We start from the raw sequence: 55,380 nt of genomic DNA, 5'->3' as shown, positions 1-55,380 counted from the left end.
CCGCCAAACCCAACCACTGCGCTGGGCTCAAAACTTTCATAAAGACGGCGCGCCATACTCCGTCCTTCGGCTATAGCCTTAACCCCCGGCAGCCAGCTCGCAGGATTTTTGGTGATACGGCCAGCGGGCAGCATATGCGTTGCCATCTTGTCAGGGCAGCCCGGAATTTTCGCACCACGCGCGTCGGTGATCAGGGCGACATGATGCCCGCGGTGCAACAACTCCTGCCCAAGCGCAAAGGCCGGGATCAGATGTCCCCCAGTTCCGCCAGCGGCCAACACATAATGCCGAGAAATGGTCATGGCCGTTGTCCCTTCACCATATACAGCGACCGGTCAAGATAAGGGTTCCGCTTCGTCAGCGCCAGTATCAGGCCGCAGGTCATCGAGAGCGCCAATATGGACGATCCGCCATAGCTAATGAAGGGCAAAGTCATGCCCTTTGACGGGAATACGCCGAGATTAACGGCGATGTTGATCATTGCCTGACCGCAAAATTGAGCGCCAAGTCCGGTTACGGCAAGCACCACAAACTGGTCCTTTTCATCCAGCAACCGAATGATGATGCGCACCAGAATCGCGAAATACAAAAGTGCGATCACCATACAGGCGAGCAGGCCGAACTCTTCGCCAATCACCGAAAAGATATAATCGGTATGACCCTCAGGCAGCGAATATTTCTTGACTCCAAGACCCGGCCCAAGCCCAATGAAACCGCCATTGGTCAAGGTAGCCATCGCCATCTTGTCATGGGTCAGACCTTCAGTGCCAAAAATCCACGCATCGATGCGCTGCGTTGCAACAGGATAGAAATTATAGGCCAGAACAATGAACAGCACGCCGCCAATGACGAGGCCCCAGAGCCGTTTTGCAGGGACGCCCGACACCATCATCAGCGCAAACCAAGTGCCCATGAACAATATCGTCTGCCCCAGATCGGGTTGGATAAGCAGTAAAAAGCATACAAACCCGGTGACCAGGCTGGTCAGAAGCAGCACAGGTAATGAAGGGTCTTTCAACCGCCAGCTGATTATCCAGGCCATCGTTACCGCGAAAAAAGGTTTTAGAAATTCAGATGGCTGAAGCCCGGCAAAACCCGCACCAATCCAACGCTGCGAACCGTTCACCTCGCGCCCGATGAGGGGCACCAGCGCCAACAGCACGAAAAAGACGCAAAAGCCAAACACCGCGAAACGGCGTGCTTGTTCGCGCGGGTACATTGAGACGACGAGCATGATGGGCACGCCGACAGCCACCCACATCAATTGTCGGTAAAAGAAATAGAGCGACGATAGCTGCGTCGTCGAAGAAGACAGTCGTTGCGCGCCAGCAGGTGATGCGGCCGCAACCGAGAGTAAACCAATCGCGATCAGCACCATCATCAACGATAATAACACACGGTCCAGTTCCCAGAACCAGACACCAAGCGGCGAACGGTCACCTCGGCCAAGCCGGTTGGCAAAGCCTATCTTGCCGGTCTTTGCCGCCAATACCCAGGGAACTTCCTTACGGTCGCTCATAACGCTTCCACAATGGCGCGAAAAGCATCACCGCGCGCCTCGAAATCCTTGAACTGGTCAAACGATGCGCAGGCCGGCGACAGCATGATGACATCGCCAGGCTGCGCCTGCGCCGCTGCAGAATGCACCGCAGCCCCCATCATCTCGCTGCGTTCAACGGGCATATAAGGTGACAGCAGTTCGTGAAACAACGGCCCTGCCTCGCCAATCGTATACGCTTTCACAACATGGCCGAAATTGGGGACGCATTCGTCGAGATTGTCGGTCTTGGGCAGGCCGCCAACGATCCAGTGCACGCGCGGATAGGCCGCCAATGCAGGCGCCGTGGAAGCGGCATTCGTTGCCTTGCTGTCGTTGATGAACAACACGCCGTTCCGCTCCGCGACCACTTCCATCCGATGGGGAAGACCTTTGAAGCTTCGCATCGCGGGACGCCATTGCGCCTCGCTCACACCAAGCGACTCCACTATGGCAATCGCGACTGCAATATTCTGTAAATTATGCGGCCCTTGCAACGCAGGCCAGTCCGCCTGACCATGTACCATCATCGGATCAGCCAGATGCACAAATTCCGGCCCGCGCCGCGCCAGCACTTCTCGGTAGACTCGCTGCGTATCAGAATCGCCCTTGCCAAAGACCGAGTATTCCATGCCGTTTTGCATGGCAAATAAGCGGGCCTTGGACGCCATATAGCCGTCATAGCCATCATAACGATCAAGATGGTCTGGCGACAGGTTGATAAGCGTCGCAACATCGCAAGCGAGCGTGTGGGTGATATCAATCTGGTAGCTCGAAAGCTCAAGCACATAGATGCCGCCCGCTGGCAAAGGTGTCTGCGACAATATGGGCAACCCGATATTGCCGCCCATGCGCACCGGCAAGGCCGAGCTTTTCAGCAAATGATGCACCAAGGCGGTGGTGGTGGACTTGCCATTGGTGCCCGTGATGCCAACCACACGGTGCGGCGGCAGATTGGGCCGCGCCATTGCGAACAATTCCATGTCGCCAATTAGCGGAATGCCTTCGGCTTTGGCCTTTTCGGCGATAGGATGGCGGTTAATCGGCACACCAGGCGAGACAACAATAGCCTCATAGCCCGACAAATCGGTAAGCAGCGGATCGGCTATGGTTGCAATATCGGCAACTTTTGCGCGCGCGCCTTCGTCATTGTCCCACGCCAATATCTCCGCGCCGCCCGCAACCAGCGCATGCGCCGCTGAAAGACCGGAGCGCGCAAGTCCCAAGATTGCGAACTTCCGGTCTTTAAAGGCGGGGGTGCTGATCATCTGAGTTTAAGGGTCGACAGCCCGGCCAATGCGAGGACGAAGGCCACGATCCAGAAACGAATGACCACAGTCGGCTCCGACCAGCCAAGCTGTTCAAAATGATGGTGGATCGGCGCCATGCGGAAAATACGTTTGCCGGTCCGCTTGAACCAGAAAACCTGAATAATCACCGACAGCGCCTCGACCACAAAAAGCCCGCCGATGATCGCGAGGACAAATTCATGGTGCGCAACAACGGCAATTGCGCCGAGCGTTCCGCCCAAGGCAAGGCTGCCAGTGTCGCCCATGAATACGGCAGCAGGCGGCGCATTAAACCACAGAAACGCAAGGCCAGCGCCAACAATCGCTCCGCACAGCATCGCAAGATCGCCAGCGCCAAGATAGAATGGGATACCCAGATATTCAGCGTATTTGGCATTGCCGACCATGTAGACGATCAACATAAACGCGATAGAGGCAATGATGACCGGCATCGTTGCAAGTCCATCTAGGCCATCGGTCAGGTTCACGGCATTGCCAAAGGACACGATAACAAAAGCGCCAAACGGCACATACCACCAGCCAAGGTCAATCACTGGGCCATTGACGAAGGGCAAATACAACATGCCCCCTGATTGCGAGACGATGAGCGAGACCGCAACGCCAGCAATCGCAAATTCCATCAGCAGGCGGACCTTGCCAGAAACGCCTTTGTGGCTGCGTTTTTTGACCTTGTCATAATCGTCGAGAAAACCGACGGTGCCGAAACCGGCGGTTACCAACAAACAGGCCCAGACGTAGACATTGGCAAGGTCCATCCACAACAGCATTGAAATGCCGATGGACACCAAAATCATCAGCCCGCCCATCGTTGGCGTGCCGACTTTTGCCAGATGCGACTGCGGACCATCGCTGCGAATGGGTTGGCCCTTGCCTTGTCGGACGCGCAGCATGTTGATGAAGCGCGGTCCGATCAGAAGGCCAATGACCAAGGCGGTGGCGACGGCTGCGCCCGATCGGAAGCTCAAATAGCGGATCAGGTTTAACGCGCCCGGAAATCCCAAATATTCGGCCAAGACATAAAGCATTAGTTTTTCCCACCCGTCAGCGCGCTGACGATGGAGGAAAGTCCCATACTGTTGGAACCTTTGACCAAAACCGTGTCCGATGCGCAAAGATAATTCTGCAGAAGGGCAAGCGCCTCCTGTGCGGTGGCGCAATGCGCGAATTCCGCTGGTCCCTCAACCCCTGCTTTCAACTCTTCGGCGAGAAATTCCATCTCTTTACCGACGAGGATCGCAAAATCGACCTTCGCAGCGGCCAGTGGCGCAGCGAGTGCCCGATGATAATGCCCACTTTTGTCGCCCAATTCCTTCATGGACCCAAGCACGGCAATGCGCCGTCGGTCACCAGACAAGCCCAATTGACCAATGGTCGCCGCCATTGAGGCCGGGTTCGCGTTGTAGCTTTCATCGATAAGATGCCCAGTGCCGTCACCAATGGCAAAATCGTGCCGTGCGCCGCGTCCAGTTAGACCACCCATTTCGGCCATGGCCAGACCCGCAGAGGCCAGATCTCCACCTGCGGCCAGCACCGCTGCCAGTACCGCCATGCTGTTCGAAATCCAGTGCTGCCCCGACTGTGACAAGGTGAAGGACAACATCGCATCGCACACCTTGGCGGTTACGAGCGTACCATTGTTGGGCGTCACCAGATGGTCGACCACGCGCACATCGGCATCGGGGCTGAAGCCGAAAGACAGGATCGATTTGGTGTAGAGTTCGGCGGCCGCGCGTAACCGCGGGTAATGCACATTGTCAGCGGGCAGGATCGCGGTGCCGCCTTCGACCATGCCTTCGAATATCTCCGCCTTGGCATCTGCAATGCCGCTCTCGTCCTTGAAAAATTCGATATGCGCAGGGGCAATTGTCGTGATCACGGCAATGTCGGGCCGAACGATATGGCTAAGCGCGCGCATTTCACCTGCGTGGTTCATGCCCATCTCAAAGACACCGAAATCGCAATCAGCCGGCATCCGCGCGAGGCTCAACGGCACGCCGACATGGTTGTTGTAGCTTTTGACCGACCGGTGCGCGCGGCCGCGTGAGCAGCGGTCAAGCGCTGCATAAAGTGCTTCTTTCGTTCCCGTCTTGCCCGCCGAGCCAGTGATGCCGATAATCTTGGCCTTGGTCCGTGCACGCGACGCATGGCCAAGCGCCTCAAGCGCCTGCATAGTGTCGGGCACCAATATATGTGGATATGGCACCGGCTGCGACACAATGGCACCCGCCGCACCATTGGCAAAAGCCTTGTCGACGAACAAATGCCCGTCGGTTTCGGCACCCTTCAGCGCAAGAAACAGGTCGCCGCTTCCGATTTCGCGCGAGTCAAAGGCAACGCCTGTAACATCGAAATGTCCCGATCCTGTGCCGCCCGTTGCCGCAAGCAGTTCGTCAAAGGTCCACAAGGGAGTCATGCCGCGCATTCCCTTGCGACCTCGACATCGTCAAACGGAAGCACGCGGCCCATGATGATCTGCCCTTGCTCATGGCCCTTGCCCGCAATCAACACGATATCGTCGGGCTCGGCATGCTCAATCGCAAAGGCAATCGCATAGCGACGGTCACCGATCTCGTGCGCGCCTTTTGCTCCAGCCATAACGTCGGCGCGGATTAGCGCTGGATCCTCGTTTCGGGGATTGTCGTCGGTTACAATCACAATGTCCGAGTCCGCCACAGCGACTGCGCCCATTTCGGGGCGCTTGCCGCTGTCGCGGTCGCCGCCCGCGCCAAAAATGGTGATGAGCTTGCCTTTGGTATGCGGACGAAGCGCTGCGATCGCTGCGCGCAGGCCGTCGGGCGTATGTGCGTAGTCGACATAGACTGGCGCGCCGCTTCTGGTGATGACCGCACGTTCCAACCGTCCGCGGACGGGTTGCAACCGAGCCAGATGCGACAATAAGCTTTCCACCTCGCCGCCGCTCGCCATGACAACGCCCGCCGCAACAAGCGCATTCGCAGCCTGATATGCGCCAATCAGCGGCAGTTTCAATTTGTGCACATCGCCCTGAATACGCAACTCAAGCGTTTGGCCAAGCTGGGTCGCCTCACGCGATAACATTTGAATACCTTTGCCCTTTTCGCCCACCGTAACCAGGCGCAGCTCGCGCTTGCGGGCGCGGGCAATGACCTGATCTGACCAGACATCATCTGCCCAGATCACCGCGCAGCCATTTTCATCGATCACCTCGTCGAACAGACGCATTTTGGCTTCGAAATAATTTTCCATCGTGCCGTGATAATCGAGATGGTCGCGGCTCAGGTTGGTGAACGCGGCGACCGAAACGGGTACACCTTCGCTTCGATATTGCGACAGGCCATGGCTTGAAGCCTCGAAGATCGCATGGCTGATGCCTTCACGGGCAAGACCCGACATATTGGCAAGGAACGTGATAATGTCGGGCGTCGTCAGACCTGTTTTGGCCTGATCAGACGCGGTCGTGATACCCAACGTACCAATGGAGGCAGCGTTATGGCCCGCCATCCGCCAAAGCTGCCGCGTGAGTTCGGCAGTGGATGTCTTGCCATTTGTGCCGGTGACCGCAGCGACATGCTCGGGAAAGGGCCGAAAGAATTTCGCTGCCAGATTGGCAAATGCCTTTCGCGGATTAAAGTCCGCGATGTGCACCGCGCCCTCCACAACAGCCCCGGGACGGGCAACGATCGCGATCGCGCCTGCCTCAATTGCTGCCGCGATAAAATCCTCACCGTTAAATGCAGCGCCTTCGAACGCGCCGAAAATCGTTCCGGGCGCAATTTTCCGATGGTCAATGGCAAAGCCGGTCACGATAATGTCGGCAAATGCCGCGTCTGCGCCACTTACCAGTTGCCCGAGCTTCACTATTGCTCTCCCTTCGCCTTCCACAATAAAGGCATCAGTTCAGATACATCAACATCGCGTTTCATGTCAGGTATAATTCCCATCAATGGCCCGATGCGCGTAATCGTCTTTCGCACGACCGGCGCCGCCGTGTAGCCAGCGGTCCGCTGAAAACTCGACGCTTCAGTGCCTTTTGGCTCGTCAAGCATTGCAAGCACGACATAACGGGGATTGTCCATCGGGAATGCGGCAGCAAAGGTCGCAACAACCAGATGACGGCTGTATCCACCTACGCCGGGCTTTTCCGCAGAGCCGGTTTTTCCGCCCACCCGATATCCCGCCGCATCAGCCTGATTGCCGGTTCCATCGACGACGATCATGCGCATTAATTGGCGCATCCGTGCGCTGGTTGCCGCGGTAAAGACCCGTTTGCCGCGAATTTTGGCGTCTGTTTTGGCTTTAAACATCGTGGCGGGACGATAGATGCCGCCATTGACCATCGCTGCATACGCGCTTGCCAGATGTAGCGGTGTAACGGCGATACCATGCCCAAAGCCTACAGTCATGGTGGTCAGGCGACCCCAGGTTTTGGGATAAAGCGGCATAGACTTTTCCGCCAGCTCGATTTCGGGACGGCCATTAAAGTGCATCGTCCGCAACATCGCATCCATCCGGGCAGCACCAAGATTATCGGCAATCTGGGCGGTGACGATGTTCGAACTGTGGATCAGCGCCTCTGGCGTATTGAGCCAACGGCCGGAGGAATGGGAATCGCGGATCCTGAACTTGCCGACTTGAAGCGGCTTGGTCGCGTCGTACCGGACGGACAGGTCGCGTACGGTGCCGGCATCCAGTGCAGCGGCCACCGTCAGGGGCTTAAATGTGGAACCAAGCTCGTAAACGCGGTTTGTCACATTGTTGGTCTGCCGCAAAATCGGGTATCGGCCGTCAACGATATTCTGACCAACATCGGGAATGTTGGCAAAGGAGGGCCGATTGGGGTTAAACGCAGGCAACGTGGCCATGGCGATGACTTCGCCGGTTTGCACATCAAGGATGATGCCTGCCCCGCCCTTCGCTTCGGTCGCTGCCATGCCCGACGCGAGCTCGCTTTCAAGCGCAGCCTGAACACGCACGTCCAAGGCAAGGTTCAAGGGCGCTGCGCGTTTGGCGGGGTCGCGCAGATAATCATTCATCACCCGCTCCATCCCCATCGCGCCCTTGCCGTCTCGGTTTACAAAGCCGAGAACGTGCGCCGCCATGTCATGCTGGGGATAAAGGCGTGTAGCTTCGCGGGGAAATTCAATTGCGATTTCGCCCAAATTATGAACCTGCCGCACTTGCTCTGGCAACGCACGCTTGCGCAGATAGCCGGGCTTGTCGTCAGTCAACTTTGCATAAAATTCGGATGCTGGTGTATCAGGGAATATTGCCGCCAACTGGTCGGCCAGTTGCTTGCGATTTCCCAAAATGTCGGTGGGTTTTACCCATATGGCATAACCATAAATGCTTCGTGCCAGCGGAATGCCATTGCGATCGACAATGTCGCCGCGCTCGGGCACATATTCGGTATTCGTCGCACCATAAGCACGCGAGCTTTCAAACAAAGCCAATGTTGCGAGCCGCCCGATGAGCAGCATTACAAACATGCCGAACGCCAGCATCAGGACAAGCAGCCGCCAAAAACTATGCGCCGCAAAAGGAGGCGGATTAATACCGCTTTTCCGGGTTGTCGTGCGCGCGACCTGGGGGATCATTTAATTACGGCGTTCGTTGGCGGCCTTAGCCGATATGTCTCGCAAGAGGTCGTCTGACAAAAGTTTTTCATCCATACGCGCTAGCCGCTCTGTCCGAGTCTGTTCAACCCTTGGTGCAGCAGGTGTAGGGATATTTTGCTTAGCAGGATTAGCAAAGATCGGGGTCGCAACTGCCGTGGCAATTTCGGTGGACCGTTTGACAACAGAATCAATTGTTGGTTCCGGATTGGCTTGGTTCGCGCTTGGCGACGCGTCAATATCAGCCGATGCCATCATCACTGGCTTTGTATCCGGCAGATCGCCTGTGAGCGCAGCCAACGCAGCGTCGCCACTGACGAATTGCTCTGCCGTCGGTGGTTGATAGCCGTATAGAAGCTCGTTCCACTCCTCAAGCTGCTGAAGGCTGGCACGCGTGCGGATTTCAGCCTGAAGAAAGCTGATTTCGCGCTTCGTTTCCAATATCTCATTGTCTACCGACTTAAGGTCACTGTGCATCGCGGCAACATTCAAGGACAACGGGTACAGCAGGATCGCGACCATGAACACCAGCGCGAGCCAGCCCAGATTTTTTAGTCGTTTCATGGCGAGACTCATGCTGCCAGTCCTCCTGTTGCCCAAGCGGGTGCCTGCGTGCGGGTTGCGGATCTCAAGGTAGCTGACCGTGACCGCGGGTTGCGCGCGAGTTCGGCGTCCGATGGACGGACCGCCTTGTCAGCTTTGTCAAAAGTGGGTTCGGGGCCGTCGCTGCCGACCATCGGGACGTGGCGCGATCCAGCAGCTTCTGCTCCGCTGCGGCGGCGCAAAAATTGCTTCACGATGCGGTCTTCAAGGCTGTGAAAAGTGACGACAGCCAGGCGCCCGCCGGGTTTCAACATACGTTCGGCGGCTTCCAGACCGTCGGTCAACTCATCAAGTTCGCGGTTCACATGAATGCGGATTGCCTGAAACGCGCGCGTTGCGGGGTCCTTGGGCGCGCCGGGCTTGTGACCAACGGCCTTGCGGACAATCGCGGCCAGTTGCGCGGTGGTTTCGATTGGCCGGGCAGCAACAATGCTGCGCGCAATGCGGCGTGAGCGGTGCTCTTCGCCGTAGCGGTAAATGATATCCGCAATGTCGGCTTCTTCGGCTTCGTTCACGAAGTCAGCGGCCGACATCCCGTCCTGACCCATGCGCATGTCAAGCGGGCCGTCCTTTTGAAAGGAGAAGCCGCGTTCGGCGCGGTCAAGCTGCATTGACGACACGCCTATGTCGAGCACGACGCCATCGACCGAGGATATCCCGTCGGCGATTAGGACATCGTCCATGATAGAAAAACAGGCCGAGTAAAGGCGCAAAGCACCTTCACTGCGGCCTGCAAGGTCCGCACCTTCTTTGAGGGCATCGGGATCGCGGTCGAACGCGTAAACGCGCGCACCGCCAGCCAGTATCGCTTGGCTGTATCCACCTGCACCAAAGGTGCCATCCACGATCTCAGCGCCAGGGGTGATGGCCAGAGAGTGAATTACTTCATCCAGTAGGACTGGAATATGGGGGGCGAGCGCGCTCATTTGTCGCGCTTGCCTTGGGACAGCCAATAATTCAGCTCGTCCTTAACCGGGTTAAATGCTGCGGGTGCCTCCTTCAAGAAGACATCGGGGTTCCACAGCATGAAATGCGTTGTCGCGCCAAAGAAGAAGGCGCGGTCATCGATGCGGCCAAAATGCTTGAGCATGGGCGACAGAACAAAGCGGCCACTGGCTTCAAAGGCGGTTTCGAAGATGGATGAGGCAGAGACGCCCGCCAGTTCGCGGTCGAAGTCAGTGCCGCGATTGACTGCGCTTTGCCATTGCGCCTCAATGTCGGCGCGCAGCTTCAGGCGCTCCGACCCGCCAAAGCCGATCAGGCAAGGCAGGCTTGCATGGCGCGAAATGCAGACATTGTTGCTGCCGCTCGATTGCTGGACGCTGTCACGAAGTTCGGCGGGAATCGTCGTGCGGCCTTTGGCGTCGACACCCGACACCCCAGAACCTGCATAGACGACCAAATTTGACACTGCGTAAATCACCCCCCGAAAAAGGGCGCAGATTGCCAATCATGGCGAAGCACTTCGCCATGCGGACGCCGTAACGACCGATAGAATCAGGAATCCACCCCTTAGGAAATTACCTGTAGCAGGGGATTTCATGGATGAAAAGAGGGATTTTCTGGAACAAAATTTTAGCTTGGTGCGAAAATATTGAAATTACAGAGCTTTTAATTCTGCACTCAAATAAATTTTGCAGCACGCACATACATATCTGGTGTCAATTTGCCCTGAGGAGCCCAACTTTGCCACCTTTTTCGCCCAATCGCTGTCTGCTTGCCTCATTTTCCCACAATATCCCTGTCGAGCTCCGCATTGATAGACAGCTTGGACAGAAGCGACTCTGTCCATTGCAGATTGGCAAATTCATCCGCCCCAGTGATCATCCGGACGCCCCGCCCCTCCCAATAAGCGGTATCTAGCAGATCGGCATCGGCAACCAACAACGCCCGGCCCTTCCCGATCCGGCAATCCGCCAACAGATTTTGCGCGGCGATGACGCAAGGTGCATTCGCGTTGCTGTCTTTAGGCAGCCATTCACCGGGTGTCGGCGTCCGGATTTGAAAATTGCCGATATTGCGAACGGCAACAGGCTTTTCGTCGGTCATCGGCAGGACAAGCTCAATACCCCAATGCGTGAACAAAGGTGACAGCATCGATGTGAACAAGGGCCGGCGTCTGTCCCCCAGCGGATAGAGGCTACCCCATTGCAACGCCGGATCAGCGAGAATTAACACGCGGCCACCCTGCCGCACCCAAGCGTCCAGCCGCACAAGCTCTTGCGGACTGAACGCGCGCGGTTGCGCGAGGAAGAGCAGTTGCTTGGGCTTTGGCGTCCATGCGATGAGGTCATCGATAGGCTGGATTTCATATTGGCGGCTGAGGCGGACAAAAGCGGGGTGCGGCTCGGCATCTGCGGCAAGGTCTGCCTCGATGCCGCCTTCGCTCCACTGCAGCGGCAGCGTCGTCATCATCGCCAACACGGGCTTTGGTCCATGGGTATCAGGGCGGCTGGCGATAAAGCCCGCAATAACCAGCCCAACCGCCGCGATCAGGAGCACCGCAATAAGCAGCCGTCTGCCGCCGCCGAAACGGGTCAAAACATCGGTCATTCTGTAATTACTGCCGTGGCGCAGGCGCGGAGGGTCGCGTCACTTGCGCCGAACCCTTGGTGTTCCGCTGCGCGTCATCCTTTGCGACCGGCGTCACGCCCAATTCGGCCAAAGGCTCATCAGGCATCTGGTCTTTGTTATCGGCGACGGGTGATGTCTCTGGCATTCCGCCTGCCTGTGGCCCCTCGCTCACGCGGTCGAGGACCATGCTGGCAAGCGTCACGAACAGCAAAACCACTACGAGACCAATGACACCCACCTGAATACGCTGCATGGCGGATTGCCTTTGTTCGACCATCTGCATTCTCCCGAAGCCCTAAGCCCAAAACGCCTTTAGCTATCCTGTTGCCAAGGCATGATGGGAAGATTTTTGCTGCGCATCCACGCAGGGTTATACAAAGTCGATAAATACCGGAAGCCCGTATCGCACAGGATCGTCGCAATCCGCTTGCCCGGCCCCAACTTCTTCCCCAGCGCCACAGCGCCTGCCACATTGATTCCTGACGAAAGGCCAAGGCACAGCCCTTCCTCTGCCAACAGACGCCGAACCCAGATCAGGCCCTCCTCGTCCGAAATGCGGAACTGGGTGTCAATCGGCGCGCCATCAAGATTGGCGGTAATACGGCCCTGTCCAATGCCTTCAGCGACCGAATTGCCTTCTGAGCTTAATTCGCCACACGCATAATAATTGTACAACGATGCGCCATGCGGGTCAGCCAGGGCTATCGTCACGTGCTCATCCTTCGCCTTGAGGCCAAGCCCAACACCGGCGATTGTGCCGCCTGTTCCGGCAGCGCAGATAAAGCCGTCAACCCTGCTGTCCATCTGTGCCCAGATTTCCTCGGCGGTTGTCTCGATATGTGCGCGCCGGTTGGCGATATTATCGAACTGATTGGCCCAAACCGCATTTTCGGTCTCTTCAGCCAAGCGGCGAGAGGTGTGTACGAAATGTCCGGGGTTGGAATATGGCGCGGCGGGGACGAGCACGAGCTCTGCACCCAGCGCCCGCAACGTATCCTTCTTCTCCTGACTTTGCGTTTCGGGCATGACGATGATCGTATTGTACCCAAGCGCGTTGGCGACCAGCGCAAGTCCAATGCCGGTATTGCCAGCAGTGCCCTCGACGATCGTCCCGCCGGGTTTCAAAAGCCCCTGCTGCTCGGCATCGCGCACGATATAAAGAGCGGCGCGGTCCTTTACCGAAGCGCCGGGATTCACAAATTCGCATTTGCCGAAAATGTCGCAGCCAGCCACCTCGCTTGGCCCTTTCAGGCGAACGAGCGGCGTATTCCCAATCAAATCCAGTGTTGAAGCAAGCGTGTTCATAGAGGTGACAGCTAGGCGCGTTCATAGGCAATCGCAAGCCAGTCTCGGCCTGTGTGCTGCACAATCCACCCGTCGCGCCGCGCCAGAAATTGCGAATGGTCGAAAATATGCATTTGGGTATTGATATAATATATCATAGCCTTTAGGGGATCGCCATCGCCCCCAAACATTCTTTGGACGTCACAAAACCCATGAAAATTGTTCAACCCGTTACCTGGTCCGCAAGCTTAGTCGCCATTTCGCTGGCCATGTTCGCCCCTGCCCACGCGCAGGAGAATGCCTCGGCACCGAAGGCCGCCACCACGCAAGCTGACGATTTTCACAGCGCCGACGAAATAGTTGTCACGGCACCTTATGTCGAACGGCTGGATATTCTGTCCGGCACGTCGACCGTGTCGGGCGAGATCCTTGCGGAAAAAACCAGGGCGCAAATCGGCGATATCCTGACTCAATTGCCCGGCGTTTCTGCCACCAGTTTTGCACCAGGCGCCTCGCGGCCCGTATTGCGGGGCTTTCAGGGCAACCGTGTCGCGGTCCTTACCGATGGCATTGGAAACATCGACGCGTCGAACACCTCGGCAGACCATGCGGTGACCATCGATTCGCTGACGACAGAACGCATTGAAGTCCTGCGCGGGCCCGCCGTGCTGCTGTTCGGTGGATCGGCAGTGGGCGGCGCGGTCAACGTGATCGACAAACGCATCCCGCGTTCTGTCCCTGATGAACCCGTGCATATCGACGCCCTTGCGAGCTATGGCACCGCGGCACGTGAAGTCGCTGGCGGCGCTTCTGTCGATATCCCCTTGGGCGACCGGTTCGTTGTCCACACCGACGCAAGCTACCGCAAAAGCGATGATATGCGTATTGGCGGCTTTCTCCTGTCGCGGTCCGCCCGCGCAGAAGCGCTTGGCTTTGCTGATGCGCAGCAAGCGCTTGGAAATGTCACTGAAGCAGGGTTCGCCCGCGATCTTGCAAATATGCGCGGTAGGCTTCCCAACAGCGGTGTCGAAACCTGGAGCGCTGGCGCTGGCGCCGCCTTTATTGATTCAGGTGGAAATCTTGGCGTTTCGTTGAATATTTTCGATACCAAATATGGCATTGCCGAGCGGCCCGAACTGGGCGTCGCACCCGCAGAAGGCGGCGTTGCCATTGACCTTCGCCAATACCGGCTTGACCTTCGCGGCGAAGTCGAATTGGGGGATGGCATGTTCGACAAGCTGCGCGTCCGGTCCGGATTTGCCGATTACCGCCATGTCGAATTGGAGGGCGGAGAGGTCGGCACCTTGTTCCTGAGCGAGGCAATCGAAACCCGCGCCGAGCTTACCCAAAATGACCGCGGCGGCTGGCGCGGCGCATCGGGCGTGCAATATCTTACCCGCAATTTCGACGCCATTGGCGCAGAAGCGTTCGTGCCGCCGACGCAAACACGCGCACTTGGCGTGTTCACTCTTCAGGAATTTGCCTTTGGCGACCTTGATACAGAAATAGCGCTCCGCTTCGACCGCGCCGACCTTGATGCCAAAACCTTGGGATTGGCGCGCGGGTTCAACAACGTGTCGGCGGCAATCGGCGCCGGCTATAATATTGGAGCGCTGAAACTTGGCGTAAACCTGTCGCACACTGGCCGCGCGCCTGCGGTCGAAGAACTATATTCCAACGGCCCGCACCTTGCGACCCAGTCATTCGAAGTCGGCGATCCTGACCTTCGGAGCGAGAGAAGCTGGAACGGCGAATTATATGCACGCTTCGACGGCGACGCGTTCGATTTCAGCGCGACCGCATTTGCCAACCGTTTTTCCAGCTTTATCTACGAAGGTGAAACTGGCGCAGTCGAAGATGACCTTCCCGTTTTTCAATATTTTCAGCGTCGCGCGCGCGTCTGGGGCATTGAGGCAGAGGCAAGCGCTCGACTGGCGACCTTTGGCGCATTCGACCTCACCGCCGACGGCGTTGCAGATTATGTCCGCACCAATATCCGCGGTGAAGGCCCAGCACCTCGCATCCCGCCACTTCGCCTGTTGGGTGGTGTGGAATTGAAAAGCGCCATCATCGATATTCGCGGCGAGGTCGAATGGACCGATGCCCAGACGCGTGTCGCGGGCTTTGAAACCCCCACCGACAGCTTCACTCTCGTCAATGCATCGGCGACCTGGCGGCCATTTGGACGTGACCGCAACATTGCGATCATCGCGTCGGCAAACAACATTTTCGATATGGATGCACGGCGCGCTGCGTCGTTCACAAAAGATTTTGTGCCATTGTCGGGTCGTGATTTTCGGGTCACTGCACGGATTAGCTTTTGATTGTCAGCATTTGTTCAGGCAAACGGTTGCAACGCGAGCTTTTTTACAATCGGGAGAATATCATGCGAAAAATCACCATCCTCGTCCTGATGTCCGCAGCCTTGATGGTATCGGCGTGTAACACGGTCAAAGGTCTTGGCCGCGACATTGAATCGGTCGGTCAAGCTGGCGACCGCGCCACCTGAATCAAGGCCAATTTGCGGAACATTTTTGCGGTGCGCTCGTTGTTGTTCGAGGACTGAATTTTCAGACCACGATATCGGAGAACATCATGCGTAAAATTGCAACGATCATCCTGCTTTCGGCATCTTTGCTGGCCGCTGCTTGCAATACCGTCAAGGGCGTAGGCGAAGACATTGAATCCGTCGGCGAAGCCGGCGACCGCGCGATTTAATCACCGCGCTGATTCAAACTGAAGATGGGGCTGGAGGGTAACCTCCGGCCCCTTTTGGTTTTGGGGGGTGGGGTTAGCTTTTGCGGCCTATCGCCATGCGAGAGCCACATTAAAGTGTTTCCCGCTCCGTGACCCTGAACTTGGTTCGGGGTGTAACGTGCAGCACGCCAAAAGCAAGAATGGCTAAATGGATCCTGAAACAAGTTCAGGATGACGATGTGGGTGGCGGGTAAGGGCTCCGGCACAATAACTCAACCATTCGTCATCCTGAACTTGTTTCAGGATAACAAACCACCGTTGCCCGTTATCCTGAAACGAGTTCAGGATGACGAGATTTTGGGGCGCACCCTCAATATTTCCAACACGCGCAACAAATTTTCCTACAAAACTGGCGCGCAGCTTTACGACACAGAAAAAGGGACGGCCGACGCGGAAGCGCTGGTGCTGCTTCCGGCTGATGGTGTTTGTGGATTAAGGCTCGATTGTTCCATCAGGCTAGTTCCCGGAGCCGCCTTTATATTGGCTGTCACGCTTCCCTGGGGGTGAAGGTTTCCAAAATCCCCAAGGCCATCCAAAACGAACGGGGCGGTTTCCCGCCACATGCAACCTATTTTGCGCTGTTCAGAGCTTGATGCAACAGGCCCTTTTGAAGGCTGAAGCAAGCACCCTATCGCGCCGGCCGTGCTGCCGAGTTGCCCCGCCAGCGTTCCCATCATCCCGACCCACGTTCTAGACCGCAGCCTGAATGACGCGAATCAACTAACCGATATGGTTATTTGTAGGAAAGCGGTTTTTGGAAGTGCAGGTGTTTGCGTGTCGTTGAGCCACTCAACGGGTCGTCATCCTGAACTCGTTGGTGCGCTGCATGCCTTTGGGCTCCAGCAACTCAACCCTTCGTCATCCTGAACTTGTTTCAGGATAACGCACAAGCGTCGCCTGTTATCCTGAAACAAGTTCAGGATGACGACGTGGGATTAGGATGACAACTGGAGGGAAGATCACGCATAGGGTGATGATGACGAACTAGAACTCAACAACCCTACAACGCAGGCTCTTCGACCACCTCGGTCTTTTTGCGGCGGCGGCGGGTGAACCAGATGGCGATCAGCGCCAATTCATATAACAGGCACAAGGGCAAGGCGAGCAGCAGCTGCGAGACTATGTCGGGCGGCGTCAGCACAGCAGCAATCGCGAACACGCCAACAATGGCGTAGCGTCGCGCACCGCGCAATTGCTCAAGCGTCACGATCCCGGCTCGCTCAAGCAGCATCAGCAGCACGGGCAGCAGGAAGGAGACGCCAAAGCCGAAAATGAACTTCATCACGAAGCTCAGATAATTGTCCACACCGGGTAACGCCTCCTGCTGGACGCCGCCGACATTGCCACCAAAGCCAAGCAGATATTTGAGCGCAACGGGTATCGCCATATAATAAGCCATCGCCGCGCCGATGATGAACAGGACCGGCGTAGCGAGAAGGAATGGGAGGAACGCGTTTTTTTCCTTGGTATATAGGCCAGGCGCGACAAAGCGCCATAATTGCGTTGCGAACACGGGAAAGGAGAAGAAGGTCGCCGCAAAGAACGCGACCTTGATCTCGACAAAAAACGCTTCGAAAATAGCGGTGTAGATGAGCTTCGTCTGGCCCGATTCCAGTAAAGGCTGGACCAGAAACCCGAATATTGGCCGCGCGAAATACAGGCTAGCGCCGAAAGCGACCGCAAGCGCGAAAAAGCTCCAGAGTAACCGGCTGCGCAGTTCGATCAGATGATCGAGCAAGGGCATTTTGCTGTCATCAATCTCGCTCATGCTTTGCTCGCTTTTTCACCCGCAGGCAGCGTTTCAATGGGCAATTCAGGTTCGATCGGTGTTTGCGGCTGCATATTAACTTCGGGCTCGGATGGCGCTTGTCCGTCATGCCCTGCGTCGCCTACTATATCGGCGCGCGGGTCGGCGGGATGCGCGCGCATGATACGCTCGTTTTCCGCCTTCCACTTTTTTTCGAGCTCTTCGAGTTCAGACTGGCGGATCATCTCGTCAAATCCAGACCGGAAATGCGCCGCAACGCCGCGTGCCTTGCCCACCCATTTGCCGACGACGCGCAACACGCGTGGCAAATCCTTTGGCCCGATGACAAGCAGGGCCACAAGGACAACCAGCATCAGTTCGGACGAGGCAACGTCAAACACGTCAGGCCCCCGGCATCGAGGGCAAAGCTGGCATCATAATCAACGATTTAACCTTGAGTCTTATCCGTCTGCTTTTCAGGCTCGATAATAGTCGTCGCGCCGATTTGCGGTGGGGCCTTAGGTGCCTCGTCATCTTCAGACATGCCTTTTTTAAAGCTTTTAATGCCTTTCGCGACGTCGCCCATCATATCGGAAAAACGACCCTTGCCGAACAAAAGCAACACCAGAATACCGACAATCAGCCAATGCCAGATGCTAAAACCGCCCATTTCAAACTCCTAACGGGGCAAAGCCCGGATAATGCGAACCCAGTTGTCGCGTCTCATTATCCTATTTAAGCTTTGTTTTCGTTAATTTCCAGTTCGCTGTCACTTTCTTCGTCGCTAAACAGCATATCGCCCATCGCTTCATCGATTGGATCAAGCAACCCAGCGGCTTTCAGGTCAGCAAGGCCGGGCAAATCTTTCCGGCTAGCCAAGCCAAAATGCGTCAAAAAGCCAGGCGTCGTTGCATAAATCAGCGGACGGCCCGGCACCTCGCGGCGGCCAGCGGGCCGAACCCATCCTGCCTCCATCAACACATCGAGCGTCCCTTTGGAAATCTGAACACCGCGAATGGCCTCGATTTCGGCGCGGCTGACGGGTTCGTGGTAGGCAATGATCGCAAGAGTTTCGACCGCGGCGCGGCTGAGCTTGCGGTTTTCTTCGCGTTCACGGCGCAACAGATGCGCAAGATCGGGGGCGGTTTGAAAATGCCAGCTCTTTCCGCGTTGAACCAGTTCGATGCCGCGACCCGCATAATGACCGGCAAGCTGTTCCAATGCCGCCGCGACGTCGACATTGTCGCCGACATAGGCCCGAATTTGTTCGGCAGTCATGGGTTGATCGCTGGCAAACAAAGTGGCTTCAACCGCGCGGATATCAGCATCGATCCGGGTCATTATGCCTTCATCCTGAGCATCAAGGGCGCGAACATTTCCTCCTGCTGCAAATCAACAACGCCGCGTTTGGCAAGCTCAAGCGCGGCGACAAAGCTTGAGGCGAGCGCCGATTTGCGCATGGCTGGATCAGCAAATACCGGCAAAAACGCCTCAATCGCGGTCCAGTCAATCGCCTGACCAATCATCGCCGATACGCGCTCCAACGCTTCTTCAAGCGTCATCACCTGGCGGCGTTTGACAATATGCAATGCCGGCTGGCTGCGCGCATTGATCTGGCCATAAGCGGTAATCAGTTCAAAATAGTCGCACGCCCACGCCCGCGCCTTTACCACGCGCAGGCCTTCGGGATTGCCGCGCAGGAAAATATCGCGGCCAATCCGGTCGCGCGCCATCAGCCGCGCGCCGCTGTCGCGCATGGCGTTCAACCGCTCAAGCCGCAGTTGCAGGCGCAAGGCCAATTCCTCGGGCGATGGATCAATCGTCGGGTCCTTGGGCAGCAGCAATGCAGATTTGAGATAGGCAAGCCACGCCGCCATCACCAGATAATCGGCGGCCAGTTCCAGCTTGAGCGCGCGCGCCTCGTCGATGAATATCAGATATTGTTCGACCAGCGCCAATATCGACAATTGCCTCAGATCGACCTTCTGGTTGCGGGCTAGCGCCAGCAACAGGTCAAGCGGTCCTTCCCAGCCGTCAATGTCGATGGTCAGGACATCGGCGTCGCCTGCGCTCGAACTGCTCTCGTCGCGGAGGGCTTCCTCCTCGTCAAAGAGCATTGGCCCGGTCATGCCGCGCCGGTGGCCCCATCGGTCAGCTTCGCGTTTGTGTCCACCAGCGCAAGCAAACTGTCGCGTTTGTCGAGCAAATGTGCGAGCCGGTCGGCGTCAAATGCCACAGGCGGCAAAGTCATCGCGCGGTCAAGCCTAGCGCGGGCAGCAGCGGTGATGTCGGGCAAGATGTCGGCAATGGCCACCATCTCGTCAAACCGGCCCCAGCAATTGAGCGCAAGGTCGCAGCCAGCCTGAACACATTTTAGCGCGCGGCTCGCCACATCGCCCTGCAGCGCGTTCATGTCGAGATCGTCGCTCATCAACAGACCGTCAAAGCCCACGCGCTGGCGGATAATATGTTCGATCACAAATGGCGACATCGTTGCGGTGTGCTGATTGTCCCAGACGTCGTAGACGACATGCCCGGTCATCCCCATCGCGGCGTGGTTCAATGCACGAAATGGCGCAAGGTCCTGCTCAAGCTCCACGTCGCTTGCGGTTATATGGGGCAGGTCGTGATGCGTATCGACAACGGCGCGCCCCTGCCCCGGCATATGCTTTACCACGCCAATGACGCCGCCCAAAGCGAGACCGTCGAGAATGTGTCGGCCAAGCGATGCGACGCGCATCGGGTCGCTGCCCAAGGCGCGGTCGCCGATGGCCGAATGGGTTTCGGGCACGCGGACATCGAGGACGGGCAAGCAATCGACATTGATACCGACTTCGTTGAGCGACAAGGCAATGGCCTCTGCGTTGCAACGTGCGGCCTCCATCGCGGTGATGGGGGCGATGTCATACAGGGCATCAAAAGCGCCGCCTGCGGGGAAATCAGGCCAGACGGGCGGGCGCATCCGCGCGACACGGCCGCCTTCCTGATCAATAAGGATGGGCACATTGCCGCGGCCATGCACGTCACGCAAGCTGTCGGTCAACGCGCGGACCTGCGCCCGATCCTCGATATTGCGTTTGAACAGGATGTAACCGGCTGGTTCGACATCGCGAAACAGCCGTTTTTCGTCCTCTGTCAGCGTCAGGCCAGATAGGCCAAAAATTACCGGCTTCATGACGCGCAAGCTAGGGCCGCCGCCGCCCCAAGGCAAGCGCGCAGCGGCGGGAACTGGCCTTTTAGCTGTGTATAATTAGCGGATCGCGCCGAGGAAATCGAGTTTGCCCAATGGCACGCCTTTCATCCGTAGCAACGCATAAGCCATGCTGAGATGGAAATAGAAATTGGGAATGGCGAAACCGTGGACATAATTGCTGCCGGTAAAGGGAATGTCGCCGCTTGGCGTGGTGAGCACGACCTTTGCGTCTTCGCGGCCTTCAAAGCCATCGGCTGAAACATTTTGCAGAAAGGCAATCGCCTTGGCAACGCGGGCCTGAACGTCGGCGTAGCTTGCTTCTTCGTCAGCCCAAGGTTCATTTTCGACTTGGCCGACACGCACGGCAAGAAATTTCGCAGTATCGGTTGTCATCTGAACTTGGCGCGTGAGCGGTGCCATATCGTCAATCAGTCGGGTATTTAGCAATTCGGCGGGATCGAAGCCCTGCTCCGTTGCAAAAGCCTCGCCCTTTTCGAGCATGACGGAGAGATTTTTCAGACCGCGCACAAAAGCGGGGATGGACACGTCATATAATGCAGGCATGTGAAGCTCCTTTAAAAGATGCGCCGACATAAGTTGCAGATTGCAACTTTTCAATCGGAAAAACCGATTTTCCTCCTCATCGACTTGCGATGGGGAGGGGGACCGCGCTGAAGGTGGGGTGGAGGGGAGTGCCACGTCAATTGCACCTCCGTCATCCCAGCGAAGGCTGGGATCCATCGCGTCTGACAATAAGACACAACGTGCCTTCGCCTGTATCTGAAATGCGTGATGGATCCCCGCCTGCGCGGGGATGACGAACGGGAATTAGCAGATGCGAAAAAGGACTAGCGCACAATCAGGCAGTTCTCGCCCGCCGCCTTCAGCTTTGCGCATAATTGCTGCGCGTCGGCAGCATTTGCAGTTACGGCCTGCAGTCGGAACACGGTCCTGCCACCCTCCACACTGGCCTGGGCTATTTTGCGGCTGGTGCCCGCAAGAAAGCCGAAGCGCTTGTTCAGCGCGGCCCAGGCTGTGTCGGCCTTTGCGGAGTCGCCATAAGCGCCAAGCTGGACCATGACGGCATTGGCCGGAGTGGCATCGGTTATTGCGGCAGTTATGGGCGCGGCTTTGCTTGGCGTTGGCGCAGCAACTGGCGTGGCTGGCGGCGGCGGTGCCAGCACGGCGCCAGTTTTCTGGCCTTCGCTTGCCGCAAAGGCAGAATCGCCTTCGCCTTCAAAGCTTTTGCCGCCGGCATCCAGTGGCTTTTCTTTATAATTGCCCTTTGGTGCAGCGATCAGCTCACCCGTGCCGTTTGCGCCGCCTGTCGGGTTACGCTGAATCCAGTAGATACCGCCAACAATGGCCGCGAGCAACACAAGGCCAGCAATCACCATGAATGCAACCTTCAGTGGCGATCCGCTATCCTCGACGTCATAGCCATCAGCGGTTTCGAGCCAGGGCAGACGATCATTGTCGTCAAGATTGAACCCGTCGTCGTTGCTGTCACTCACGCCACTTCCCCATATTTTACATATTATATGCCGCTTCGACACCCATCAATCGCAGACCGTTGCGCAAGACTTGCCCGATATTGGTCGCCATGAAAAGCCTTGCGCCAGTCAAATCGGGATTCTGTGCCAATATGAACCGCTTATCGGGCTGGTCATTGCCCAAGTTCCAATAAGCATGAAGTCCTGCGGCCAAATCATTGAGATAAAACGCAATTCTATGCGGTTCGCCTGATTTCGCAGCGGCTTCGACGATGCGTGGGAAATTTGCGGCTTCACGGATGAGGCCGATTTCCGCATCGCCAAGCAACGCGACATGCGCGGCATCGGGGCCAAGCCCTTCGCCTTCTGCCTTGCGCAGGGTCGATGCAATACGCGCATGGGCATATTGCACATAAAATACAGGATTGTCTTTCGACGCCTCAACCACCTTGGCGAAGTCGAAATCCATCTGCGCGTCGGATTTGCGCGTCAGCATCGTGAAGCGGACGACATCTTTGCCGACTTCCTCAATAACTTCAGCCAGCGTCACAAAGCTGCCTGACCGCTTCGACATTTTAACGGGCTCACCGCCGCGCAGCAAGCGCACCATCTGCACCAGCTTGATGTCGAAGTCGATTTTGCCATCGGTCAGCGCGTTCACCGCCGCTTTGATGCGCTTGACCGTGCCCGCATGGTCCGCGCCCCAGATATCGATCATCGCATCGACACCTTGGCTTTTCTGGAAATGATATGCGAGGTCAGCGCCGAAATAGGTCCAGTTGCCGTTCGATTTCTTGATTGGCCGGTCCTGATCATCGCCAAATTGTGTCGAACGGAACAGCGGCAGAGTCACTGGCTCCCAATCCTCGATTTCCTTGCCCTTGGGTTTTTCGAGTTCACCGTCATAGACGAGGCCCCGCGCGCGCAGTTCCTTTTCCGCGACATCGGCCTTGCCAGCTTCATGCAATTCGGCTTCGGACGAAAACAGGTCGTGGTGGATGCCAAGCAAGGCGAGGTCGGCCTTAATCATTTCCATCATTTCAGCGACCGCCGCCTTGCGGAAAAGCGCAAGCCATTCGCTTTCGGGCGCAGCGACATATTGGTCGCCAAACTGTTCTGCCAGATGTGCGCCAACGGGAATGAGATAATCGCCGGGATAAAGGCCTTCGGCGATTTCGATCGTTTCGCCTAGCGCCTCGCGATAGCGCAAATGCGCTGAACGGGCGAGGACATCGACTTGTCCACCGGCATCATTGATATAATATTCGCGAATGACGCGGTAACCGGCAAATTCGAGCAGCTTCGCCAAGGCGTCGCCGACGACCGCGCCCCGGCAATGGCCCATATGCATGGGGCCAGTCGGATTGGCGGAGACATATTCGATATTCACAGACTTGCCGTCACCAAGATGAGAGCGGCCATAATCGTCACCTGAGGCGGCAATCGAGCGCAGTTCATCAAGCCACGCCGACGCGTCCAGCCGCAGGTTCAGGAAGCCCGGACCAGCGATCTCAACCGCTGTGACGCCTGCGACCTTGGCGAGCTCAGCGGACAAAGCTTCGGCCAGTGCGCGCGGATTGGTTCCAGCTGGCTTGGCGAGCACCATGGCCGCGTTTGTCGAGATGTCGCCATGCGACGAATCGCGCGGCGGCTCTACGGTCACATTTGCGCGGTCGAGGCCAGCAGGCAGGCTTCCGTGCGCAACAAGAGCGTCCAGCGCATGGTCGACATGCGCTGCATATTGTTCAAAAAGGGTCATGACTTTGCCTTGAAATTAACGCGGATCACCGCGTGACATTATAACGCAACTGATCTTCGGTCAGTTGGAATCCGATGAGCATTTCAAAGCTTGATCGGACGACAGCTGCGCGCACTTCGGGGTCGGCCATCGGGTCAAGCGCAGCGTCAGGGTCACCTGGCTTGCGCTTCTTGGTGATCTTTTGCACGATCTCGGCTGGCAGGCTCGCCGACGCCTTGTCGATATAACTTGCTGCCTGCGCCGTGGATGATGCGCGCTGCTGGCCATCGGCAAACTGGATTGTCACCTGCCCGACCCGCTTGGCGACAACCGCGCTGCCGCCCTGAATTACCGTGCTGAAATAGGGCAATGTCACCGTCCGGCTACCGCGCGCGTCACTGCGCCGCGCCTGAACATCAAAAGAGGCTTGCGAGTAAATTTTCTCGCCGCCTTCGTTGCAGTTGGGCCGGATATTGGTGATCGTTGCCACAACATCAATGGCATTTGCATCCTGGCTATTTGTCGGATTGAAGATCGTCACATCACCTGTTCCATCGGGTATGGCAACCATAGGGCAGCCCGAACGCGTGACGTTGACGCCAACACCAGCGCCGATATCCAGTTCGCCATCGCGCGAACATCCTGCCAGTGCAGCTGAAGCAATACAGATGGTCAGGGCTTTGGCGGCGAATTTCATAAAGGGTAATCCTCGGGTGTCATTGCTTGGGTCGCGGGTGCGAAAAATATGCGTTGGTCCTTATCCCCCCAGCGCGTGAGGCGCAACAGGGGAAAGGTCTTGGCGGATGCAGCGTATCTATCTAAAGGACATTGCCGATGACTGAACAAAACACCCCGAAAAAATCGCTCCGGCTGCTTCTTGCTGCACCACGCGGATTTTGCGCTGGCGTTGACCGCGCCATACAGATTGTCGAACTCGCGCTCGAGCAGCATGGCGCGCCCGTCTATGTTCGCCACGAAATTGTCCATAACCGCTATGTCGTCGACAGTTTGAAGGCCAAGGGCGCGATCTTTGTCGAGGAACTTGATGAAGTGCCCGATGGCGGTCATGTCATATTTTCCGCGCATGGCGTTCCCAAATCGGTCCCTGCGAACGCGCAGCAACGCGGCCTTGCTTATTTTGATGCGACCTGCCCGTTGGTTTCCAAGGTCCACCGGCAGGCCGAGCGCCAGGTTGAAGCAGGCCGCCATATCATTTTCGTCGGACATGCCGGACATCCTGAAGTCATCGGAACCTTTGGCCAGGTCCCGCCGGGCGCAATGACTCTGGTTGAGACCGCCGACGACGCGCGCACATTAAATCCGGTTGATCCCGCCAATCTCGCGTTTCTGACGCAGACCACTTTGTCGGTCGACGATACATCGGAAATTGTCGCAATCCTTCAACAGCGCTTTCCCAACATCGTCGGACCAAAGGGCGAGGATATTTGTTATGCGACGTCGAACCGGCAGGAATCGGTGAAGGCAATTGCGGGGCATTGTGATCTTGTTCTGGTCATCGGCGCGCCAAATAGCTCTAACTCGCTTCGGCTTGTCGAAGTTGCGGCCCGCTCTGGTACCAAGGCATATCTTGTGCAGCGCGCCGAGGAAATCAGCCTCAACTGGTTTGACGATGTAAACACGCTCGGCCTGACTGCGGGTGCCTCGGCGCCCGAGGTGTTGGTCCGCGAAATCATTGACGCGCTTGCGCAGCATTTCGATCTCGACGAACAGCAGGTGACCACCGCTGAAGAGACCGTCATTTTCAAACTGCCACGCGAACTTGCGGGTGCGGCGGGCTGATTTGGCCGTTTATACGCAGCTTGGCCCCGAACAGGTTGGCGCATTGCTGGCGCGATATGATGTAGGCGAACTTGTGGCGCTGAAGGGCATCGCCGAGGGTGTCGAGAACAGCAATTATTTCGTTCAGACAACGCAAAGCCGTTTCATCCTGACCTTATATGAAAGCCGGGTCGATCCTGATGATTTGCCGTTTTTCTATGCTTTGTTGAAACATTTGCATGATGCAGGCTGCAAGGTTCCGCAATTCATGGCTGACCGTGAAGGCCAGTGGTTGCAAAATGTGGAAGGCAAGCCTGCCTGCCTGATCGAGTTTCTCGACGGCGTGTCGGTAACTCAGTCAACGGCAGCGCAGGCGCGTTCAACCGGCGCGGCGCTTGGGCACATGCATGATGCGCTGACCAACTTCACTTTGTCCCGGCCCAACAGCCTGGGTGTTTTAGCGTGGCGGCCGCTTGCAATGCGCTGCACCGAAAAGGGTCTGGATGCGATCTCGGCTGGCCTCGCGGCGCGGATATTGCGCGAATGCGATTTTCTGGAGGCGCATTGGCCAGTAGATTTGCCAGTTGCAGCAATCCATGCCGATCTGTTTCCGGACAATGTCCTGATGCTGGGCGATGATGTTACTGGCCTTATCGATTTCTATTTCGCGTGCACCGAAATCCGGGCCTATGATCTCGCGGTCACGCACAGTGCGTGGTGCTTTTCCCATGATGGCGCCCATTTCGATGAAGAGGTTAGCGCTGGCTTGATGGCTGGCTATACCGCCCGCATGCCGATCGATGCGCAGACGCAAGCTGCCCTGCCAGTCCTTCTTCGTGGCGCATGCTTGCGGTTTTTGCTTACCCGTTGCTATGACTGGATCAATACCCCTGCTAACGCACTTGTGACGCGCAAGGACCCGCTGGCATTCTTGCGCAGGCTGGATTTTTACAGCGACGCCGGACAGGTCCAAAATATATTGAGGCATGGTTTGTGAAGCAGCTTGAGATTTTTACCGATGGCGCCTGCAAGGGCAACCCCGGCCCGGGCGGTTGGGGCGCAGTTATCCGCTATGGTAAACATGAAAAGGAAATATCGGGCGGCGACCCCGACACCACCAACAATCGGATGGAATTGTCCGCCGCCATTCACGCGCTCAAAATCCTGATCGAGCCGTGCCACGTCAAATTGCACACTGACAGCAAATATGTGCTCGATGGCATTACCAAATGGATCCACGGCTGGCAGCGCAACGGATGGAAAAACGCGTCGAAGCAACCCGTTCGCAACGCTGACCTATGGCATGACCTGATCGAGGCGGTGGCGCGGCATCAGGTCGAATGGATTTGGGTCAAGGGTCACAGCGGCCATCCCGAAAACGAACGCGCTGACCGGTTGGCGAGTGACGCTGCCGAGGTTGCCGCAAAACGCTAAGCCCGATTTAGTTGAAACGCGCCGGGGCGTAAGTCGCGGCGTTCACCTGCGGCGGCGCTACGCATCGGTCATCAAGCAACGACGCAGCAAGCTGCGCCGCGGCGGGGGCGGTTTGAATGCCGAATCCGCCCTGCCCTGCAAACCAGAAAAATGCGTCATGCCGCGCATCGCGGCCAATCACGGGCAGTCGGTCAGGCGCGAAACTGCGCAACCCTGCCCATTTATGCTCCAGCCGCTTTATGTCCCAGTCGACCACTTGTTGCAGGCGGTCGATGGCAATGGCGACGTCGATTTCCTCGGGCGCGGCATCGCAGGCCGGGGTTGCGCTTTCATCATGCGGGCTCAACCACAGGCGCCCGCCCGTGTCGGGCTTGAAATAGAAGCTGCCGTCAAGACCGATCACAAGTGGCAAATCTGCGGGAACCTCGGGTGACACCACAAGCTGCGCGATGGTGCGGCGATATGGTTGGATACCCAATGCGCTTATGCCTGCAATCCGCGCGACATCATCTGCCCACGCCCCTGCCGCGTTGACAATCATGCGCGCAGAACAGTTAAAAGTACCAGCCGTGATCTGCCATGTGCCGTCCTGCCAATAAGCGCGCTCCAGGCGACTGTTGCAATGCAGCTGAGCGCCTTGTCGCTTTGCCTGGCGCAAATAAGCTGCGTGAAGCGCCGAAACATCAATATCGCAACAGGCGGGCTCCCACAGGCCGTTTGACCATTCGCTGCGCAGTCCGGGAACATGGGCTTCCAACGCGGCGCGGTCGCTGACTTCGATATGCACGCCGCTTGCCGCAAAGTCCGCGAGCATATCAGCCGCGAGCGGCGTCTGTTCTGCAGTGCCGATATGCAGCGCACCGCGCGGGTGCATCAATGGGCCGTCGTGGAAGTCTGCGGGTGGTTGCAACAGGAAAGGCCCCGATGCCGTCGTCAGTGGCTGCACCCCCGGCCCGCCATAGCATTCATCCCAGAAAGCGGCTGAGCGGCCAGTTGAATGGTAGCCGGGATGGGCCTCTGCCTCAATCAGCACGACCGCGTGGCGTGCGGACAAATGGGCGGCAAGGCTTGCACCAGCGATGCCGGCACCGATGATGGCAAAGTCGAAATCGCTCATGTTCGCGGCGCGTGCGCATCCAGAAAACTGTCGATCCGAGCAAGGCACTGGTCACGCACAGGATCGGCCTCACGCAACAGTTCATGTGCGGCTTCTTTCCCGAAGATAAGTGTTTCGGCGTGCGGCAAGCGCTTTGCGTCGGTGAGAACGCGCGGCGTGCTGACCAATTGATCACCCGTCGTCGCGAGCAGCAAGATCGGCGTTTGCACCGCCTCAAGCAATCCCGGCGCATCCAGCATGCGGATGGACGCAATCGCGCGTTCGACCCAGTGCCAGCTTGGCGGACCCAATTTGACCTGCGGGCGCAGATGCCACCACGCAATCTCGTCGGCGTAGCGGTCGTCATCATGCGTCAGCATTTTGCCGCGCATGTTCATCGGCGACATCGGTTTTTCACTTACTTTCCACGCGGCAACTTCGCCCTTGCCCAGTTTCACCATCATCTTGGCAAAGGCGTGGTTAAGCCCGAGCGGCAAGCCGCCAGTCTGAATACCGAGCATCGGTGCGCTCATCACAACTGCGTCTGGGTCAATCGCCTTTTCCACCAAAGCGCGCATCGCAAGATGCCCGCCCATGCTGTGCGCCAGGACCACATGCGGGCCGGGGGTTTCCTGTTTCCAATTGCCCCAAAAACCGCGCAGGTCGGTAATCCATGTCGCAAAATCGTCGATATGGCCGACTTGGCGGTCGTCCAGCAAGCGGCCGGAATCGCCCTGCCCGCGCCAGTCGATAGCCGATACCCGCCAGCCGGCGGCAGCATAATACGCTAGAGTCTCCAGATATTTTTCATAATGGTCGCCGCGTCCGGGCAGGAACAACAACGATCCGCGCGGGTGCGTTGCCCCTTGCCAATCAATGCGTCTGATGGCCCAGCCGTCGGCTGCATGCCACAGGCTTTCCACTGCTTCAGCAGGGACAATGCGTCGGTCCATGGACTTATGATGTGTGGGCATGCTTACCTTTTGGCAATGTTTCACGGTTAATGCTGCGCAGATGACCAGTAACTTTCTCGCATACGCAACGCTCGGCGGCTTGGCAATTGCGCTATTATTTTCGATTTATACCGACATCAGATATCGTCTGATTTACAACAAGGTAACACTCGTCATTGCACTGGGCGCGCCGGCATTCTGGTATGCGACGGGCGGGTTCAATGTACCTGATATCGGCATCCACCTTTTGACCGCCGCGATCACCTTCGCCTTTTTCGCGCTGGCGTTCCATTTTGGCGCGATGGGCGGCGGAGATGTGAAGCTTTTTGCGGCATTAGCGCTTTGGTTTCACTGGATTGAGGTCATCCGACTCATTTTATATGCGTCTATTTTAGGGGCATTGGTAACCATCATTTTCGTCATCATTCACAAATTAAAACAACGCGATGGGCGTTCGCGCATACCCTATGGCGTTGCCATATCCCTAGCAGGACTGTGGATAGCCGGTGAACGGATTTTTAACCATTTTACGTGAAATAGCATTCTTCAATCAGGGCACCACTCAGGGGACAATTCGTCATGGATAGGAAAAAAGTCGTATTGCTGGTGGCTGCGCTTTTAATCGCAGCGATCACTGCGTTTATGGCACGCAGCATGTTCACCGGCGCTTCGGCACCACAAGCAGCGGCCGCAGCGGCGCCAGCGCCAGTACCGACCGGACCGAAGGTTTTGGTCGCAACCCGCGCCTTGCCTCCGGGCACGCTGATCACCGCCGACAGTGTGCGTTACCAGCCATGGCCCAAGGAACTTGTCCAGGCCGCCTATTTTAATGAAGGTGACGAAGGCGCGTCGATCGATAGCCTTGTGGGCACAGTCGTCCGTAACGCAATTACCGCAGGCCAGCCATTGACTCAAGGTTCGCTGGTGAAACCAGGCGATCGCGGATTCCTTGCTGCAGCGCTTGGCCCAGGCATGCGGGCCGTCACTGTGCCGGTATCGGCGTTAACTGGTGTTGCCGGATTTGTCTTCCCCGGAGATCGCGTCGACCTCGTCCTGACACAAAATGTCAACGCAACCAACGGCCCCCCGCTCAAGGTATCGGAAACCATCGTGCGCAATCTGCGCGTCCTTGCGACCGACCAGCGCGCTACCCCGACCCTTGATGACAAGGGCAACACTGTTGTGACAGAATATAAGCTCGTCACGATCGAAGCGACACCGCGCATTGCGGAAAAGATTACTGTTGCCCAATCAATCGGGACCATCAGCCTCTCTCTGCGCGCTTTAACAGATAATGCCGCTGAACTCGAACTGGCAATGGCATCGGGCGAGGTCAACATTCCCGAAGGCGCAACCGCCGAAGAAGAACAAGCGATCATGCGTCAGGTCACCCAACGCCCAAGCGCCGGACGCAGCACATACGCCACAGGCGGCGATGTCTCGCGGTTCCAACGTAGCAGCGTGCCGGCCCAGATGCCAATCGCAGTCGCGGCAGAACAGGCGCGTACGGAAAAGCAAGTCGCAAGAATCATGAAAGGTCCAGTTGTCCGCGTATCGCGTGGTGGTGCTGTGACCGAAATCGATATCAGCCGGAGATAACAACATGGCAACTTTTACCAAAATAAAGTCGGGCTTTGCCGCAGTCGCGCTGACTGCTGCCATGTGCACCTCGGCTCTGGTGGCCCTGCCATCGACCGCCGCCGCGCAGTCCTCCAAAGACGGAAAATTGCTTGTTCTGTCTATCGGACGTGGTCAACAGGTCAATCTGGGATCAAACATCACCGACGTGGTTGTTGCTGATCCAACGATCGCTGATGTCGAAGTCAAATCCGGCCGACAGATTTACATCTTGGGCAAGGGTCCGGGCGAAACGACGGTCTATGCCACCGACGCCGCAGGCCGCACAGTGTACGAGGCAACAGTGCGCGTCGGGAACAACATGGACTCTATCGCGCAGATGCTTGCGATTGCCATGCCGGACTCCGACATACTGGTCACGACGATGAACGGCGTTATTTTGTTAACAGGTACGGTTGATCAGCCTGAAGAGGCTGTCGAGGCAGAAGCTTTGGTCAAGACCTTTACAGGTCCCGGCACGCAAGTCGTCAGCCGCTTGAAAAACGCCACCCCGCTGCAGATCAACCTGCAAGTGCGGATTGCCGAAGTCAGCCGATCACTGTCGAAGGAAATCAGCGGCAACCTGCAAACGTTTAAAAGCGGTTTGGATAACAACGGCCGACCTTATGCTTATGGCGTTGCGCAAGGTCGCGACTTTATAAGCGATGCGAACCAGCTGGTGTATCCGGCAGGTACAAGCACAGTTGCAGCGCTTGGTCGTTTGTTCGGCCTCGACATCGGCGCCGCTTTCGATATGTCGGAAAAGGCGGGCCTTGTTTCGACCTTAGCCAACCCGAACCTCACAACTGTTTCGGGCGAAACCGCCGAATTTCTCGCAGGTGGGCAATTCCCGGTCGTCACATCATCCAACAACGGCACCAGCGTTGAATATAAGAATTACGGTGTCAACCTGACCTACACGCCTGTCGTGTTGGCAGATGGCCGCATATCGCTGCGCGTACGTTCCGAAGTGTCGGATATTTCGTCACAAGGCGCGATCCGTATTAACGGGATCGAGGTTCCTGCCACCACAAACCGGATGGCCGAAACAACGGTTGAACTGGGGTCAGGCCAAAGCATGATGATTGCGGGCTTACTCAGCAACCAGATGGGCAGCTCAGTCTCGAAAATGCCGGGCGCAGGCGACATTCCGATTTTGGGTGCATTGTTCAAATCCAATGGCTGGCGCCGCAACGAGACCGAGTTGATGATTGTCATCACCCCCTATCTCGTCAAGCCAGTGTCGGAAGGCCAGCTGGTGTTGCCAACCGACGGTCTGCATTCACCGAATGACCTGGAACGCGTTTTCCTTGGCAAAATGTCAGAGAACAAGGGCGACAAAACGCGCCCGATGCCAAGCATCGCGCCATCGGTGTCCAATGGCCCCGAACTTGGTTCGGTTAGCCAATCAACACTAAAACTGTCCGCAGCGCCCCAATTGGACGCATCTGCCCCGGCAATCGCATCTGCATCTGCGGCCGCAACCAGCGGCCCCGGTTTCAGCTTCGATAACTGACCACAAGATCCAGGAGACGATAAATGATGAAAGCTACATTCCTGATCGCCGCTAGCCTGACATTGGCCGGTTGTGGGGCAACGACGTCCAACACATCGATGTATTCGGTGCATCAGCCCGTGGTCGAACGCACAAATTATGTCATCGACCTCGCGTCGGACGGCAACGGCATTGCTTCTGCGGACCAAAACCGCCTGAACGAATGGTTCGACGCGCTTGGCCTTGGTTATGGTGACCGGATTTCCATCGACAATGGAGATGGCTATTCCAGCACTGAAGCTGCGAATTTTGTGGCTGCTGCAGCCGCGAAACGCGGCATGTTGATCACAAATACCGCGCCGACAACGCCCGGTGCGATTGCATCCGGAAACATTCGGGTTGTGGTAACACGTTCGCAAGCGTCCGTCCCATCCTGCCCCGATTGGAGCACGACGAGCGACAGCAATTTCAATACCGCCAACCACAGCAACCACGGATGTGCGACAAACTCCAACCTGGCAGCGATGGTCGCCGACCCCGAAGATTTGGTCCGTGGCCGCGAAAGCGGGCGTCTTGACCGTAACAGCGGAAAAGCAGCCGTCACGACATATAAAACTAAGACGGGAGGCAATTGATGAACGCGCCTTGGAAATCCGGTGTCGCCGGAACACGTGACCCAATCCACGCTTATGTGTGTGATGACCTTACACTTGAAGTCATCCGCGGCGTTTGCGACGAAATGGGTTGGAGCCAGGACAAAGCATATAAGGGCGGATTGCGCAATGCGACCCAGTCTCTCTCGGTGTCCACCAGTCCACAAATTCTGCTCGTTGACCTGTCTGAATCGGGTGATCCGATAAGCGATATCAACAGTCTTGCCGAAGTGTGTGAACCCGGCACCATCGTGATTGCGGTGGGTCAGGTTAACGACGTCCGGCTATACCGTGACCTTTTGATGTCCGGTTTGCAGGACTATCTGCTCAAGCCGCTTAGCCCTGACGCGTTGCGCGATGCCTTTGCCAATGCGCAGACGATGCTGAATGCCCCAAAGCATGAAGATACAAACGCAGACCGGCAACATTTGTCGACCGCCGTGATTGGGACCAGGGGTGGCTCAGGTGCATCGACGATCGCTGCGTCGCTGGCGTGGACCTTTTCGCAAGGTCAGGGTCATCAGACCGGACTTCTGGATCTTGACGTCCATTTTGGTACCGCTGCATTGGCGATGGATCTGGAGCCAGGCCGCGGCCTGACCGACGCCATTGACAACCCAAGCCGGATCGATGGCCTGTTCATTGAACGGGCGATGATTAAGGCCAATGAGCGACTCTCCATTTTGTCGGCAGAAGCGCCGATGAACAGTCCTGTTCTGACCGATGGTTCGGCCTTTTATCAACTACAGGAAGAGTTTCGCGCTGCGTTCGACAGCACGGTTATCGACATGCCGCGCAGCATGCTCATTGCTTATCCGCACTTGATGCATGACGTAAACGTCGCAGTCGTCACGACCGAATTGACGCTTGCTGCGGCCCGCGACACCATTCGGGTGCTCGCGTGGCTGAAACAGAACGCGCCGCAATGCAAAGTTCTTGTGGTGGCCAATAATGTGCAAAGTGCAGTCGTCGAAATTACCCGTAAGGATTTCGAAAGCACTATTGAGCGCAAGTTGGATATCATGCTTCCGGCCGAAATCAAGGCTGTCGCGCAGGCCGCGAAAGTGGGGCAACCCGTGGTCGAGGCCGTGCGTAGCAGCAAGCTTTCATCGGGAATTATTGCGCTGGCGGAAATGATTTCCGGCAGCCTTGCAGAACTTCCCGAGACCGCCGCGGCAACCGCCAAAGGCAAGCCCAAGAACGCGGTTTTTGCGGGTTTCAAAACCATGTTGAAAAAGAAGTAAAGCGGCAAGCGCCTTAGGGCATAACAGCAGAGCGAACGACCATGCAGTTTTTGATTATCGGCGCCGGAGTAATCCTGTTTTTTGTGTTGCTGGCTATTGCATTTGCTGGCCCCAATACCAGCAAGTCCACGGTCAGGCGCCTGGGTGCCATAAAAATGCGCCATTCAGACAGTGCAGACGCACGCGTCGAACAACAAATGCGCAAAGCTGTGGCCTCGCGGCGTCCGGTGATATTTACCGACGGCCGCCAAATCAGCCGCACTGACAAACTGCGCTTGCGGCTTGCCCAGACCGGCAAGAAATGGACGCTATCACAATATCTTTACGCTTCGGGCGGGGTTGCCTCCGTTGTGCTCGCATTATTGGCGCTAAAGGGTGCACCCTTATTCCTGGCGTTGTTTGCAGGGCTGCTGCTTGGTGCAGGCCTGCCGCACATGGTCGTCAATTTCTTCATCGCGCGACGAATTAAGAAGTTCACCTCGAGTTTCCCTGACGCAATCGAGCTGCTGGTGCGCGGATTAAAATCGGGTCTTCCGGTCGGCGAAACGCTCGGCGTGGTGGCACGCGAAGTACCGGGGCCAGTTGGCGAAGAATTCAAAATGGTCACCGAGAAAATTAAAATCGGCAAGAGCATGGAAGACTCGCTTCAGGAAACTGCGGACCGGTTGGGTACTGCTGAATTCCAGTTTTTTGTGATTACATTGGCGATCCAGAGAGAAACCGGCGGCAACCTGGCTGAAACATTGGCGAACCTTGCCGACGTGCTGCGCAAACGCGCGCAGATGAAACTGAAAATCCGCGCAATGTCCTCCGAATCCAAGGCTTCGGCATATATCGTCGGGTCGTTGCCATTCTTCGTGTTCGGCATGGTGTGGATGGTCAACCAGGAATATCTTGCGGGCTTTTTCTACGAGCCGCGGCTGATCATCGCCGGGCTTGGTGGCGCAGTGTGGATGGGACTTGGCGTGTTCATCATGGCCAAAATGGTCAGTTTCGAAATTTAAGTTGGGGGTGGAATAACGAACATGACCAATGCTGGTGGACCTCAACTTATGGGCATCGACGTTTTGTGGGTTGCGACGCTGCTTTCTGCAGTAGCCTGCATGGCGGTGATGATAGCGATCTATTCTGCGGTGACGGTGCGCGACCCGATGATGAAGCGGGTCAAGGCGCTGAACGAACGGCGTGAACAGTTAAAGGCCGGTATTACGGCGACCACGTCCAAAAAGCGTGCGCAGCTGGTTCGGAAAACCGAAACCACAGACAAGATGCGGCAGCTTTTGTCCAAGCTTCAGGTGTTGCAGGACGATCAGGTCAAGGCCGTGCAGCAAAGGCTGGCACAGGCAGGCATCCGGCGCAAAGAACTCGCCGTAACTGTGATTTTCTGCCGCATGGTGCTCCCCATCATCATCGGTGGAGGCGTTGGCCTTTACATCTATGGTCTGAATGGCACACCCGAATGGGGCGCGTTCAAAAAATTGATGGCGTTTTCGGCCGCCACGATCTTGAGCTATAAGGCAGCGGACATCTACCTGACCAACTTGGTCACGAAACGCACGGCGGCCATTCGCAAGGGACTTCCTGACGCGCTTGATTTGCTTGTGATTTGTGCCGAGGCGGGTCTCACGGTTGATACGGCGTTCAACCGCGTCGCAAAGGAACTTGGCCGGGGCTATCCCGAGTTGGGCGATGAATTCACCCTTACCGCAATTGAGCTTGGATTTTTAACCGAGCGCCGTACCGCGTTTGAAAATCTCGCTTACCGCGTCAATCTTGACTCGGTGCGCGGCGTGGTGACCACCATGATCCAGACCGAAAAATACGGAACGCCGCTTGCATCGGCGCTGCGCGTACTGTCGGCCGAATTCCGTAACGACCGGATGATGCGCGCAGAGGAGAAGGCGGCGCGCTTGCCAGCCATTATGACTGTTCCGCTCATCCTTTTCATTCTGCCGACTTTGTTCATTGTTATTCTTGGACCGGCGGCCTGTTCGATCTCTGACGCGTTCTCGAAACAGCAATAAAGCCATTATGAAGGGACTGCCTTCGGGCAGTTCCTTCAGCCGGTGCACACTTTCTGTTCAATAGCGCCAAAGATGCTGTGGCCTGCGTCGTCCTGCACCTCAATCCGCACGACATCACCATCCTTTAGAAATGATGTCGCCATGTCGCCGGTCTGAATTTTTTCGACCATACGTACTTCGGCAAGGCAGCTATAGCCAAGGCCGCCATCGGCGACGGGTTTGCCCGGCCCACCATCTGCATCACGGTTCGATACCGTGCCGGAGCCGATGATTGACCCTGCCCCGATGTTCCGCGTCTTGGCAAGATGGGCGATCAATGTTCCAAAATCGAAAGTGCAATCGTCGGAAGCAACCGCGCGGCCAAAAGGCGCGCCGTTGAGATCAACATTCAAGGTCCGGTGCAGCTTGCCGCCCTGCCAGTAACCCCCAAGGCTTTCGGGTGTGACAAATACCGGCGACAACGCGCTGGCGGGTTTGGACTGGACAAAGCCAAAGCCCTTTTCAAGCTCGGCGGGGATCAGGTTGCGCAGCGATACATCGTTCACCAGCCCGACCAGCCGCACATAAGACAGCGCGTCTGCCGCGGACGTTCCACGAGGCACATCTCCTGTTACCACAACAATCTCTGCCTCAAGGTCGCAGCCCCATGCCTCGTCGGCCAGAGTTATATCGTCGCGCGCGCCCATAAACTCGTCCGATCCGCCCTGATACATCAAAGGATCATGCCAGAAGCTATCGGGAAGTACCGCGCCGCGTGCTTTGCGGACCAGTTCGACGTGATTGACATAGGCCGAACCGTCCGCCCACTGATATGCGCGCGGCAATGGCGCAGCGGCGTCATGTTCATGGAAACGCTCGCGCGGGATGACCGCATGCTCCAGATCGGTCGCCAGTGCCTCCAGCCGGGGAGCATATTCTGCCCAATCATCCAACGCTGCCTGCATCGTCGAAACGATGTGCGCGGCATCGGCATACCAGGCAAGATTGCCGGAAACGACAACAAGGTGCCCATCACGGCCCGACTTCAACGATGCAAGTTTCATATGAGGATCTCCAGCTTTTGTCCTTCATGCAACGATATTGCAGTTGCGGCAACCGCTGCTCTGCGTTTAGACGTCATGCGATGGGACTGAGGACGGCAAAAACAAGGTTTGCACAGACAGCTGTGCTGGCGCTTTCGCTTTGTGTGACTGGCTCCGCCTTCAGTCAGCCAGATATGTTCAATACCGTAGAAGCTGCCAGAAATGGCTGGTCCATGGAACAGAACCGTTCGGCAAGTTGGTATTTGTCGCAGCATAAGAAAATGGCGAGCGCGATTGCGGCGCTTCAACCACAAAAGCCGGGCGTTGTGGACGCGTATGTCATTTCGATTGGCCTAGATTCCGACTCGGTATTCGCGCGGGAATCGGCCGAAGCGGCGAAGGTGCTTGCACGACGCTATGGAGCAACGGGCAAGACCCTTTACATGTCGGCAGGCGCAGACGACCAAGCGACAGGCCCACCGCAAGGGTCGCCCTCCAACCTTGCAACAGCCATAGCCGCAGTCGCAAGCAAGATGGATGCGCAGGAAGATGTCCTGATATTATATGCAACAACCCATGGCGACCCCGTGTCGGGCCTTGCATACCGGGACAAGATGGACGGGGCTGGTATGATCGCGCCGCAACGGCTGTCTGCTTTGCTTGATGATGCCGGTATTAAACGCCGGATGGTCGTGCTGTCAGCCTGTTATTCAGGGATATTCATTCCGCTGCTCACCAATGATCAAACGGTCATCGTGACGGCGGCATCATCGCAGCGCACATCCTTTGGTTGTGCGCCGGGCAATGACTGGACGTTTTTCGGCGATGCACTGGTCAACAATGCCTTACGCAAGCCGCAAAAATTTGATGCCGCGGTGGCCGAAGCGGCGCAGCTGATTTCGTCTTGGGAAGGCATGTTGAAATTGACGCCATCACGACCACAGGTCTTCATCGGCGACAACGCACGAATTTGGCTTGATGTGCTTGAGCAAAAAATGCCAAAAACCCCATCGCCAAAGGTCGGGCGCCCATCAATTTCCAGCGATTGATCGCAGCACGCCTGTCTTAACCGAGTTCCGCCACACGCGCTCGTAACTGCGCCAGCATATGTTCAAGCATTTTTGCCTCGCCGCTGCCCAATATTTTCTCAAGTTCCGCTTCCAACTGGATCGCTTCGGGCACGATTTGCTCATATAGGTCGCGCCCTGCGGCGGTCAGCGCGAGATGGTGTGACCGGCCGTCTTTCGTATTGGGCACGCGGCTGACCAGCGCGCGTTCTTCAAGCGCCTTGCACGCGCGGTTGACGGTTACCTTGTCCATTGCGGTTGCCGCAACAAGCTGCCGCTGCGTTGCGACCTCCGCTTCACCCAACAACGCCATGACTCGCCACTCGGGAACCTTGAGCGCAAACTTGCCGCGATAGGCGCGTGCAATCAGGTCGCTGACTGCATTCGACGTGATCGATAATTGATACGGCAAAAATGCACTTAGCGTCAGTTTTTTCTGCCGCATGCGCTTAGCGTCCGGTAACCACGGATGCGGAAACATCCTGCGCCAACATTAATCCGGTTTCACTTGGTCGGGATGCGCAGCGATAAAGGCTGGCAGTGCCGTAAGAGCGGCATCAATCCGTGACAATTTGGGAAATCTGTCCAGCGGCGTGTCCACCCTGCGCGCATTGGCCATTTGCGGGACGAGACAAACATCGGCAAGGTTGGGCAAATCGCCGCCGAACAAGCCGTCATCGGGTGCCATGGCCTCCAACGCATGAAAGCCTTCGAGGATCCAGTGCCGATACCATGTGTCGACGGCCTCCTGCGACTGGCCCATTTCGTCTTTCAGATATCGCAGCACGCGCAGATTATTGACCGGGTGGATATCGGCGGCAATTATCAGCGCTTGCGCTAATGTCTTGGCACGCTCCACCGGAGCGGAGGAAACCATCGCCGGGTCGGGATAATTGGCATCCAGATAATCGATGATGGCAAGGCTTTGTGTCAGGTCATGGCCATCAATCGACAGCATGGGTACAAAACCCTGCGGATTGCGTGCGACATAGGCTGCTGCCTTTTGTTCATTCTCCAACAGGCTGGTTGGCATGCGCGTATAAGGCACGTTCTTCAGGTTGAGAACAATACGCACGCGGTAGCTCGCCGAGGAACGCCAATAGTCGAAAAGGATAATGTCAGTCATAACCGAAGCAATTAGCATGGGACGCGCAAAAGGCAAAAGCATTGCAGCATGCTGTTGCGCGCGTTATGTCATTGTACAATATAAGGGACCACGCATGGATCACGTGAAAAAATGGATGATCGCCGCATGTTTGATTACGGCAGTGCCAGCGCAGGCCGCTGCGCCGATATCGGGCCGCTGGCTTACGCAAAGCAAGGATGGCGTGGTCGAAATCTACCAGTGCGGAACTGCGATCTGCGGAAGGATTGCGAAGTTTTTCGTCAACTCTCCGGCTGGACAGGGCGCGAAAGACGTCAACAATCCGAATAAGGCTCTGCGCGGCCGGACCATCTTGGGCATGAACATTTTGACCGGATTCAAAGCCGACGGAAATGAATATAAGGGCCAGATTTATGATCCAAAGTCTGGCAAAACCTATCGTTCAATCGTGTACAAAGGCAAATCCGGCAACCTTGTGGTCAAGGGATGCATCGGGCCTTTTTGTCAAGCGCAGACATGGACGCCGGCCGGGTAAAGCGCATTTCGGCACAGGCGCGGTAAAGCCGCATCTGGGCTTTGAACTGATCGGGATGTTCACGCCAATATCCCAGTTCATGCAGTTCCACCAGTGACAGCCGAAACAGTTCGCGTGCAGCGATAATCTGCACACTGGTTCCGTTCAAAAGCACGGTTTGAAGTTGCTGGCTGCGGAACTGCAGTTTTGCGTGTGCCGTAATTGTCATCGCCAATCCCCTCAGGGACTATAACGGCATGTGCAGGATGCTGTTTATGCGAAAGCGCAGGCTATGCCCGCAATTTCCATCCAGAACGGAGCAGAAAATAGCAAATCAGCGCCAGCGCGATGTTCAGGCCAAGCAACATCAATGCACCAAAGACAACCGGGCTATCCGCACTGCCGATGAAACCGTAACGGAACCCGGAAATTGCGTAGAAAAACGGGTTTGCGTGGCTAATCGCCTGAAAGGTGGGGGACAATTTGTCGACCGAATAAAAGGTGCCGGACAACAAAGCTGCGGGTGCGACGATGAAGTTGCTGACCGCAGCGGCATGGTCGAATTTCTCCGCCCAGATGGAGGTAAGCACGCCGATTAACGCCAGCATCACCGACCCCATCAGTCCAAACCACAATACCGCCCAGACATGTTCAGGGGTCACGTTGACGTTGGGCCAAAGCGCCATGGCGAGCCAAATGGTAGCGCCAACCAGAAACGCGCGGGTCACCGATGCCGCGGTGAGCGCGGCTAATACCTCTGCGTTGGACAAGGGCGGCATCAAATAGTCAACGATCGTGCCTTGAATCTTTCCTACCAATAAAGAGAAGCTGGAGTTGGCAAACGCGTTTTGCATCATCCCCATGATGATGAGGCCGGGCGCAATGAAGTCTGCGAAAGGCACGCCAAGAACGGTTGGCTTTACTGTGCCCAGTGCAACGGTGAATATGATCAGGTACAGCAATGTCGTGATGGCTGGCGCCCATACGGTTTGCAATTGTACCTTAAAGAAACGGCGGACCTCCTTCATATACAAGGTCTGAAGCCCGATCCAGTTCACGTTGCGGATATGACGTTCGCCGTCAGGCAGTTGAACAACGGGGTTTGCGTCCCTATCTGGACCTAGAGCGCTTTTATGGTGGATAGTCATCGCGCAATCGACTATCGGCTTGCAGCGATAACCGCAAGGCGCAAATGCGCCGCTTGAGCGGTATACAGAACTTCAACTTGGGAACGCATTTATGTCCTGGACCGACCAGCGGATTGATCAATTAAAGGCGCTTTGGGAAAAAGGCCTGACAGCGAGCCAGATTGCCGACGAGCTTGGCGGCGTGAGCCGTAATGCCGTCATCGGCAAGGCGCATCGTTTGGGCCTGAAATCGCGCCCCTCCCCTGTGAAAGCCAATGATGCCGATAAAAAAGCTGCGCCCAAAAAGCCGGTAGCGGCAGCACCCGCCAAGGTACCTGTTGCCGCGGCTCCGCTTCGCCCGCGCGCCTCTGCGCCTGTTGCGGAACCAGCCGCGCCAACGCGCGCTGACGATGCCGATGGCGATGTTGAAGCGCCCGCACCGCGAGTGTCGAGCATGCCGCGTATCGTATCAATTGGACCTGGCGGTTTCATGCGTCAGGGCCCCGGCGATCAGCAGGCCCCCATTCCGCCAGCACCGCCCCGCCGCCTTGTGCCGGCCAAGCCAAGCCCGGAAATGGCAGATAAAACGTCGCTGCTGGAATTGAACGAACGCATCTGCCGCTGGCCATTGGGCCACCCCGGTGAGGCCGATTTCCATTTCTGCGGCGTGCCTGTGAACCCCGGCTTCCCGTATTGCGTCGAGCATTGCGGCCGCGCCTATCAGGCGCAGCTTCCGCGCGGCGTGCGCCGTCCTCCGCCGCCAATGCCCTTCGGTGGTCCACGCGTCCGTTAGGCCGGACAAAAATATCCACAGACGATTGTGAAAGCTGCGTGCGCGTGCTTGCACGGGTGACTCTCCCGCGCCTATAGCATTGGCATGACCGATGACCTGTTTGGCGGGAGCGCGGCTGCAACGGCCGCATCCAATGATTATACCGCCTCTGCGATTGAGGTGTTGGAGGGGCTTGAGCCCGTCCGCCGTCGCCCCGGAATGTATATCGGCGGCATCGACGAACGTGCGTTGCATCATCTGGCATCCGAAGTGCTCGACAACTCGATGGACGAGGCTGTGGCAGGGCATGCCAGCCGGATCGAGGTTTATCTCGGCGTAGACAACCGGTTGACCATCACTGACAATGGCCGCGGTATCCCCGTCGATCCGCACCCCAAATTCCCGGACAAGTCCGCGCTTGAGGTCATCCTGACCACGCTCCATTCGGGCGGCAAGTTTACTGACAAGGCTTATGCGACATCGGGCGGCTTGCATGGTGTGGGCGTATCGGTGGTCAACGCGCTCTCGGTCGATACTTTGGTCGAGGTCGCGCGCAACAAGCAGTTGTACCGGCAGCGCTTTTCCCAAGGGCATCCGGTCGGCAAACTGGAGGAGTTGGGCACGACCCAGAACCGGCGCGGTACGACAATCGCGTTCACGCCTGATCCTGAAATATTCGGGCCGGACGCCAAGTTCAAGCCTGCCCGACTGTTTCGTCTGGCGCGGTCAAAGGCCTATTTATTTGCTGGCGTCGAAATTCGCTGGCGCTGCGATGCGGAGCTTGCCAGCGAAGATGTGCCCGCCGAAGCCGTTTTCCAATTCCCCGGCGGACTTTCGGACCATTTGCGCGAACAGCTCGGTACACGTGCCTGCGCCACGACGGACTTCTTTGCAGGGACGCAGGATTTTCCCGATGCTCAAGGCCGGGTTGAATGGGCGGTATCGTGGCCATTATATTCCGATGGGGCCTATAGCTGGTATTGTAACACGATCCCCACGCCAGACGGAGGCACGCACGAGGCAGGCGTACGCGCCGCGCTCACTAAGGGATTGCGGGCGTTTGGCGAGTTAATCGGCCAGAAGAAAGCCGCGCAAATTTCGGCGGAGGATATCTTCAACGAAGCCGAATTGATGCTGTCGGTGTTCATCCGCAATCCGCAGTTCCAAAGCCAGACCAAGGACCGGCTGACCTCGCCCGAGGCAACGCGGCTCGTCGAAAACGCCGTGCGCGACCATTTCGACCATTATCTTGCCGACAATATGGAGCGCGGCAAGGCGTTGATGGGCTTCATTCTGGAAAAGGTCGACGACCGGCTTCGCCGCAAGGCAGAGCGCGAAGTGAAGCGCAAGACTGCGACATCCGGCCGCAAGGTACGCCTGCCCGGCAAGCTGACCGATTGTGCTTCCGATGATCCCACCGGCACCGAATTGTTCATTGTCGAAGGCGACAGCGCAGGCGGCAGCGCAAAGCAAGCGCGTAACCGCAAGACTCAGGCGATATTGCCGATCCGCGGCAAGATCCTGAACGTCGCATCCGCCACCGCCGACAAAATTCGCGCCAACAATGAAATCGCCGACCTTCAACTTGCGCTGGGTTGTGGGACGCGCAAGGACTGCAACCCCGACAACTTGCGTTATGAACGCATCATCATCATGACCGATGCGGACGTTGATGGCGCGCATATTGCGACGTTACTGATGACATTCTTTTTTCAGGAAATGACGGAGATTGTGAAAGCCGGACATCTCTTTCTGGCGCGGCCGCCGCTGTATCGGCTGACGCATGGCAGCCAGAGCGTCTACGCCGCCGACGACGCCCATAGGGCGGAATTGGAAGCTACGGTGTTCAAGGGCAAGAAAGTCGATGTTGGACGGTTCAAGGGCTTGGGTGAAATGAACCCGAACCAGTTGAAAGAAACGACGATGGACCCGGCGACCCGTTCGCTCATCCGTATTACCCTGCCACATGAATATGAACGCCGCGCTGTGGTGAATGACCTTGTCGACAGGCTCATGGGCAAAAACCCCGAACACCGGTTTAATTTCATTCAGGAAAACGCTGCGCAATTGGATAGCGACACGATTGATGCTTAAGAACCTGTTTTGAACACAATTAAAAAACGGCGAAACGAAAACATAACCTTCAACTCACACTTTTAGGCTTCCAAAGACTGCTTGATATCGGAAAGCAGACACACAGAAAAACCGCCGGTCTTTCAACCGACGGCTTTGTTTAAGATGGGTTTCAGGTTTTAAGTATATCGAACGCGCAAAGTCTGCTTGTCCTTGCGACGCATCGTGTAACCAACACCAGTCATGCCAAGCAGCATGAACATCCATGTAGAAGGTTCAGGCACCGCGGCGACTGAAAATGATAGCTTTTCCAACTTGAAGCCATCTAACTTATAGGATCCGTCAGGATTGTTGAACGACGCACCAATTAACCATGTGTTTCCCACGTTTCCATTGGGGTTGATAGGGCGTACACTATTTCCGCTGTAACCATTACCTCCCGATTCAAATAAGTTGTAGCTTGATAGGGTTGATTGATTTGCACCAGTTAAATTGACAGTCGTCGAAAAAGGGGCGCCAGAAATCAGGTAACCGATAGTTGCGTCGGTGTCGTTGAAACCATGCCAGCCAGTATTAAAAGTTGCGTTCGCCAACTGCACCAGTTTGTCAAATTGAATGACAATAAAATCTCTGCTTCCGCTGTTATCGATTGTGTGCGAGTTGTCGTTGCTGCCGTTTTTTACGCCAATCCCGCTTTCCCAAACACCAAGGCGAGCTTGATATATTTTATTGTCGCTACCAATTGACCAGGCAGTTACTTTAGCGTCAGCGCTTGGTGTCTTAAAGGTAACCGATCCGCCAATGGGTTGGTCGCCATAATAAGATGAGTGGTCGCTATCAAGCCATATAACCTGCGACGCATTTGCGGCCCCGCTAAAAGTCGACGAGACGAATGCTGCCAACAACAAAATACGCGTTTTCATTTCCCTTACCCCTTTTAACCATAGCAATGCGCCGTCGCGCGATTTGTGTATGTTCAAGTATTAATAAAAGACCCGAGATTACGTCAATATAGTTTACCATGACGGTATTCTCAAAATGGGACAGATTTACATACTTGCCTTCTAGCTTATGTTCGGGACCAAGGTCCGATAGTTAAAAAGCCTGGTGCGTTTAAGTTGTTGAGCTAGCATTACCTATTTCGTTTAGGCGCGCACTCAAGAGCTTTGAATGAAGTGGCAACTTGACCAGAAGCGCATCACGTCTTTGTCAGACAAAACATTAAATAGCGCGGGTGCAATCAACGCGTCAGAGCCTCGACCAACGCTTTTACCTTCTTTTGTCGCCATTGGGGCAAAGGCGCGAGGAGCCAATAGGCTTCCGCGCTCTGTTTGGCGTTGTCGACCGCCCGCACTTTGCCGCTGGCGATGTCGGCTTCGGCAAGCAGCATGGGAACAGCCGCCCTGCCCAATCCAATCGCTGCCGCATCAATGGCTAGGCCAGCGTCGGCAAGCCGAAGCGCCGCCACTCCATCGGTCGGCGGGCAATTGGGCCAGATAATCGGCGTTTCCGCGCCGCCTTCGGCTGCGGCGACGGTCACAAAAGCACCGTCGGCAAGCCTGACGCCTTCATGTTCGCCGGGGCCAGTTGTCAGGCGGATGGCGAGGTCCAGATTGGCTTCGGTAAAATCAACATTTTCGTCTGCCGCTACCAAAGTGAAACGCGTATCTGGATTCGCCTTGCTGAAAACCGCAAGTCGTGCCGCCAGCCATTTTGCGGTAAAATCGCGCGGTGCAGCAATCGTCAGCGAATTGGATGATTGCCCCGCCTGCATCGCGCGCACCGATTCTTCGAACTGAAGAAAACCCGCACGCAAGGCATCAAGACCATTTGCAGCCTCATCTGTAAGCTCAAGCCCCTTGGGTGTGCGGCGGAAAAGTACGACGCCCAACATATCCTCGAGAGCGCGGATTTGTTGCCCGACCGCTGCGGGTGTTACGGCAAGCTCGTCTGCCGCCTTGGTAAAACTTAAATGACGCGCAGACGCATCCAACACGCGCAGTCCATTGAGAGGCAGATGCGTCCGTTTCATTGCGGAATATTCATCGCGCGGTAGCCGGGGCCACCAGCGTAAAACGCGGAATTTCCGCCAGAAACGTTGTGCCATCTTCGCGAATAAAGCGATAATGCCCCTCCATGACACCGCTTGGCGTGGGCAAAGGACAACCCGAAACATAATCGTGGCTTTCGCCGGGACGAAGTAGCGGTTGTTCACCAACCACGCCATCGCCGTCGACATGATTGACCGTGCCGCGGCCATCGGTAATCCGCCAGTGCCGGGTCATCAATTGGACGGGCTCATCGCCCGTATTCTCGATGCGGATATGGTACGACCAGAACCAGCGACCCTGTGCTGGCGCCGATTGTTCGTTCAAGAAGTTCGGCGAAACGCGAACGGTAACACCGTCGGTGGTGGTGCTGACGGCAAAAAAGGATTCGAGGATATTGCTCACAAGCCAGCTACCTTTAATGCTTGATCGAGGTCCTCGATCAGATCGGCAGGGTCTTCCAACCCGACATTGATGCGGATGAGGCCTTCGCCGACACCCATTGCTTCGCGCGCTTCGGGCCCCATGCCATGATGGGTCGATGACGCGGGATGGCACATCAAGCTGCGCGCATCGCCGATATTGTTCGAGATGTCGATGAGCTGAAGCGCATTGAGCAGAGCATGTGCCTGCTTGCGGCCACCATCGACTGCAAAAGCGAAAATGGGGCCGCAGGCCTTCATCTGGTGCATGGCGAGATTGTGTTGCGGGTGGCTGGCAAGCCCGGGGTGCATGATATGCGGTACGCGGCCCTCCAGAAATTTGCCCACCGCCAGCGCATTTTCCGATTGCCGCATCGCGCGCAGTTCCAACGTCTCTAGCCCCTTGTGCACCACCCACGCGTTAAAAGGCGACAGATTGGGACCAGTGTTCCGCTGGAACGGCAGCAGCACCTCATCAATCCATTTTTGCGAACCACAGACCGCGCCAGCCAACACCCGTCCCTGCCCGTCCATCAACTTGGTCGCACTGTAGGCAACAACATCTGCGCCAAAATCCATGGGTCGCTGCAGCACGCTGGTGGCAAAGGCATTGTCGACCACGGTGGTAATCCCATGTTCCTTGGCCAGACCGCAGACATAGGCCATGTCGACAATGTCCATTGTGGGGTTTGCCGGCGTTTCAAAGAAGAAAACCTTGGTGTTCGGCTGAATCGCCGCTTTCCATGCATCATTGTCGCGGCTGTCGATCGTCGTCGTGGTGATACCCCATTTGGGCAGCAGATTATCGGTCAGCCAGCGGCACGAGCCAAATGCTGCGCGCGCGGCAACGACATGGTCGCCCTGTTCCAACTGGCACAGCAAAGCCGTCGTCATGGCCGCCATTCCCGTCGCTTGAGCGCGGCAAGCCTCTGCGCCCTCCATCAGGGCAATGCGCTCTTCGAGCATTTGCACGGTGGGGTTCTGCAGCCGCGAATAGGTCATGCCGTCCTGCTCGCCAGCAAAGCGCGCCGCGACGGTTTCAGCGTCGTCGTAGGTAAAGCCCGACGATAGAAACAACGCTTCCGACGTCTCGCCATGCTCGCTGCGCCATGTGCCACCACGCACGGCTTGCGTGGCGGGACGCCAATGCTTCGTAATATCGCGATTCATGCCTGTTGTTTTCTTCATGTTTTCGCTTTTCGGGGAGTGGAGCGCTTAGGTCAATGGGGAGATACTAATGGAAAAGGCGGTAGCCCCTTAATGAGTCTGAAGGTTTCGCACAGAATGTCATCCTGAACTTGTTTCAGGGTCTGTCTGTCCCCTCAAACTGCCGGACGCTGGACACGATAGATGCTGAAACAAGTTCAGCATGACGACGAGTGAGACCTTAAAACACGGGCATTACAACGCCGCCAGCACCGCGTCGCCCATCTCGGCTGTTGTGCACGTACCGCCAAGGTCGGGCGAACGTGCGCCGGCCGCAAGCGCCTTAGCCACGGCGGCCTCGATACGGTCGGCATATTCGGGCAAATTCAGCGAATAGCGCAGCATCATCGCGGCAGACAGTATCGTTGCAAGCGGATTGGCCTTGCCCTGCCCCGCAATGTCGGGTGCGCTGCCATGGATGGGCTCGTACAACCCCTTCTGGTCGCTATCGAGCGATGCGCTGGGCAACATGCCGATCGAGCCGACGCACATGCTTGCCTGATCCGACAAGATGTCACCGAACAGATTGCCCGTGACGATCACGTCAAACTGGCCGGGGTTGCGCACCAGCTGCATCGCGCAATTGTCGACATACATATGCATCAGCGTAACTTCGGGATAGTCAGCGTGGGTTTCAATGACGACATCGCGCCAAAGCTGCGATGTTTCCAACACATTGGCCTTGTCGACCGAACACAGCTTCTTGCCGCGCGCCATGGCGGTTTCAAAACCGACGCGCGCGATGCGGCGCACCTCATCCTCATCATAAGACATGATGTCATAGCCTTCACGCTTGCCGTTGGCGGTCATGCGCATGCCCTTTTCGCCGAAATACACATCGCCATTCAGTTCGCGGACAATGACCATATCGATCTGCGACGCAACCTCGGGCCGGAGCGCGCTGGCATCGGCAAGTTCGGGAAACAGGGTCGCTGGCCGCAGATTGGCGAAAAGCGACAGCTCCTTGCGCAGTCCCAATATCGCCTGCTCGGGCCGCAAATGCCGTTCCAACGCATCGCAATCAGGATCGCCCACCGCGCCGAACAATATCGCATCGGCGCGCTTGGCGAGCGCCAGCGCTTCTGCGGGCAAGGGATGGCCAGTTGCCTTGTAAGCCGCGCCGCCGACGAGCGCTTCTTCAAAGACCAGCCCGTCAATATGGAGTGCATCCAAAACGCGGCGCGCTTGCGTGATGACTTCGGGACCAATTCCGTCACCGGGTAGAAGGGCAATGAGCATCGTTGAATGAGCCTAATATTAGTTCGTCATCCCGAACTTGTTTCGGGATAACACGCCATCGCTCGTTATGCTGAAACAAGTTCAGCATAACGATACTGAATTGTTGCTTCTATCCCTGCCAACTCAAACATCTTTATGCAACTGCCCTTTTAAGCCGCTCCACCAGGCGTTCGCGCGCGGCCATGACGTCGGCGCGGCGGTCGCCGAGGACGTGCGCGACCAGCCGTTGGCGAGTCTGGGCCATCATCGCGACGGGCGCGCTGTCGGCGTCAAATTCCTCACCATAGCCAAGCTCAGCCAGCAACAAGGTCTCATATTGCGCGACTGCACCCGCCCAAACGCGCGCGGCAGGCGCAAGTTCGATGGCGGAGAGCAGACCATCCACCGCGCTGTGCACCCGCGGATAGGGCACGCCTTCAGCCAGCGTCGCCGCAGTCAGCGCGGTGACCCAGTCAATCGCCGCAATGGCCAGCGGCTCGCCCAAAAGATGCGCACGGCTTTGCAGCGGCTCGGGCGTCAGGCGCGCAAGCTGCCCCGCGATGCGCGTGCGCCATTCGCCTTTGATAACATTTCCGGGGATGAGGACTGGGCGAAGCTGCCGTCCGCGCGCGCCTGCGACATAGCCAGCAAGCATACCGTAATCTGCGGTAAATGCCCGCACAATCGCGCCCGTTTCGCCATGGTTGCGGACCGCACAGATAATAGCTGAGGCTGAAATGTCCATATACCCTCATGCCAACACTGCGGGCTGAGGGGAAGTTTTATCCTGCGTCCATACTGACCATGAACAAGGTGGCATCTGCATATTTATCCGCGCCGGGTTCAAACAATGCGTCAATTTCAAAAAGTTCGTCGGTCAGTTTGAGATCGTTCAGCCCAAGCAAATGGAACGCGCCCAATTTCTTTTCACGCGGCGGCTCGCCGTGCTTTTCGAGCGTCACCGCATCGATAAACAATGCGTTGTTCTTGGAATAAAGCACATGCGGCGCGAGCTTCATCGCCACTCCATTATAGACAGCAGTAACGCATTTTTTGAGCGCAATGGCCTCAAGCAAGAGCTGGTTAGTCGTCATGACCCGATGTTTATAGAACCCTCCACAGCGTGCAACTCAAAATTGTGCAGTGCAGCATTTTTTAATGCACGAGAACCTTTGCGTGTTTGGCGATCAAATCGACCATGCGCGCCACCTGTGACGGCGGCAGGTCATGCCCCATTTCTTCGATAATTTCCAGCCGCGCTCCTGGAACAAGCCGCGCTATGTCCTCGCTCCCCTCCTTGGGAACCAACGGGTCAGCGCCGCCATGCACTAATAAGGTTGGCACCTTGACTGTCTTTAACCGGTCAACCCGGCTGCCATCGGCGATGATCGCCAGCAACTGCCGCTTCATGCCGATGGGGTAATACCCACGGTCAAAGGCGCGCGCGGCCATGTCGACAAATGCGTCATGCGGCCGTTTCATGTCGGCATAAGAAATTGCCTCAATGGATTCGGCGCCCAACCGTACGGCCTCTTCGCGCGTCGGGTTGGCGGGACGCGGCGCCATCAACCGCTTTCTTATGTCGGCGCGCGGGCCGGGAAGGCCGGGCCTGCCGCTCGACGACATGATCGAAGTCATCGTCAATATACGCTCGGGATAATGCACAGCCATCAATTGCACGATCATACCGCCCATCGATGCGCCGACGACATGCGCCTTTTCAATGCCCAACGCGTCGAGCAACGATATGCCGTCCTTGGTCATGTCCGTCAGCGTATAGGCTGGCTGTATGGGGAGGCCAAAGCGCGCTTTGACCATTGCCCAGACGAGATTTGGGGCTGCTGCCCCGTCCATGCGTTGTGACAGGCCTACATCGCGATTGTCGTAATGGATTACGCGATAGCCCTGCGCCACCAGCCCTTGAATCAAGTCCTCGGGCCAAGCAATCATTTGCGTCCCGAGCCCCATCACAAGCAGGATTACCGGGGCATCGGCTGGCCCCGATTCCTCGTAATAAATGTCGATGCCATTTGCCTTAATATTCGGCATGCATTCCCCCACATAATAAAAACAAGTTGCGCGGCCCTATTTTGTCAGCAGCAGAGCGAATATTCCAGTCAGCGCAATTACCACGAAAACCGCCAAACCGAAAAAGATGGAGGGGTTAACTCCGAAAGTCGCACGCGCCTTATCCTTCACCCGGTCGATCAATTCAGGCCAGGTATAGCTGACAAAATCTCCCTGGCTCATGATTCCAATAAGGGTGCCATCGTCATCGACAACTGGCAAGTGGCGGAAACGGTCGTTTGACATCTGTCGCAGCCAATCCACCAAATTGTCATCGCCCTTCGCCAGCTTCAGGTCCGATGTCATGATTGCGCTTACCGGCGTGGTATTCGGGTCTAGGCCCTTGCTAAGCAATCGCCGCATAAAATCGCGTTCCGTTACGATGCCAATTGGCTTGCGATCCGGCGATATCACCACTGCTGCGCCGTAGTTTTTTTCACTCATCGCCTGAACGGCAGTCAAAACGGTTTCGTCTGGCGTAAAAGTCATCACAGATGCTTTACGGGTATATTCGGGTCGATCCTTGATTTGCATTGGGGGTGCTTCCGGGGAGACATATCCCTACAGCTTAGATGAACGCGATATTACCGTATCACAAGGTCAAATATCATGCGTTTGGGCATGGCAATGGTATATTTATGAGGCGTGATAGTAATCATATACCGTTTGCGCCACCGCCGCCGAAACCCCCGGCGTCTTTTGCAAATCCTCAAGACTGGCGTTGCGCACCGCGCGGGCGGTGCCGAAATGCATCAACAATGCCTTTTTACGCGACGGACCAATGCCGGGGACTTCATCAAGCGGGCTGACGGTGATGGCCTTGCTGCGTTTCGCGCGGTGCGCGCCGATAGCAAAGCGGTGCGCCTCATCGCGCAGCCGTTGCAGGTAGAACATGACGGGCGCGTTCACCGGAAGCGTGAATTCGCGGCCGTCGGGGAAGTGGAAAGTCTCGCGCCCTGCATGACGGTCGGGACCTTTGGACACGCCGATAAAGGCGACGTCCTCAACGCCCAATTCGCGCACGACTTGCATGACTGAACTCATTTGCCCTTTGCCACCGTCAATCAGAACAAGGTCGGGCCAGTTTTCGTTGCGTTCACTCTCTGCATCATCTGCCATCAGCCGCCCAAAGCGCCGCGCCATTACTTCGCGCATCATGGCAAAGTCGTCACCGGGTGCGGTATCGGGATTTTTGATGTTGAACTTGCGGTACTGGCCTTTGATGAAACCCTCAGGCCCGGCGACGATCATCGCGCCAAGCGCGTTGGTGCCCTGAATGTGGCTGTTATCATATACCTCAATACGGCGGGGCGGTTCGGGCAGTTCGAACAGCTCCGCAACCTCCTGCAGCAATTTGCCCTGCGTCGTGCTTTCCGCCAGCTTGCGGTCAAGCGCCTCTTCGGCATTGCGCGTAGCCTGTTTGACAAGCCGCACCCGGTCGCCGCGTTGAGGCACGCTGATTTCAATTTTCCGTTCGGCCCGTTCGGACAGCGCCTGCGACAGCAAATCCGCCTCGGTCAGCTCGCGGTCGAGAAAGATGCATTTGGCAGGCGGCACGTCTTCGTAGAATTGGGCAAGGAAGCTGGTGAACACCTCGTCCTCGCCCATTTCCGAAACATGTGCAGGAAAGAACGAGCGATGACCCCAATTTTGCCCGCCGCGGATGAAAAACGCCTGGATACCCATGACGCCGTTGCGGTGCGCCAGGGCGAAGATATCGGCATCGCCCACGCCTTGGGCGTTAATTGCTTGCGAGCCTTGAATAAAGGTGAGTGCCTTCAAACGGTCGCGCACCATGGCAGCGCGCTCAAAATCGAGCGCGTCGGCGGCCAATTCCATCTCTTTCGCAAGCTTCGCCTGCACAGCGGAGGATTTGCCATCGAGAAAGGATTTTGCGTCGGCCACAAGGCCTTCATATGACGTATCATCAATCCGCCCGACGCATGGCGCAGAACAGCGCTTGATTTGATACAGCAAACAGGGCCGATCGCGGTTGTTGAAAAAACTGTCCGAGCAGCTGCGCAACAAGAACAATTTTTGCAGCGCGTTCAGCGTCTGGTTGACTGAACCAGCGCTGGCGAAAGGCCCGTAATATTGGCCCTTATGCCGCCGCGCGCCGCGATGTTTTTGAATGCGCGGGAATTTGTGGTCTGAACGCAACAAGATGAACGGGAAGCTTTTGTCGTCGCGCAACAGCACGTTATATGCGGGGCGGTATCGTTTGATCAGCTGCGCCTCAAGCAATAGCGCCTCCGCCTCGCTGTTCGTCGTGACGATAGTCATCGACCTAGTCAGCGCGACCATTCGGCGTAACCTGTTGGGCATCCGGTCAATCTGGACATAATTACCGACGCGGTTCTTCAACGCCCGCGCCTTTCCGACATAAAGGACGTCGCCGCGCGCATCGTGCATGCGGTACACGCCCGGCTTGTGCGGCAATGTCTTTAGGACGTTGCGTATGGCTGCTATGCCGGTGTCGAGGTCGGGTGTATCCGCCCCGCGCACAGCGTACGTCGCTTTTTCCTCGCTAAAGCGGGAAGCGGCGTTTGGCTGGTCTGGACGGTCGGCTTTGGACATATTTCTTGCCATGTAGGCGGAGCCATCAGCATACTCAATGTCATTCCCGCGAAAAGCGCAGAACTATAAGGACCGTCATCCCCGCGCAGGCGGGGATCCATCTCCAGCCGTATAATGCTCAAACAAAACCGTTGGACGCGTCAGACAAGCAAAGGAATTGGATTGACCTCTGGTCACTTCGTTCCCCGCCTTCGCGGGAATGAGGGAGTTGTGCGGCGAAGCTTAGTTCAGCGACGCAATCGACTGGTCTATGAGCGCAGCATCTGCGTTGGCGTCATGATGAACGGCAATCAACTGCGCGGCGGCCGTTGCCGCAGCAACTGCCGCAGTTTTACGGACATCGGCAATCGCGGCACGTTCTGCAGCTGCAATTTTATCTTCTGCTGCCTGGGCACGGCGTGCAATCAATGCGGTTGCATCGGTCTTGGCGCGCGCGACAATCAGCTTCGCCTCTTCTTCCGCCGCAGCCTTCATAGCTTCGGCATCAACCTCGGCCTGTTTTGCCTTGGCTTCATATTCCAGTTTGATATTCTCGGCATCGGCACGCAAGGCTGTTGCCTGATCAAGTTGTTGCTTGATCCCGGCAATTTGTCCGTCAAGCGCGCCTGCGACCATCGCTGGCACTTTCTTCCAAAGCGCCAGAAGAATGACAACCAGCATCGCCAGAGCAACCAGCATCGTGGCGTCAAATCCCAATGCCGATGGCACCACCGCTTCGCCGCCATGCCCCGCTTCCGTACCCGAATGCGTCGTTGGAACAGCGTCATCTTCTAACAAGTCCAAGGCTTTTTCGGCCTCTTGCACTTTGGCTGCTGGCGAAGCAGTTGAAGTGGCTTCAGCAGGCGACGCCGTCGAAACCGAAGCGTTTGCAGTCGCAGTAGGATTAGCCATGGGACATTACACCCTTCACTGCTGAGGCGGCCTGAGCCGCGGTGACTTTCGCACCGGAAACTTTAGCAACGATATCTGCAGCAGCTTCTGCAGCTACCGTTTCGATACCCGCCATTGCCTTGGCAGTTGCCTGCGCCAAATCGGCCTCTGCTGCTGCCAGCTTAACGCCGATTTCCGCGTCCGCTTTTGCCAGTCGGGCATCAGCGTCCTTGGCACCCTGTGCTTTTGCTTCACTCGCCTTTGCCTGAGCTACAGCCCGCGCAGATGCCAGTTCCGCTGCACCGCTATCGCCCAGATTATCGGCCTCGGCGCGCGCCCGTTCAGCGGCCGCAAGGTCATCCGCAATCTTGCGATCGCGTGCTTCCATATTGGCTTCAATTTTTGGCAGCATGCCCTGACCGATCGTGAAATAGATCAGGCCAAAGACAATGAGCAGCCAAAAGAACTGCGATGCGTAGGTTTCAATAATCTGGGCAATTTGTGGCATGTTACTCGCTCGTCCTGTTGAGGTAATGTCCCGGCGGTTGCCGGGACCAAACCGTCAATTAGGCAACGAAGATCAGGATCATCGCAACGACGAACGCAAGCAGACCGAGAAGTTCGGCAGCTGCGAAGCCGATGAACAAACGACCCTGCTGACCGTCGGCTGCTGCAGGATTGCGCAGAGCGCCCTGAAGGAACGATCCGAAAACGTTACCAACACCGCCAGCGGCGAGGCCGGCACCAATTGCTGCAAGACCGGCACCGATCAATTTTGCTGCTTCTGCGTCCATGATAATAACTCCTGTCAAAAATAAATATGGGTAATCAAAAACTTAGTGTAAATTGACCGCGTCGTTGATGTACAACGATGTCAAAAGTGCAAAAACATAAGCCTGGATGGCACATACCAGCAGTTCAAGAAGCGTGATGCCAATCATCAGGATGAAAGAGGGAATGCTGACCACCAGCGGCACCCACGCAGCGTCTGCGTTCAGGCCGTTGATGACGAAACCTGCAAGCACCTTCATCAACACATGTCCTGCGGTCATCGCGACGAACAGACGCAGTGCGAGGCTGAAGGGGCGGATGAGGAAGGAGAATAGCTCGATCAACGGAATGAGCCACAACAGCCACCATGGCGTGCCATGCGGCACAAACAGGCTGAAG

62 protein-coding genes (1 of these 62 only partly in view) are annotated in these 55,380 nt (G+C 56.7%); 18 read left to right on the top strand and 44 right to left on the bottom strand.

The features are described 5' to 3' along the window. The 13 genes from murG to ACLL9E_RS04685 all read right to left on the bottom strand — a co-directional run. Window positions 1–302 carry the 5' end (the start) of an undecaprenyldiphospho-muramoylpentapeptide beta-N-acetylglucosaminyltransferase gene (murG, locus tag ACLL9E_RS04745; RefSeq protein ID WP_411290592.1) on the bottom strand. It extends 880 nt beyond the left edge of the window, so only the first 302 of its 1,182 coding nucleotides appear in the window; its start codon is at window positions 300–302; the stop codon falls past the left edge of the window. Further along, entirely contained in the window at window positions 299–1,519 is a 1,221-nt protein-coding gene (locus tag ACLL9E_RS04740) for an FtsW/RodA/SpoVE family cell cycle protein (RefSeq protein WP_411290591.1), read from the bottom strand. The genes murG and ACLL9E_RS04740 overlap by 4 nt, the downstream gene beginning before the upstream one ends. After that, window positions 1,516–2,805: a UDP-N-acetylmuramoyl-L-alanine--D-glutamate ligase gene (gene murD / locus ACLL9E_RS04735; protein WP_411290590.1), complete on the bottom strand. Its 1,290-nt coding sequence runs from the start codon at window positions 2,803–2,805 to the stop codon at window positions 1,516–1,518. The genes ACLL9E_RS04740 and murD overlap by 4 nt, the downstream gene beginning before the upstream one ends. Next, window positions 2,802–3,872, bottom strand: coding sequence for a phospho-N-acetylmuramoyl-pentapeptide-transferase (gene mraY / locus ACLL9E_RS04730; protein ID WP_411290589.1), 1,071 nt, complete (start codon window positions 3,870–3,872; stop codon window positions 2,802–2,804). The genes murD and mraY overlap by 4 nt, the downstream gene beginning before the upstream one ends. Beyond that, window positions 3,872–5,260, bottom strand: a complete 1,389-nt coding sequence (locus ACLL9E_RS04725) for a UDP-N-acetylmuramoyl-tripeptide--D-alanyl-D-alanine ligase (RefSeq protein WP_411290588.1) — start codon at window positions 5,258–5,260, stop codon at window positions 3,872–3,874. The genes mraY and ACLL9E_RS04725 overlap by 1 nt, the downstream gene beginning before the upstream one ends. Then, the gene (locus tag ACLL9E_RS04720; RefSeq protein WP_411290587.1) at window positions 5,257–6,684 is read right to left on the bottom strand and encodes a UDP-N-acetylmuramoyl-L-alanyl-D-glutamate--2,6-diaminopimelate ligase; all 1,428 of its coding nucleotides are present in this window, start codon (window positions 6,682–6,684) and stop codon (window positions 5,257–5,259) included. The genes ACLL9E_RS04725 and ACLL9E_RS04720 overlap by 4 nt, the downstream gene beginning before the upstream one ends. Beyond that, the gene (locus tag ACLL9E_RS04715) at window positions 6,684–8,420 is read right to left on the bottom strand and encodes a peptidoglycan D,D-transpeptidase FtsI family protein (RefSeq protein WP_411290586.1); all 1,737 of its coding nucleotides are present in this window, start codon (window positions 8,418–8,420) and stop codon (window positions 6,684–6,686) included. Before ACLL9E_RS04715 ends, ACLL9E_RS04720 begins: the two co-directional genes overlap by 1 nt. Continuing rightward, a complete protein-coding gene (locus tag ACLL9E_RS04710) occupies window positions 8,421–9,002 on the bottom strand; it encodes a hypothetical protein (RefSeq protein WP_411290585.1) in 582 nt (193 codons plus the stop codon). An 8-nt stretch (window positions 9,003–9,010) separates the two neighbouring features. Then, window positions 9,011–9,967: a 16S rRNA (cytosine(1402)-N(4))-methyltransferase RsmH gene (rsmH, locus tag ACLL9E_RS04705; RefSeq protein WP_411290584.1), complete on the bottom strand. Its 957-nt coding sequence runs from the start codon at window positions 9,965–9,967 to the stop codon at window positions 9,011–9,013. Further along, window positions 9,964–10,452, bottom strand: coding sequence for a division/cell wall cluster transcriptional repressor MraZ (locus tag ACLL9E_RS04700; protein WP_411290583.1), 489 nt, complete (start codon window positions 10,450–10,452; stop codon window positions 9,964–9,966). The genes rsmH and ACLL9E_RS04700 overlap by 4 nt, the downstream gene beginning before the upstream one ends. A gap of 311 nt (window positions 10,453–10,763) precedes the next feature. Next, complete coding sequence (locus ACLL9E_RS04695) at window positions 10,764–11,594, bottom strand: Gldg family protein (RefSeq protein ID WP_411290582.1); 831 nt, start codon at window positions 11,592–11,594, stop codon at window positions 10,764–10,766. A gap of 7 nt (window positions 11,595–11,601) precedes the next feature. Continuing rightward, window positions 11,602–11,868, bottom strand: coding sequence for a hypothetical protein (locus ACLL9E_RS04690; RefSeq protein WP_411290581.1), 267 nt, complete (start codon window positions 11,866–11,868; stop codon window positions 11,602–11,604). 59 nt (window positions 11,869–11,927) lie between these two features. Then, a complete protein-coding gene (locus tag ACLL9E_RS04685) occupies window positions 11,928–12,920 on the bottom strand; it encodes a cysteine synthase A (protein ID WP_411290580.1) in 993 nt (330 codons plus the stop codon). 191 nt (window positions 12,921–13,111) lie between these two features. Here ACLL9E_RS04685 and ACLL9E_RS04680 point away from each other — a divergent pair, with 191 nt between their 5' ends. The 4 genes from ACLL9E_RS04680 to ACLL9E_RS04665 all read left to right on the top strand — a co-directional run bounded on the left by ACLL9E_RS04680 (window position 13,112) and on the right by ACLL9E_RS04665 (window position 16,163). Further along, window positions 13,112–15,223 (top strand): TonB-dependent receptor, encoded by a 2,112-nt coding sequence (locus ACLL9E_RS04680; RefSeq protein WP_411290579.1) that lies wholly within the window; start codon window positions 13,112–13,114, stop codon window positions 15,221–15,223. Window positions 15,224–15,312: 89 nt separating this feature from the next. After that, window positions 15,313–15,408: an entericidin A/B family lipoprotein gene (locus tag ACLL9E_RS04675; RefSeq protein WP_411290606.1), complete on the top strand. Its 96-nt coding sequence runs from the start codon at window positions 15,313–15,315 to the stop codon at window positions 15,406–15,408. Window positions 15,409–15,494: 86 nt separating this feature from the next. Next, complete coding sequence (locus ACLL9E_RS04670; protein ID WP_397580361.1) at window positions 15,495–15,617, top strand: entericidin A/B family lipoprotein; 123 nt, start codon at window positions 15,495–15,497, stop codon at window positions 15,615–15,617. Window positions 15,618–15,827: 210 nt separating this feature from the next. Next, window positions 15,828–16,163 (top strand): hypothetical protein, encoded by a 336-nt coding sequence (locus tag ACLL9E_RS04665; RefSeq protein ID WP_411290578.1) that lies wholly within the window; start codon window positions 15,828–15,830, stop codon window positions 16,161–16,163. 493 nt (window positions 16,164–16,656) lie between these two features. On the opposite strand, the gene tatC is transcribed toward ACLL9E_RS04665, so the two are convergent. The 10 genes from tatC to ACLL9E_RS04615 form a co-directional block, all read right to left on the bottom strand. After that, window positions 16,657–17,424, bottom strand: coding sequence for a twin-arginine translocase subunit TatC (gene tatC / locus ACLL9E_RS04660; protein ID WP_411290577.1), 768 nt, complete (start codon window positions 17,422–17,424; stop codon window positions 16,657–16,659). After that, window positions 17,421–17,804, bottom strand: a complete 384-nt coding sequence (gene tatB, locus ACLL9E_RS04655; protein ID WP_411290576.1) for a Sec-independent protein translocase protein TatB — start codon at window positions 17,802–17,804, stop codon at window positions 17,421–17,423. The genes tatC and tatB overlap by 4 nt, the downstream gene beginning before the upstream one ends. A 47-nt stretch (window positions 17,805–17,851) precedes the next feature. Further along, the gene (locus ACLL9E_RS04650) at window positions 17,852–18,073 is read right to left on the bottom strand and encodes a twin-arginine translocase TatA/TatE family subunit (protein WP_411290575.1); all 222 of its coding nucleotides are present in this window, start codon (window positions 18,071–18,073) and stop codon (window positions 17,852–17,854) included. 65 nt (window positions 18,074–18,138) lie between these two features. Beyond that, complete coding sequence (gene scpB, locus ACLL9E_RS04645; protein ID WP_411290574.1) at window positions 18,139–18,744, bottom strand: SMC-Scp complex subunit ScpB; 606 nt, start codon at window positions 18,742–18,744, stop codon at window positions 18,139–18,141. Further along, complete coding sequence (locus tag ACLL9E_RS04640) at window positions 18,744–19,520, bottom strand: segregation and condensation protein A (RefSeq protein WP_411290605.1); 777 nt, start codon at window positions 19,518–19,520, stop codon at window positions 18,744–18,746. The genes scpB and ACLL9E_RS04640 overlap by 1 nt, the downstream gene beginning before the upstream one ends. 8 nt (window positions 19,521–19,528) lie before the next feature. Further along, window positions 19,529–20,578, bottom strand: a complete 1,050-nt coding sequence (gene nagZ, locus ACLL9E_RS04635; RefSeq protein ID WP_411290573.1) for a beta-N-acetylhexosaminidase — start codon at window positions 20,576–20,578, stop codon at window positions 19,529–19,531. Between the two features lie 75 nt (window positions 20,579–20,653). Continuing rightward, complete coding sequence (locus tag ACLL9E_RS04630; RefSeq protein WP_411290572.1) at window positions 20,654–21,160, bottom strand: DUF1993 family protein; 507 nt, start codon at window positions 21,158–21,160, stop codon at window positions 20,654–20,656. A gap of 284 nt (window positions 21,161–21,444) precedes the next feature. Next, window positions 21,445–22,110, bottom strand: coding sequence for an SPOR domain-containing protein (locus ACLL9E_RS04625; RefSeq protein WP_411290571.1), 666 nt, complete (start codon window positions 22,108–22,110; stop codon window positions 21,445–21,447). 16 nt (window positions 22,111–22,126) lie between these two features. After that, the gene (gene argS / locus ACLL9E_RS04620) at window positions 22,127–23,848 is read right to left on the bottom strand and encodes an arginine--tRNA ligase (protein WP_411290570.1); all 1,722 of its coding nucleotides are present in this window, start codon (window positions 23,846–23,848) and stop codon (window positions 22,127–22,129) included. Between the two features lie 25 nt (window positions 23,849–23,873). Then, window positions 23,874–24,524 (bottom strand): hypothetical protein, encoded by a 651-nt coding sequence (locus ACLL9E_RS04615; RefSeq protein ID WP_411290569.1) that lies wholly within the window; start codon window positions 24,522–24,524, stop codon window positions 23,874–23,876. Between the two features lie 137 nt (window positions 24,525–24,661). Here ACLL9E_RS04615 and ispH point away from each other — a divergent pair, with 137 nt between their 5' ends. Genes ispH through rnhA form a run of 3 tightly spaced genes read left to right on the top strand, consistent with a single transcriptional unit; the run spans window position 24,662 to window position 27,040 of the window. Next, the gene (gene ispH, locus ACLL9E_RS04610) at window positions 24,662–25,627 is read left to right on the top strand and encodes a 4-hydroxy-3-methylbut-2-enyl diphosphate reductase (RefSeq protein WP_411290568.1); all 966 of its coding nucleotides are present in this window, start codon (window positions 24,662–24,664) and stop codon (window positions 25,625–25,627) included. A gap of 1 nt (window position 25,628) precedes the next feature. Then, window positions 25,629–26,603, top strand: a complete 975-nt coding sequence (gene thrB / locus ACLL9E_RS04605; protein WP_411290567.1) for a homoserine kinase — start codon at window positions 25,629–25,631, stop codon at window positions 26,601–26,603. Next, window positions 26,600–27,040 (top strand): ribonuclease HI, encoded by a 441-nt coding sequence (rnhA, locus tag ACLL9E_RS04600; protein ID WP_411290566.1) that lies wholly within the window; start codon window positions 26,600–26,602, stop codon window positions 27,038–27,040. The genes thrB and rnhA overlap by 4 nt, the downstream gene beginning before the upstream one ends. Window positions 27,041–27,047: 7 nt before the next feature. Here the strand turns inward: rnhA and ACLL9E_RS04595 are convergent, their stop codons facing one another. Together ACLL9E_RS04595 and ACLL9E_RS04590 are read right to left on the bottom strand one after the other, a co-directional pair. After that, window positions 27,048–28,157, bottom strand: coding sequence for an NAD(P)/FAD-dependent oxidoreductase (locus ACLL9E_RS04595; RefSeq protein WP_411290565.1), 1,110 nt, complete (start codon window positions 28,155–28,157; stop codon window positions 27,048–27,050). Beyond that, window positions 28,154–29,110: an alpha/beta fold hydrolase gene (locus ACLL9E_RS04590; protein ID WP_411290564.1), complete on the bottom strand. Its 957-nt coding sequence runs from the start codon at window positions 29,108–29,110 to the stop codon at window positions 28,154–28,156. The genes ACLL9E_RS04595 and ACLL9E_RS04590 overlap by 4 nt, the downstream gene beginning before the upstream one ends. Window positions 29,111–29,150: 40 nt before the next feature. On the opposite strand from ACLL9E_RS04590, the gene ACLL9E_RS04585 reads away from it, so the two are divergent. From ACLL9E_RS04585 to ACLL9E_RS04555, 7 genes are read left to right on the top strand one after another with little or no spacing between them, the layout of a single operon-like run. Next, on the top strand, window positions 29,151–29,624 hold the full coding sequence (locus ACLL9E_RS04585; RefSeq protein ID WP_411290563.1) for a prepilin peptidase: 474 nt from the start codon (window positions 29,151–29,153) through the stop codon (window positions 29,622–29,624). A gap of 44 nt (window positions 29,625–29,668) precedes the next feature. Beyond that, on the top strand, window positions 29,669–30,688 hold the full coding sequence (cpaB, locus tag ACLL9E_RS04580) for a Flp pilus assembly protein CpaB (RefSeq protein ID WP_411290562.1): 1,020 nt from the start codon (window positions 29,669–29,671) through the stop codon (window positions 30,686–30,688). Between the two features lie 4 nt (window positions 30,689–30,692). Beyond that, complete coding sequence (locus tag ACLL9E_RS04575; protein WP_411290561.1) at window positions 30,693–32,222, top strand: type II and III secretion system protein family protein; 1,530 nt, start codon at window positions 30,693–30,695, stop codon at window positions 32,220–32,222. Window positions 32,223–32,245: 23 nt separating this feature from the next. Further along, window positions 32,246–32,836, top strand: a complete 591-nt coding sequence (locus ACLL9E_RS04570) for a CpaD family pilus assembly protein (protein WP_411290560.1) — start codon at window positions 32,246–32,248, stop codon at window positions 32,834–32,836. Beyond that, window positions 32,836–34,098, top strand: a complete 1,263-nt coding sequence (locus ACLL9E_RS04565; protein ID WP_411290559.1) for a CpaE family protein — start codon at window positions 32,836–32,838, stop codon at window positions 34,096–34,098. Before ACLL9E_RS04570 ends, ACLL9E_RS04565 begins: the two co-directional genes overlap by 1 nt. Window positions 34,099–34,139: 41 nt before the next feature. Then, window positions 34,140–35,102, top strand: coding sequence for a type II secretion system F family protein (locus ACLL9E_RS04560; RefSeq protein ID WP_411290558.1), 963 nt, complete (start codon window positions 34,140–34,142; stop codon window positions 35,100–35,102). A 21-nt stretch (window positions 35,103–35,123) separates the two neighbouring features. Beyond that, complete coding sequence (locus ACLL9E_RS04555; protein WP_411290557.1) at window positions 35,124–36,122, top strand: type II secretion system F family protein; 999 nt, start codon at window positions 35,124–35,126, stop codon at window positions 36,120–36,122. 35 nt (window positions 36,123–36,157) lie between these two features. On the opposite strand, the gene ACLL9E_RS04550 is transcribed toward ACLL9E_RS04555, so the two are convergent. Further along, on the bottom strand, window positions 36,158–37,165 hold the full coding sequence (locus ACLL9E_RS04550; protein WP_411290556.1) for a fumarylacetoacetate hydrolase family protein: 1,008 nt from the start codon (window positions 37,163–37,165) through the stop codon (window positions 36,158–36,160). Window positions 37,166–37,377: 212 nt separating this feature from the next. Here ACLL9E_RS04550 and ACLL9E_RS04545 point away from each other — a divergent pair, with 212 nt between their 5' ends. Further along, window positions 37,378–38,193 carry a C13 family peptidase gene (locus tag ACLL9E_RS04545; RefSeq protein WP_411290555.1) on the top strand — a complete coding sequence of 272 codons (816 nt, stop codon included), beginning with the start codon at window positions 37,378–37,380 and terminating at the stop codon, window positions 38,191–38,193. A gap of 16 nt (window positions 38,194–38,209) precedes the next feature. Here ACLL9E_RS04545 and ACLL9E_RS04540 read toward each other — a convergent pair whose 3' ends face one another. Beyond that, a complete protein-coding gene (locus tag ACLL9E_RS04540; RefSeq protein WP_411290554.1) occupies window positions 38,210–38,656 on the bottom strand; it encodes a MarR family winged helix-turn-helix transcriptional regulator in 447 nt (148 codons plus the stop codon). Between the two features lie 48 nt (window positions 38,657–38,704). Next, a complete protein-coding gene (gene maiA, locus ACLL9E_RS04535; protein WP_411290553.1) occupies window positions 38,705–39,337 on the bottom strand; it encodes a maleylacetoacetate isomerase in 633 nt (210 codons plus the stop codon). Between the two features lie 94 nt (window positions 39,338–39,431). On the opposite strand from maiA, the gene ACLL9E_RS04530 reads away from it, so the two are divergent. Then, on the top strand, window positions 39,432–39,851 hold the full coding sequence (locus ACLL9E_RS04530; RefSeq protein ID WP_411290552.1) for a DUF2147 domain-containing protein: 420 nt from the start codon (window positions 39,432–39,434) through the stop codon (window positions 39,849–39,851). Here the strand turns inward: ACLL9E_RS04530 and ACLL9E_RS04525 are convergent. Both ACLL9E_RS04525 and ACLL9E_RS04520 read right to left on the bottom strand, forming a co-directional pair. After that, entirely contained in the window at window positions 39,796–40,059 is a 264-nt protein-coding gene (locus tag ACLL9E_RS04525) for a hypothetical protein (protein WP_411290551.1), read from the bottom strand. The two genes, ACLL9E_RS04530 and ACLL9E_RS04525, sit on opposite strands and share 56 nt — an antisense overlap. A 61-nt stretch (window positions 40,060–40,120) precedes the next feature. Then, window positions 40,121–40,978 (bottom strand): ABC transporter permease, encoded by an 858-nt coding sequence (locus ACLL9E_RS04520; RefSeq protein ID WP_411290550.1) that lies wholly within the window; start codon window positions 40,976–40,978, stop codon window positions 40,121–40,123. Between the two features lie 91 nt (window positions 40,979–41,069). Here ACLL9E_RS04520 and ACLL9E_RS04515 point away from each other — a divergent pair, with 91 nt between their 5' ends. Next, a complete protein-coding gene (locus tag ACLL9E_RS04515; protein ID WP_411290549.1) occupies window positions 41,070–41,750 on the top strand; it encodes a GcrA family cell cycle regulator in 681 nt (226 codons plus the stop codon). An 84-nt stretch (window positions 41,751–41,834) separates the two neighbouring features. Beyond that, entirely contained in the window at window positions 41,835–43,823 is a 1,989-nt protein-coding gene (gene parE / locus ACLL9E_RS04510) for a DNA topoisomerase IV subunit B (protein WP_411290548.1), read from the top strand. Between the two features lie 158 nt (window positions 43,824–43,981). On the opposite strand, the gene ACLL9E_RS04505 is transcribed toward parE, so the two are convergent. The 14 genes from ACLL9E_RS04505 to ACLL9E_RS04440 form a co-directional block, all read right to left on the bottom strand. After that, window positions 43,982–44,725 (bottom strand): PEP-CTERM sorting domain-containing protein, encoded by a 744-nt coding sequence (locus tag ACLL9E_RS04505; RefSeq protein WP_411290547.1) that lies wholly within the window; start codon window positions 44,723–44,725, stop codon window positions 43,982–43,984. 317 nt (window positions 44,726–45,042) lie between these two features. Beyond that, window positions 45,043–45,834 carry a LysR family transcriptional regulator gene (locus ACLL9E_RS04500; protein ID WP_411290546.1) on the bottom strand — a complete coding sequence of 264 codons (792 nt, stop codon included), beginning with the start codon at window positions 45,832–45,834 and terminating at the stop codon, window positions 45,043–45,045. Window positions 45,835–45,844: 10 nt separating this feature from the next. After that, complete coding sequence (apaG, locus tag ACLL9E_RS04495) at window positions 45,845–46,246, bottom strand: Co2+/Mg2+ efflux protein ApaG (protein WP_411290604.1); 402 nt, start codon at window positions 46,244–46,246, stop codon at window positions 45,845–45,847. 5 nt (window positions 46,247–46,251) lie between these two features. Next, window positions 46,252–47,460 carry a trans-sulfuration enzyme family protein gene (locus ACLL9E_RS04490; protein ID WP_411290545.1) on the bottom strand — a complete coding sequence of 403 codons (1,209 nt, stop codon included), beginning with the start codon at window positions 47,458–47,460 and terminating at the stop codon, window positions 46,252–46,254. A 213-nt stretch (window positions 47,461–47,673) separates the two neighbouring features. Next, a complete protein-coding gene (gene leuB / locus ACLL9E_RS04485) occupies window positions 47,674–48,717 on the bottom strand; it encodes a 3-isopropylmalate dehydrogenase (protein WP_411290544.1) in 1,044 nt (347 codons plus the stop codon). A gap of 133 nt (window positions 48,718–48,850) precedes the next feature. Next, a complete protein-coding gene (gene recO, locus ACLL9E_RS04480) occupies window positions 48,851–49,441 on the bottom strand; it encodes a DNA repair protein RecO (protein WP_411290543.1) in 591 nt (196 codons plus the stop codon). A gap of 37 nt (window positions 49,442–49,478) precedes the next feature. Further along, complete coding sequence (locus tag ACLL9E_RS04475) at window positions 49,479–49,790, bottom strand: hypothetical protein (protein ID WP_411290542.1); 312 nt, start codon at window positions 49,788–49,790, stop codon at window positions 49,479–49,481. Window positions 49,791–49,851: 61 nt separating this feature from the next. Beyond that, window positions 49,852–50,745 (bottom strand): alpha/beta fold hydrolase, encoded by an 894-nt coding sequence (locus ACLL9E_RS04470; RefSeq protein WP_411290541.1) that lies wholly within the window; start codon window positions 50,743–50,745, stop codon window positions 49,852–49,854. A 36-nt stretch (window positions 50,746–50,781) separates the two neighbouring features. Then, a complete protein-coding gene (locus tag ACLL9E_RS04465) occupies window positions 50,782–51,297 on the bottom strand; it encodes a CBS domain-containing protein (protein WP_411290540.1) in 516 nt (171 codons plus the stop codon). A gap of 102 nt (window positions 51,298–51,399) precedes the next feature. Next, window positions 51,400–53,340, bottom strand: coding sequence for an excinuclease ABC subunit UvrC (uvrC, locus tag ACLL9E_RS04460; protein ID WP_411290539.1), 1,941 nt, complete (start codon window positions 53,338–53,340; stop codon window positions 51,400–51,402). A gap of 222 nt (window positions 53,341–53,562) precedes the next feature. Then, complete coding sequence (locus ACLL9E_RS04455) at window positions 53,563–54,231, bottom strand: hypothetical protein (protein WP_411290538.1); 669 nt, start codon at window positions 54,229–54,231, stop codon at window positions 53,563–53,565. Next, window positions 54,224–54,718 carry an ATPase gene (locus tag ACLL9E_RS04450; RefSeq protein WP_411290537.1) on the bottom strand — a complete coding sequence of 165 codons (495 nt, stop codon included), beginning with the start codon at window positions 54,716–54,718 and terminating at the stop codon, window positions 54,224–54,226. Before ACLL9E_RS04450 ends, ACLL9E_RS04455 begins: the two co-directional genes overlap by 8 nt. 58 nt (window positions 54,719–54,776) lie before the next feature. Next, window positions 54,777–55,004 (bottom strand): F0F1 ATP synthase subunit C, encoded by a 228-nt coding sequence (locus tag ACLL9E_RS04445; protein WP_123153826.1) that lies wholly within the window; start codon window positions 55,002–55,004, stop codon window positions 54,777–54,779. Between the two features lie 42 nt (window positions 55,005–55,046). After that, a partial coding sequence (locus tag ACLL9E_RS04440) for a F0F1 ATP synthase subunit A (RefSeq protein WP_411290536.1) occupies window positions 55,047–55,380 on the bottom strand: 334 nt, incomplete at its 5' end.

The organism is Sphingorhabdus sp. (genome assembly GCF_046596595.1).
Taxonomy (GTDB): domain Bacteria; phylum Pseudomonadota; class Alphaproteobacteria; order Sphingomonadales; family Sphingomonadaceae; genus Sphingorhabdus_B.
The sequence above is the reverse complement of the archived record's forward strand: the minus strand, read 5'-3'. Positions and strand labels throughout refer to the sequence as shown.

Excerpts from the sequence above, each read along its gene's own strand:
- cpaB (WP_411290562.1), top strand. The coding sequence starts at position 29,669 with ATGGATAGGAAAAAAGTCGTATTGCTGGTGGCTGCGCTTTTAATCGCA.
- ACLL9E_RS04685 (WP_411290580.1), bottom strand. The coding sequence starts at position 12,920 with ATGAACACGCTTGCTTCAACACTGGATTTGATTGGGAATACGCCGCTC.
- ACLL9E_RS04665 (WP_411290578.1), top strand. The coding sequence starts at position 15,828 with ATGACGATGTGGGTGGCGGGTAAGGGCTCCGGCACAATAACTCAACCA.
- tatC (WP_411290577.1), bottom strand. The coding sequence starts at position 17,424 with ATGAGCGAGATTGATGACAGCAAAATGCCCTTGCTCGATCATCTGATC.
- maiA (WP_411290553.1), bottom strand. The coding sequence starts at position 39,337 with ATGACTGACATTATCCTTTTCGACTATTGGCGTTCCTCGGCGAGCTAC.
- ACLL9E_RS04675 (WP_411290606.1), top strand. The coding sequence starts at position 15,313 with ATGTCCGCAGCCTTGATGGTATCGGCGTGTAACACGGTCAAAGGTCTT.
- ACLL9E_RS04695 (WP_411290582.1), bottom strand. The coding sequence starts at position 11,594 with ATGACCGATGTTTTGACCCGTTTCGGCGGCGGCAGACGGCTGCTTATT.
- ACLL9E_RS04545 (WP_411290555.1), top strand. The coding sequence starts at position 37,378 with ATGGAACAGAACCGTTCGGCAAGTTGGTATTTGTCGCAGCATAAGAAA.
- ACLL9E_RS04670 (WP_397580361.1), top strand. The coding sequence starts at position 15,495 with ATGCGTAAAATTGCAACGATCATCCTGCTTTCGGCATCTTTGCTGGCC.
- ACLL9E_RS04500 (WP_411290546.1), bottom strand. The coding sequence starts at position 45,834 with ATGAAACGGACGCATCTGCCTCTCAATGGACTGCGCGTGTTGGATGCG.
- ACLL9E_RS04715 (WP_411290586.1), bottom strand. The coding sequence starts at position 8,420 with ATGATCCCCCAGGTCGCGCGCACGACAACCCGGAAAAGCGGTATTAAT.
- nagZ (WP_411290573.1), bottom strand. The coding sequence starts at position 20,578 with ATGAAGCCGGTAATTTTTGGCCTATCTGGCCTGACGCTGACAGAGGAC.
- ACLL9E_RS04575 (WP_411290561.1), top strand. The coding sequence starts at position 30,693 with ATGGCAACTTTTACCAAAATAAAGTCGGGCTTTGCCGCAGTCGCGCTG.
- mraY (WP_411290589.1), bottom strand. The coding sequence starts at position 3,872 with ATGCTTTATGTCTTGGCCGAATATTTGGGATTTCCGGGCGCGTTAAAC.
- rsmH (WP_411290584.1), bottom strand. The coding sequence starts at position 9,967 with ATGAGCGCGCTCGCCCCCCATATTCCAGTCCTACTGGATGAAGTAATT.
- ACLL9E_RS04565 (WP_411290559.1), top strand. The coding sequence starts at position 32,836 with ATGAACGCGCCTTGGAAATCCGGTGTCGCCGGAACACGTGACCCAATC.
- ACLL9E_RS04520 (WP_411290550.1), bottom strand. The coding sequence starts at position 40,978 with ATGACTATCCACCATAAAAGCGCTCTAGGTCCAGATAGGGACGCAAAC.
- ispH (WP_411290568.1), top strand. The coding sequence starts at position 24,662 with ATGACTGAACAAAACACCCCGAAAAAATCGCTCCGGCTGCTTCTTGCT.
- ACLL9E_RS04455 (WP_411290538.1), bottom strand. The coding sequence starts at position 54,231 with ATGGCTAATCCTACTGCGACTGCAAACGCTTCGGTTTCGACGGCGTCG.
- uvrC (WP_411290539.1), bottom strand. The coding sequence starts at position 53,340 with ATGTCCAAAGCCGACCGTCCAGACCAGCCAAACGCCGCTTCCCGCTTT.
- ACLL9E_RS04615 (WP_411290569.1), bottom strand. The coding sequence starts at position 24,524 with ATGAAATTCGCCGCCAAAGCCCTGACCATCTGTATTGCTTCAGCTGCA.
- ACLL9E_RS04640 (WP_411290605.1), bottom strand. The coding sequence starts at position 19,520 with ATGCTCTTTGACGAGGAGGAAGCCCTCCGCGACGAGAGCAGTTCGAGC.
- ACLL9E_RS04540 (WP_411290554.1), bottom strand. The coding sequence starts at position 38,656 with ATGCGGCAGAAAAAACTGACGCTAAGTGCATTTTTGCCGTATCAATTA.
- ACLL9E_RS04490 (WP_411290545.1), bottom strand. The coding sequence starts at position 47,460 with ATGAAGAAAACAACAGGCATGAATCGCGATATTACGAAGCATTGGCGT.
- ACLL9E_RS04650 (WP_411290575.1), bottom strand. The coding sequence starts at position 18,073 with ATGGGCGGTTTTAGCATCTGGCATTGGCTGATTGTCGGTATTCTGGTG.
- ACLL9E_RS04450 (WP_411290537.1), bottom strand. The coding sequence starts at position 54,718 with ATGCCACAAATTGCCCAGATTATTGAAACCTACGCATCGCAGTTCTTT.
- ACLL9E_RS04465 (WP_411290540.1), bottom strand. The coding sequence starts at position 51,297 with ATGCAAATCAAGGATCGACCCGAATATACCCGTAAAGCATCTGTGATG.
- leuB (WP_411290544.1), bottom strand. The coding sequence starts at position 48,717 with ATGCTCATTGCCCTTCTACCCGGTGACGGAATTGGTCCCGAAGTCATC.
- recO (WP_411290543.1), bottom strand. The coding sequence starts at position 49,441 with ATGGACATTTCAGCCTCAGCTATTATCTGTGCGGTCCGCAACCATGGC.
- ACLL9E_RS04505 (WP_411290547.1), bottom strand. The coding sequence starts at position 44,725 with ATGAAAACGCGTATTTTGTTGTTGGCAGCATTCGTCTCGTCGACTTTT.
- ACLL9E_RS04445 (WP_123153826.1), bottom strand. The coding sequence starts at position 55,004 with ATGGACGCAGAAGCAGCAAAATTGATCGGTGCCGGTCTTGCAGCAATT.
- ACLL9E_RS04595 (WP_411290565.1), bottom strand. The coding sequence starts at position 28,157 with ATGAGCGATTTCGACTTTGCCATCATCGGTGCCGGCATCGCTGGTGCA.
- ACLL9E_RS04630 (WP_411290572.1), bottom strand. The coding sequence starts at position 21,160 with ATGCCTGCATTATATGACGTGTCCATCCCCGCTTTTGTGCGCGGTCTG.
- ACLL9E_RS04550 (WP_411290556.1), bottom strand. The coding sequence starts at position 37,165 with ATGAAACTTGCATCGTTGAAGTCGGGCCGTGATGGGCACCTTGTTGTC.
- ACLL9E_RS04475 (WP_411290542.1), bottom strand. The coding sequence starts at position 49,790 with ATGACGACTAACCAGCTCTTGCTTGAGGCCATTGCGCTCAAAAAATGC.
- ACLL9E_RS04740 (WP_411290591.1), bottom strand. The coding sequence starts at position 1,519 with ATGAGCGACCGTAAGGAAGTTCCCTGGGTATTGGCGGCAAAGACCGGC.
- ACLL9E_RS04585 (WP_411290563.1), top strand. The coding sequence starts at position 29,151 with ATGACCAGTAACTTTCTCGCATACGCAACGCTCGGCGGCTTGGCAATT.
- ACLL9E_RS04590 (WP_411290564.1), bottom strand. The coding sequence starts at position 29,110 with ATGCCCACACATCATAAGTCCATGGACCGACGCATTGTCCCTGCTGAA.
- ACLL9E_RS04555 (WP_411290557.1), top strand. The coding sequence starts at position 35,124 with ATGACCAATGCTGGTGGACCTCAACTTATGGGCATCGACGTTTTGTGG.
- ACLL9E_RS04690 (WP_411290581.1), bottom strand. The coding sequence starts at position 11,868 with ATGCAGCGTATTCAGGTGGGTGTCATTGGTCTCGTAGTGGTTTTGCTG.
- argS (WP_411290570.1), bottom strand. The coding sequence starts at position 23,848 with ATGACCCTTTTTGAACAATATGCAGCGCATGTCGACCATGCGCTGGAC.
- murD (WP_411290590.1), bottom strand. The coding sequence starts at position 2,805 with ATGATCAGCACCCCCGCCTTTAAAGACCGGAAGTTCGCAATCTTGGGA.
- ACLL9E_RS04725 (WP_411290588.1), bottom strand. The coding sequence starts at position 5,260 with ATGACTCCCTTGTGGACCTTTGACGAACTGCTTGCGGCAACGGGCGGC.
- ACLL9E_RS04470 (WP_411290541.1), bottom strand. The coding sequence starts at position 50,745 with ATGCCGAATATTAAGGCAAATGGCATCGACATTTATTACGAGGAATCG.
- ACLL9E_RS04710 (WP_411290585.1), bottom strand. The coding sequence starts at position 9,002 with ATGAAACGACTAAAAAATCTGGGCTGGCTCGCGCTGGTGTTCATGGTC.
- ACLL9E_RS04530 (WP_411290552.1), top strand. The coding sequence starts at position 39,432 with ATGGATCACGTGAAAAAATGGATGATCGCCGCATGTTTGATTACGGCA.
- ACLL9E_RS04525 (WP_411290551.1), bottom strand. The coding sequence starts at position 40,059 with ATGACAATTACGGCACACGCAAAACTGCAGTTCCGCAGCCAGCAACTT.
- parE (WP_411290548.1), top strand. The coding sequence starts at position 41,835 with ATGACCGATGACCTGTTTGGCGGGAGCGCGGCTGCAACGGCCGCATCC.
- ACLL9E_RS04680 (WP_411290579.1), top strand. The coding sequence starts at position 13,112 with ATGAAAATTGTTCAACCCGTTACCTGGTCCGCAAGCTTAGTCGCCATT.
- ACLL9E_RS04560 (WP_411290558.1), top strand. The coding sequence starts at position 34,140 with ATGCAGTTTTTGATTATCGGCGCCGGAGTAATCCTGTTTTTTGTGTTG.
- scpB (WP_411290574.1), bottom strand. The coding sequence starts at position 18,744 with ATGACCCGGATCGATGCTGATATCCGCGCGGTTGAAGCCACTTTGTTT.
- ACLL9E_RS04570 (WP_411290560.1), top strand. The coding sequence starts at position 32,246 with ATGATGAAAGCTACATTCCTGATCGCCGCTAGCCTGACATTGGCCGGT.
- ACLL9E_RS04515 (WP_411290549.1), top strand. The coding sequence starts at position 41,070 with ATGTCCTGGACCGACCAGCGGATTGATCAATTAAAGGCGCTTTGGGAA.